Raw genomic sequence first — 54702 nt, forward strand, 5'->3', positions numbered from 1 at the left:
AAACTCTCATTTTGAATTCGTGACTCATTATTTATTACTAGCGAAGTTTGACTTCGTTAAATTATGTTGCTCAAAAGAGCCCTACACATTTAATTCGTCGATACTGTGTTCAGTTTTCAAAGATCTATCCGAATTGCTGTTAACCAACAGCGATTATTATCTTACTAAAACAGCAAATCACTGTCAAGCACTTTTTAATCAAGAATTAAATTTAGTGCATAATCATGAACAACGCTACTTTCCCTGCTTAATATTGTCCAAAGCTTCATCAACCCATCCGGCCAATCGCTCTGCAATCGGCGTAAACCCCGTTGTCACTTTACGGGTTGTCCAGTAATGCTTTCGTTGATTATTAGTCTGGCCATGCCGTTCAAAATCAAATTGTTGTTCCAGGCAACGTACCGACAAACTAATTTTCCCGGTAAATTCGTCAATATCAATAATCATCACTTTTATTTTTTGTCCAACTTTTAAGTAATGATGAATATCATCGACATACCCGTTGTGGCACTCAGAAATATGGATCAATCCTTGCGTATCATCATCCAATGCTACAAAGGCCCCATAAGATTGAATTCCAGTTACTTTTCCTTCAAGCACCATTCCGGTTCGATAATTCATTCTGATCGCCCCTAATCCGTTACCTTGACCGTCAGAATCGTTACGTCCTGCTGGGGCCTATTCTGCACATCAGTTACACAGGCTGCAATTTGATCAACAACGTCCATTCCTGTAACCACCTGTCCAAAAACAGTATGGTGAAAATCAAGCCATGGTGCCCCTCCGTTATCATAAGCCGTAATAACCTCTTGAGGATAACCGGCAACTTCCATTTGCACATTCATTTCTGGCGAAAGATGTTGATTTTGAACGATAAAAAACTGACTACCGTTCGTATTTGGACCAGCATTTGCCATTGACAGGGCTCCCCGAAAATTAAACAGCTCCTTAGAAAACTCATCAGCAAAAGGTTTACCAAAGGCGCTTTCACCCCCAGTCCCTGTTCCCGTCGGATCACCACTTTGAATCATGAAATCAGCGATTACCCGGTGGAAAATCACGTCGTTATAATATCCTTGTCGTGCAAGCGTCACGAAATTCTCAACCGTTTTGGGCGCTTGTTTAGGAAATAATTGCACGGTAATGTCACCGTAGTTTGTGCTAATTACCGCTGTCGGCCCATTAACCCGTCCTAATTCTAGCTGCGGATACATCTAACTTCCTCCTTGCCGCACTGTTTTATTTTCGCTCTTAATAATAACAATCATCCTCCCGTTCCGCAATTTGTCTCCGCCCCGTGAAACCGCTATGATAAGGGGGAAGATTATTACTAATGGGGAGAGAAAAATCATGGAATATTACGATTTAACAATCATCGGCGGCGGACCCATCGGCCTTTTTGCGGCAACATACGCGCGAATGAAGCTTGCAAAAACACAGATTATCGAAAGCATGGGAGAACTTGGAGGACAAGTGAACGCCCTCTTCGACAGCAAACAAATGTACGATATCCCTGGCTACCCTTCAATCACTGGGAGCGAGCTCATTACTAACCTTCAAGAGCAAGCTCACCAGTTTGGCCCAGTAATCCGACTAAACGAAACCGTTACTTCTTTTGAACAGACCAACGAAGGATTTGTCATTCACACAACGACCGGAACAACATATTCCCGTGCCATCATCATCGCAACCGGCATCGGCTCCTTCGAACCCCGCCGGCTTCAGGTTGCTAACGCTATAGAACTAGAAGGTCAACACCTTCACTACTTCATCCCCGACCTCACCCGATTCCAGAATAAGGACGTTGCCGTAGCTGGTGGGGGCGATTCCGCTGTTGACTGGGCCCTTGCCCTTAACGGAATCGCCCACCAGGTTCATATTATTCACCGGCGTGACCAGTTCCGCGCGCTTGAAGGAAGCGTCGCTCAACTTCGGAAAACTTCGACTGATTTTATTACGCCATACCTAATCAGCGCCCTTCATAAAACCGATGACGACCGGATTACCGTCACCTTACAACGGGCCCGCGCAACTGAGAAACAAACCCTAACCGTTGACGACCTAATTGTTAACTATGGCTTTGTTTCTAACAATAAACAGCTTACCTCGTGGGGACTCACTCTCGCCGAAGACGGAAACATCGCAGTTAACCGTACAATGGAAACGTCCATACCCCGCGTTTACGCAATCGGCGATGTTGCTAGCTATCAAGGAAAACAAGGACTTATTGCCATTGGAATGGGCGAAGCACCAATTGCCGTTAATGCCGCCCTCCAGACAATTTATCCGGAAAAACGGCAGCCAGTTCATAGTACGCAGCTAATTAAAAATTTTCAGGCTGCTCAAAATAACCAATAATCCTTTACAAGGATCCACCGAAGATGATACCGTATGTGATAACTGACACGTAAAGGAGTAGTCTTGTGCATATTATCAGCTTTATTATTGACTTTATTTTGCATATCAATAATCACCTTGTTTCGATTGTTCACCTCTTTGGGGACTGGACCTACCTCATTTTGTTTGCGGTAATTTTCATCGAAACTGGAGCCGTGATCATACCATTCTTACCAGGTGATTCACTACTTTTTGCCGCCTGTGCGCTTGCAGCAAACCCCGAGTATCATTTAAATTTCTGGTTATTTGCGTTCCTTTTTTTGGCGGCATGTTTATCCGGCGACTCCCTTAACTTTTTCATTGGGAGTAGAGTCGGCCGCTCGGTTAGCCAAAGCCCGTTTTGGGGACGGTTCATTAAGGAGGAAAATCTACGTAAAACAGAAGCTTTCTTCGAAAAACACGGGGGAATCGCAATCTCCTTGGCCCGGTTTATGCCAATTATCCGAACAATGTCGCCGTTTGTTTCGGGGGCCAGCGGCGTTGCCTATAAAACATTCTTAAAATACAATGTAATTGGCGCCGTTAGCTGGGTAATTTTGTGTTGTTGTAGCGGATACTTTTTTGGGAATTTCCCAGTGGTTAAACAACATTTCTCCCTGATTGTCATCGGGATTATTGTTGTTTCGCTTCTTCCGGCTATTTTAACCGCCCTTAAGGCAAGATTAAAACAAAGCAATTAGTAACCAAGTTAAAAAAAGCTTTCGTGATTAATCACGAAAGCTCTTTTTAATTACTAGTACTTATATTACTACTCAACAGTAACACTCTTTGCCAGGTTCCGTGGCTTATCAACATCGTACCCCCGGTGCAGACTCGTGTAGTATGCCAAGAGTTGCGCCGGAACAACGGTAACAAGTGGCGTCAAAAGCGAGTGCACGTTTGGCACTTTCACAACATGTCCTTCTGCAAGCGACGCTAATTCCTCGCTGACAATAGTAATCACGTTCGCACCACGAGCAATTACTTCCTGAACATTGCTTCGCGCGTGGGTCGCTGTCACCTTATCCGTCATGATTGAGATAACCGGCGTCCCTTCTTCAATCAAGGAAATTGTTCCGTGCTTTAATTCACCAGAAGCAAATCCTTCTGTCTGAACGTAGGAAACTTCCTTTAACTTAAGAGCAGCTTCAAGGGCAACATCGTAGTCAATCCACCGGCCAAGATAAAAGGCATTCCGGGTCTTGCTTAGTACTTCCGTCGATAACTCTTCAATCCGCTCCTTTTCATCAACGAGCTCCTGCATTCCGTTAGCAACCTTCGTTAATTCCTGTTGAAGTGGGAAGTCCGCCGCCACCGTTTTCCCCAGTTCCATTCCTAACCGCTTTGCTAAGATTGCTTCAACCGCAATCTGGGAAGTATAAGCCTTCGTAGAAGCAACTGCAATTTCCGGCCCGGCATATAGCAACAACGTATACGTCGCTTCCCGGTCTAACGTTGAATTGGCCACGTTAGTAATCGTCAAACTCGGGTAATTCATTTCATTAACCTTAACCAGCACTTCCCGGCTGTCTGCCGTTTCCCCACTCTGCGTCAGAAAAATGAAAAACGGATGCTCTGTTAGTAACGGCATGTGGTAACTAGCCTCAGAAGCCACAAAGACCTCCGTTGGAATCCCCGTTAGCTGCTCAAAAAGCTCCCGACCAACTAACCCAGCATGGTAACTCGTCCCGGCAGCTACAATGTACAGGTGATCTGCCTGCTTCATGCGGTCGATTAGTTGCGCATCCATCTTGATGCTTCCGTCTTCATTAAAGTATTCCTGACTTAATTTCCGCATTACAGCCGGCTGCTCGTCAATTTCTTTTAACATGTAATAATCATATGGCCCCTTTTCGGATGCGCTGGCATCTTCATCCACGTGAAAATGCTTGCGATCAACTACTTGACCATCCTGATTCTCGATTGTCACCCGGGTTGGTGTGATCATCGCAATATCCCCATCATTTAATTCGGTGAAATCGTGCGTTTTTGCCAGCATTGCCATGGCATCAGAGCAAACCGCATTAAAACCATCCCCCGTAGCAATCAGCAGTGGGGACTTGTTTTTGGCTACGTATAACGTGTCCGGGTGCTGGTTATCAATCATCAGTACTGAATATGACGAATTTTCATCGATTAAGCTTAACGCTTTTTTCAGCGCGTCCTTCGGCGCCATCCCCTCGTCAGCGAACTTCCCAACGAGCTGAACAATTACCTCTGAATCCGTTTCAGAAGCAAAGTGCACCCCGCTAAGGTAGTCCCGCTTCAATTCAACGTAGTTATCAATTACCCCGTTGTGTACCAGGTAAAACCGGCCATCTGCTGCAACGTGCGGGTGTGCATTAGCAACGGTGGGATTCCCATGCGTTGCCCACCGGGTGTGCGCAATTCCCGTTGCTCCGTGAACGTCATCACCAAGTTCTTCGCGAAGCTTAGAAATCCGTCCCTTAACCTTCTTAAGGTACTCATTACCGTGCTGGTCGTTAACATAAATTCCAGCGGAATCATATCCCCGATACTCTAGCTTTTCTAGCCCATTTAATAACGTCTCAACGGCATCATCTGTGCCGGTATAACCCACAATTCCACACATATCATTATCATCCTTATCAAATTGGTATATATCAATATTAACTAGGTAATATTGAGTACAGGCAATAATATATAGCCACTTTTAGTAATTGTCAATCATATTATTAAAATTGGTATATGTCTATACCAATTTTAATGTGCGCCTAAACACACAAAAAACCGGTAGGCTTATACAAGCCTACCGGTTAATCAATTACCAATAATTAGTTTAGTTGTTCCGCACTGAGTCAAGAACTTCCTTCAGTTCAGCAGCTGACTTGTGCAGCCCAGCCTTCTCTTCATCCGTAATGTGCATCTCAACGATCCGCTCAACACCATTTTCACCAACGATTGTTGGAATTCCGGTGAAGATATCGTTCAGGCCATATTCACCGTTGAAGTATGCTGAAACTGGTAAGATTGCGTGCTCATCTTCCAGGATAGCACGAACAACCCGCGCAGTACTCAAACCAATTCCCCAGTTAGTCATCTTCTTCCGGTCAATGATGTAGTAAGCAGCGTCCCGCACATTCTTCCGAATGTCTTCAAGGTCGTCTTGCTTGATAACGCCTTCGTCACCATCAGCAATCCAGTCCATTAATGGCTTGCCACCAATCGTAGCCTGTGACCATAATGGCTGTTCTGAGTCACCGTGTTCACCAACGATGTAAGCAGAAATGTCGTGCGGGTCAACCCCGGTCTTGTTTGATAACTGCATACGTAACCGCGTAGAGTCAAGGGACGTCCCGGTACCGATAACCCGGTTCTTTGGTAATCCTGATTCTTCCCAAGCAACGTATGTCAAAACATCAACTGGGTTTGAAACGATCACGAGGTTACCATCAAAGCCAGAAGCCATAACGTCCTTAACGATCGTCCGCATAATCTTGGAGTTAACGCCCACAAGTTCAAGCCGCGTCTGACCAGGCTTCTGAGCAACACCAGCGGTAATAACTACCATCTGAGCGTCCTTGCAGTCGGAGTAGTCACCATGGTAAACCTTGCAGTTTTCCGGTGCAAACGTAACACCATCCATTAAGTCCCGTGCTTCACCATCGGCCTTGTCACCGGCAACGTCGATCAGAGCCAACTCATCAGTTAATCCCTGGTTCAGGATTGAGTATGCGCACCCCATCCCAACGCTTCCGACACCAACGAGGGCAATCTTACGCTTTGTAACAGTCATTATATAGACCTCCAAATAAAGATAATTGATTCGGTATTTATTCCAAATCAAAGATGAGACATTACATCTCAACTCACAGCTAATTATAACAAAGTTTAATTTGAACTAAAAGAAATAAGTCCTCCGGTAAACCGGCTTCCCACTGATCTCCTTTTCCAAACAAACTCTTCTCCCCAATGATTTCGTGATAAAATGAACTTAGAAACCGTTTTACTTGGAGGGATTACAATGTCATCAAGTGGGCAGCGCGAACTATTAAGCGATATTGCACGAGATTTCTATCTCGGCAAAAAATCTGTCAGCGAATTAGCCAAAAAATACGATATTAGCCGGTACTACATTTCAAAGTATCTGGATCAAGCCCTTAAAGAGCACCTGGTAACAATTACAATCCACTCAACCGCGGAACAAAATACGGAATTAGAAGAACAATTGCAAACAGCCTTCCCCGTTAACCATATCTACGTCCTTAAAAGCGGCGATAACCCTGCCCAAGCGGATAATGTTTTTTTTAGTTTTGCCGCAAAGATTGTGCAACAGGTAATCCGTACCAGTCATATTGTTGGGTTAACCTGGGGCGATACGGTCTACAAGCTAATTAACCACTTTAACTCCATAAGCCGCTCAGACTTAACCTTTACCCAGTTTATCGGTGAAAACATGCGCTATAATTCATATGCTGGTTCGATGCGGATGGTTCAAAAGGCAGCTGAAAAATACGATACAACCTACCACACCATTTCAGGCCCCCTCTATATCCTCAACGATTCCGCGCGGGCGGCCATGTTAGCTGAGCCCTCAATCGCCCCCACCGTTGACCTTGCCCGAAAAATGGATACAATCATTTGCGGCATTGGAACCATCACTGCGATTCAAGCCATTGACACGTGGAAAAATAACTTTCGGCAAATCTTTGCAGGAATTAATCCCGACAAAATCGCGGGGATTGTTTACGGTCGCCCAGTATCCCTTAATGGTCATTGGTTGCGTCCCACCGTCGACAAAGCCTTTGGAATCCCATTAGAGCAAGTGCTTGCCGTTCCTCATCGAATTGCGGTTATTCAAAATAAGTTCAAGACAAATGCGGCGGTCGGGACGCTTCGAGCAAACGCATTTACGGACGTTATTATGGACGAACGAGTTGCTGTGCGAATCCAAAAAGTTCTTCAAAAAAGCTAGTTATTCAAAAATTAAATAAACAATGCTCCTAGTCTTAGACGTTATTGTCCAAGACTAGGAGCGTTTTATTGATTACTTCCTGATTACTTCCCTGGCTTAGCTGGCAGGGTAACGGTAAACGTTGCACCTTCATTTGGCGCACTTTTGACGGTAATTGTTCCGTGGTGTAGGTGCACCAATTGACGAACGATCGACAATCCCAAGCCTGATTCACCATACTTCGTATTTTTCCGTGACGGATCCGCCTTGTAATATCGATCCCAAATCCCTTCTTGTTCTTCGGCAGACATCCCGATTCCAGTATCAGCAACTTTAATTATTACCTGATTATTATCAGTGTTGGGTTGCGCTGTAACCGTAATCGTCCCGTTCTTCGTGAACTGAATGGCGTTTTGGATAATATTGATGACAATCTGAATAAACCGGTCATGGTCCGCATATACCATTAACTTAGTAGGAACATGGAGCACCAGCACATCCCCTTGGTCCGCGGCTTTGTCCTGGAAGTTAGTCCGCAATTGACGTAACACCGGGGTTACGTCAAACTCCTTCAGATTGAGAACAATCTGACCTGTCCGAATCTTCTCGTAATCCAGGTTATTATTAACAATTCGAATTAACCGTTCCGTTTCGTTCCGCATTAGTTCCAAACTCTTCATCCGACTATCAGCAGGGATTGCATCATACATCAATCCTTCAATTAACCCATTTATTGTTGTTAACGGCGTTCGCATCTCGTGAGCTGCGTTAGAGAAGAATTGCCGTTGCATTCGGTTTTGCTTATCAATCTTCGCGGCTGAGTCCTTAAGCGACATACTCATCCGGTTAAAGCTACTAATTAATTGCCCAAGTTCATCATGCATTTTAACCGGAATAACTTGGCCGTAATCGCCCTGAGCGACTTCTTCAACAGCCCGTTTTAGCCGTAACGTTCGCTTAGTCATATAGTGGGCCAAGACGTAACTGATTATTAGCGTTAGTAAAACCGCAAGGAGAGTTGATAACCCTAAGATTGCATACGTTCCTTGGATTGTTTTTTTCATACTCGAAACCGTTGCCCCAATCGAAATCACTGCCACCATGTTGCCATTATTATCAAAGCACGGTGAAAAAATATCGGTCGTATTCTTCGAATATACGCTCCTTTTACGGCCGGCAAACAATTGCGCCGGTTCATCTAATTTTTCGCGAAGCGTCTTTCCTGCCTTTAACTTTGCCCAGTCATTCGATGAAATCCGAGCCTGATACCCATGCTCAGGATAAACAATCTTATCAGGCGCCGTAAAAATAACCACCCGCACATCCTGACTACTTAAAAGCTCTTCACTTGAGTGCAACCGATTAATGTTAATCCCCAACTGCTGTTGTCCATTCACTTTTCGGGTAACCAAAGCCTGTTTTTTGAGGCTATCAGCGTATCCTTCAAGGTGGTTCCACGTATTGGTATATACAACCCGCTTAGTAAACCCCATAAAGAACGCTCCCATGCTGACAATCAAAACCAGCATCACGATTAATGAACTTAGAAATTGCCTAAATACCAGCTTCATTACTCGTCGTCCTTCACACTAAACTTATAACCAACGCCCCAAACAGTATGAATAAGCTGTTGGTGGGCAATCGCTAATTTTCGCCGAATTTTCCGAATGTGAGAATCCACGGTTCGTTCGTCCCCAACAAATTCGTACCCCCAGACTTGCTGCAAAAGCTGCGTCCGGGTAAAAACCTGCTCAGGATTCTCCGCCATTACCTTTAATACCTCAAACTCTTTCCGCGTAAGATCCGCAATGGGCGTATCGTCCCACCGCACTTCATGAGTAACACTGTTTAACCTAAAATGTGATCCAACAACCACATCAAAGTTATCCTTAGGATTGGGTCTTTGTGAACGAGCTAGCTGTGCCCGCCGCACCATCGCTTTAATTCGTTGAATTAAGACAAGCGGAGAAAAAGGTTTGGTCACATAATCATCTGCGCCCGCTTTAAACCCCAAAACCTCGTCACTCTCACTATCCCGGGCCGTAACAATGATTATCGGAATTGTTGGGGAGACCGCCCGAATCTCACTATTTACCTGAATTCCATCCATTCCGGGCAGGTTAAGGTCAAGGATTACAATATCGTACTCATCTGAATGCTCTGTAAACATCTTAACGGCGTTAATTCCGTTGTACGCGTAATCGGCATCCCACTCCTCCTTTTGAAAAAAGAGGGACATCATTTCTGAAACTGAACGATTATCTTCTATCATTAATATTTTCATTTCCGCTGCTCCTCTACTTCCCAGCTATTCACTAGAACTCCCGCTTTTCAATCAATTATGCGCGTGAACTCTACCTATCGCCATTATTGTAGCATAATGTCTTAAAATCGAACCTTGTCACTGGTTAAATGTGCATATCTGCGGTCAATTACGATAACCATAAAAAGACCTATCACCCTCTCTTTCGCCCAATTGAAAACAATAAACACCTATGATGCTGATATACCTAGACTTAATTCGGCAATAAATTTTATAGCACCAGTCTTAAATAGCCCCTGAAAAAAACATAAATGAACAATACATGAAAACGGTCTAGGAATACTCCTAGACCGTTTAAAATTAATTATCAACCTATAGGGAAAAGTTATTTTTTATCATTAATCAGGCTTAGATTAAATTCCAACTGCTACCGCAACCGTTAATATAATCAAGCCACCAAACACTAATACAACCCCATTACCATCACCAGTATCCGACAATTGACTATTATGCCGTGGACTTAATCTGCTAAATGTGGTACCGTCATTTTTCGATGCAGCCATACCACCAATCCTTACCAAATTACTACCATTAATTATTTCTTTTTTACTGGTAAAGGTTACAGCCCCGCTCCTTCCTGATGCCATTCCGCTAAGAATTAAAGGAACTTTCTTTCCTAAAACAGAAGAGACCCGTTGCGGTTAAACGGCGATATTACTAGAACTAGACTGCACCGGTTCCATATTTGCAAACACCAATAAAGTTAAATCTTGCAGCATCGGGGTACTCGACATTAACCCCTCATAGTAACCATTAGGCACCCTGATTGCATTATTTTGATCATACATGTGTTGTGCAGCAACAATATTATTTAATCCCGCATCATCGAGAATATGAATTATTGGCCTCCCATTAGTACTTTGAAGAGGGCCTACGTAATTACCATTATCATCGTAATAAACCTGGACGGTTTTCTGATTCGTATTTGAGTTTGAACTTGAATTTAAACTTGGACTTACACCACCAACTGAGCCAGCACCAATCGGGCCATCTCCAATTGCTTCATCAAAAACCAACGGTAGTTTACTGTTCGTAGAAAAGTAATTAAATGAATCTTTATCATAATCCAGCGCAACCGTCGCTTGGTTAGTAGGATGAGTTGCCTTAACATAGTAAACATGTCCCGGCTGCAATTCAGACGCCGGCTGCCCAGTGGCATTGTCAATTACCTGATAACCAGACGGCACTACCTGATTAACATTTACCAGCGCACCTAAGTAATGAGGATTTAACTCAAACCGCGGTGTTTCATTGTTTTGCAAATTAAGTTGCAGCTTAGTAATTTGCTGATTTGAACCTGGGCGTTGTAAATGTTTGCTTGTTTATCACTTGAAGCCCCTGGAATCAAGGTGAAATCTCCCCTGTACGTTCCATTATCTGCAAGTAACATTGCTGCAACTACGGAATTAATTTGTGCTAATGGAAGACCACGATGAGTTAATGCAGTTACCAGATCTTCTTGATCTTGATAAACAGGGTATGGCACCTGGCCGGCTGCGCTAGTCCCCGCCCCATTATCATTTGCATAGAGGGGATCAAACGTATTAGCAACATCTTGCGCGCGTTCTGCTTTTCCGTTACTTACATTGACAATACTCGCATTCCCTGCTACCTTGCTCGTGCTCTTACCGACATAAACGACCTGACTGGATTGAGTACTATTAGCAGTAACTTGTGAAGAAGATGCTCGTTGTACTCCCCCCTTGAACAGATGCCGCTGTATTTGCGGATGTCGTTAATAACATTGGTGCTAACAACCCAATTGCGCCACTAATCAAGATACTTTTATATATAATTTTCGTCCTCTTTACGGTTCTCATTTTACCATACTTTTTCCGTACTAACGCAACGCCCTTTATTTCACCCAAAACAAAACGGCCCAGGACTTTACTCCTAAACCGTCTAATATCATTTACACACATTAACAAAGAAAAGCTATTGTTATCGTTTAATTCTGCTTAAAAAAGTTCACACTACCAAGTGCTGCCCCAATGCCAAGCATTGTAAGACCAGCAACAACCAACGCAGCCGCATTGGCATTTCCTGTGTCCGGTAATCCGTGACCATGTCCGCGACCAGCACCAGACTTAACGGCTGCTTGTTGACTAGCGTTGACAGTTGATGACGTCACCGTTGAGCTAACCGCACTAGATGAGCTCGAGCTCTTAGCAGCGCTGCTGGATGAACTGCTGCTAGACGAGCTTGAGCTCTTAACGTCGCTGCTGGATGAGCTACTGCTAGATGAACTTGAACTCTTAACGTCGCTGCTGGATGAGCTACTGCTAGATGAGCTTGAGCTCTTAACTGAGCTACTAGATGAACTAGAACTTGATGAACTACTACTACTTGAAGAGCTCGAACTTGATGTTTGCTGAAGGAAAACGTAATTAATTGATAAATTAGTCGTTTTCGTCGCAAGGTTAACCATGTTTTGGTACTTATTATTAGCTTCCGTTGAGGATGCGTTTAAATCTTCAACCGAGAAGTAATGTGAATCAGCAACCTTCTCATAGTTAACGTTAAATTGCCCCTTTATCGTTGCATCACTCAATTTCTTAGCCTGTAAGTAATAAGAATGGCCGCCTTCAAGTGCCGTTACCACCTTACCGGTTTGTGCATCAATAACCTCAATATTCGGGTCAAGGTTGGCGACACTTACATCACCGTGATAACCGGTTACTTGAAACGTTTGACTTTTAAGCGTCGTCGGATCAATTGTCAGGGGATCGCTGGCTGTACTTCCTTTAGTTACAGCCACGTTGTTCGCCTGCGCCGTTGTATCGTCCAACGGATGGCTCATCGCATAATTATATAAGTCACGCCCTAATGGTGTCTTATTAGCTAAGTCAGCACTACCATCCGTAGCACCACCAATCTTCCAAATGACGGATTGAGTAACATCTTGCTCATAATCTGCTAACGTGTAATTAGGGCTTAGCTCTAATTCAGCGCCATTAAGATCTCCAGAATTTCCCGGATCCGCCTCGTAATCACCATTTTTATACTGCTGCATTAAGGTGTCATACCCCTTTTGCGCTTCTGCCTGAAAAGCCGGTGACATTTCCCACTGGTTTGTATCTTTGTTTAAATGGTATCCGCCCATCAATGCGGCCGCTACTTCATCAGCCTTTTGCTTATTAGCAGCCACCTTCATTCCATCATAGAACTGGTACCCGTTATAATTTTGACCAGGCTGATCAGGGGCTTTCATGTCCCAGTCGTAACAATAACACTTTCCAATATCATCATTCACATCAAAATGCGGATAAATTCCAGTTCCTTCTGGTAAACTTGCAACATCATTACCATACTGTGTATGCGTCGTTACCTGATACTTTCCAATGAGACCATCAGTATTAGTATTATCATCTACCGCTCGCGCAGCTCGCGTTGGAGCTGTCATTGAACTTGACGATGAAGAAGCCACCATTGAACTTGACGACGACGCTACACTTGCTACCGCGCTGAATTTGTCAGTACTGGACTGTACCCCCCCCCGGGACGAACTTACGTTCGCTGGCTGGGAAGAAGATGAGACCGTCTGCGCTTGAATTGCCCCGCTCGCCATCGTCATTGTTCCCAACAACAATAACGTTGCACTGGCAATCCGCGCAATTTTAGAAAAATGGTTCATAAAATTACTCTCCCTTGCACATAGCTTTCTTCATTAACCTTCTTAGGATACGACTAAGAACCAAGTATTGTCTCCCTTTTCCCATCGTTCTTAAACATTCTTTATAAATTACTTCACTATTTTTTCATAATTAATGTCTATACTCCCAAATATTTTGCCTTACTCATAATTCGTATTGGCCTTATATTCTAATCACTATAACTAGCACGCATTAGGGTGATTACAAATATTAACCTAAGACATATTAACCCGAAAACCATAAGTATTAACAAAGCGTAGTATGACTTAGCTTAACAGTCAAAAACGCCAAAAACGAAAGTATCAAGCAATTTATCCGTGATAACCACCAGCTAATCACTGTACTTTTGAACTGAGTGAACACGATATGGGATTTGCCAATCAATTCCATTCTGCTTTCAACCGCCTTAACCGACGAATACAAAATTCGAACTGATGGTCGAAGGATGTCTTGATGCACTTTATGCAACCAATGTGCAACAAAATTTCAAAAACATACGAAAACATATGATTCATTAAAAAACGAAATCCCGTAAAATTAACGTTTTACAGGACTTCGTGATAACATATGATTCATTCAAATGGAGATGGCGGGAGTCGAACCCGCGTCCAAGCGTATCGCCACTCAAGCGTCTACGTTCATAGTTATTCTATTTAATCTTCACTATCAGCTCCGCCGAATAACTTGGCCCCCACTAATAGCTAACCTGATAATCTCTTCTTTACCCCTCAGGTGGCGGCATAAAGCGTAAGTCCACTAATTGGTAAGACCCAACAGCGCCACGTGGACGATGCCGTGTGGATCACGCAATGGTGCGATTAGGCAGCCAGAGCGTATGAATTGTTATTATTTTTTGCAGTTATAATTTAACTGAGCGTTTTATGGTAGCCGCAACCTACCAAGCGCAGCCTAAGCTCGACCTACACCTGTCGAATCCTAAACATCCCCGTTCAACTACTTTCATTATATCATGGTTTCCCCCGCTCCAACAGCGTTTTACTTCCCCTGCATTCGGTCCATGGTTTTGTTCAACAAGCGATCCACGAAATTATTCCCCGCATTTTTAGCGTGCCCTTTCGTCCACGTTAAAGTTAACTTGGGAAATGCTGGCAACAAGTGAGCAATCCGCTGCCATAGCTCTTTGTTGGCTACCACCGTTCCACTTGCTGTTCTCCATCCCCGCCGTTGCCATCCCTGTAACCAGTGCTTGTTGATTCCGTTTAGCACATACTGTGAATCAAGAACGCCCGTAACTGGTTGCCGGTTTAATCCTTGTTTCTTAAGGTCCTCCAACGCGTTAATCATCCCTAATAGTTCCATCCGATTATTAGTGCTTCCAAATTCACCGGCACTCGCACTATTTTGGTAATCCGGCGCTGTAACCAGGTACGCCCACGCTGCTACATCCGTTGTCCGAACGTGTCCGCCCCGGTAGTTACCGTGATTCCGGGTTCCCCCGTCAGAATAAAAAACCACCCCTGTTACCGAATTTGGCGTCGTTTCCTGTTTAGGACAGTAACCGGAATGCTGCGGATGACTCGTACTTCTCCCGGTCATTTCGGCCCGAAGCCATGCTTGGGCCGCTTGAACTGACGAAAAACTCTTATACTGGGCCCCCTTATACCCCTTTACCTGCCAAGCACATTCCTCCCAGGTTCCATAAATTCCTGGAACCTTTCCACGTAAAACCGCATAAACCTTCTTTGCGATGACACTCGCCCCCTTGCATAGTCACCGCTTGATTTTACCGCGAACGCTGCTAAAAAGAAACTCCTACCTAAGATTTTCCAACTCCTGTAAATCGCTAACTAAAGTCCGAAACGAGACGTTCCACGTAAGGTAATACTCACTTTCGAGTCCCTGTTTCCGGTACGCTACCAGCTGGGCATCACGTAAAATCCGCAAATGATGTGAAACTGCCGGTTGAGTAATCGCCATCTGTTTTGTAATCGCACTAACAGTCATTCCCTGCCGGTGATGACAAAGTAACGTTAAGATGTACTGCCGTTTCTGATCGGCTAAGGCGTTTAACACTTTTCCTTCACGCCGCAAAGCGGGTAAAATCTCCTGACAATTCTTTTTATTAACCATTGTTGTTATCCCCCTCCAAATCAGCTTTCAAAACTTAATCTATCATGAAAGCGTTTTTATAACAAGGAGGGGCTGCAAATTTAGCGATTCCTAAAACTATAAAAAAGGAACCGCACTGGGCGGTTCCTTTAATGGAAAATTCAGATCAATTAGTCATTAACCGATGGCGTTCCTAACCAACCGATGATTTCCTTAACGGTATCAACGATTGCTTCAGTTCCTGGTGCCAGCAACTTCCGTGGGTCATAACCCTTACCTTCTTGGTCCTTACCGGCCTCAATGTACTTCCGTGTTGCGGCTGCAAATGCCAGCTGATTTTCGGTGTTGATGTTAACCTTCGAAATTCCCATTGAGATTGCCTTTTCAATCTGTTCCTGCGGAATTCCTGAACCACCATGAAGTACAAGTGGCGTGTCAACAGCATCAGCGATTTCCTGAAGCCGGTCGAAGTTTAACCCCTTCCAGTTTTCAGGGTACTTGCCGTGAATGTTACCAATTCCACAAGCTAAGTAATCAACCCCGGTAGCAGCCATTGTCTTAGCTTCTTCAACGCTTGCCAGTTCACCTTCACCGGTAATACCGTCTTCCGTTCCACCAATTGAGCCAACTTCAGCTTCAACGGAAATGCCCCGTTCGTGAGCAAGCCGAACGATTTCCTTTGTTTTTTCAAGGTTTTCTTCAAATGGAAGGTCGTGGCCATCAAACATAACTGATGAGTAGCCTTCCTTGATGCATTCCTTAGCAGCTTCGTAGTTCCCGTGGTCAAGGTGCATAATAACCGGAACAGTGATGTTCATTACCCGCATTTCGTTTTCCACGAGGTTCTTAACCAGCCGGTAGTCCCCCATGTATTTAGCAGCACCCATTGAAACCTGGATCAAAACAGGGGTCTTGGTTTCCTGGGCAGCCCGCAGGATTGAACGCGTCCATTCAAGGTTGTTCGTGTTGAATGCACCAACAGCATAGTGGCCTTCCCGGGCGGCGTTGTAAATTGCGTTACCATTTACAAATACTGACATTAAAACAGCCTCCTAAAAAAAGTTACTCTCTTGTGAGTACGTGTTCATTCTACCACACTTTTTCATCAGTGCTAGGCGGATTTTCCTAATTTTAGCGACCACTCACTTCACTACGCAACGTGATTTTCGTGTAAAATTTGGTCAACAACTTTTTGAATCTCCGAAGGCTTAGTCCATTCCGGAAATTCATCAAAATCTTCACCAGGCACCGTAAAATGCTCATTAACGTATTGTTCGTACTTAATAACACTCGACGATCGCGGAATATTCAGCTGAATAATTCGCACGTCTTTAATTAACCCCTTCATTACCGCCTTTTCCGCCCGTCCATTCTGTACCATATTCGCAATTTCATAGTACGATGAACCATCGTTGCGGGTAATTTGTTCAATCAAGGTTAACGTTTCATGACTCTTCATTATTAGTTCCTCCATCCAAGCTTATGGTAAACGAAAACCACTGCAACAGCAATTCGCAGTGGTTGGCATAAGAGAGAAAGAGAATTGATTAAAAGGTAATTTTCAAATACCTTACGTTTTTAGGATAACGGTTACATTAATTAATGTCAACCCTTTCATTTGCGTTTTAGCGGTTTTTTCGTATCTTTTTCTCGCCAGGTTTACTATAATGAGGATGACTTATCATAAACTTATTGGAGGAAAAACCGTGATTAATAAACGTCAAATGAAGACTAGTTTTATCTGCGGGCTATTAATTATCTTTTTCACCCTTGGGTACTCGTACGTCCGCCACGGCGACTTTTTTAACGTGGTCGCCCTTCTCTTCTCGTACAAAATGTGGTTGCAGGGTGGTCTTTTCTTACTAATGCTTCTTTTGATGTACACAGGAGCAGTATACTTAATCTTTCGCATTATTTCCTATATCGTACGGCGCTAATTTCCCATACAAATAACCCCGGGTGGTTATTCAACCATCCGGGGTTATCTTTTATCCTTAATCCTCAACGCCAACCTGGTCTTTCACAACCTCAACGATTTCCATTACGTACTGGTGAACCAGCTCTGGCGTTTTTGCTTCCGCCATAACCCGAAGAAGGTCTTCGGTCCCACTTGGTCGAACCAGAACCCGGCCTTCGCCAGCCATTTTTTCTTCAACCTTAGCAATTACATCCTTGATCGCCTGGTTTTCAAGGGCCTTCTTCTTATCTTGAACCTTAACATTAACTAACTCTTGCGGATAAGTCGTTACTTCTGCCGCTAATTCGGAAAGCTTTTTCCCCGTCTGTTTCATAATATTCAGAAGCTGCAGGGCTGTTAGCATCCCATCACCCGTCGTGTTAAAATCTAAGAACACAATATGGCCGGACTGCTCACCTCCAAGGTTGTACCCACTCTTCAGCATTTCTTCAACGACGTACCGGTCGCCCACTTGCGTCTTGACCGAGTGGAGGCCATCTGCTGCCATCGCCTTATATAATCCAAGGTTACTCATCACAGTCGTGACAATCGTATCCTTCTTTAGCCTTCCCCGGTCACTCATGTACTTTCCGCAAATATACATGATCTTATCTCCGTCAACAATCTGGCCGTCTTCATCTACCGCAATGCACCGGTCACCATCGCCATCAAAGGCCACTCCTGCCTGCGCGCCTTTTTCCACCACAAACTTACTGAGAGCTTCCGGGTGCGTTGAACCGACTCCATCGTTAATGTTTAATCCGTTTGGCGTGGTTGCCATGGTATCAAATTCCACTCCTAGGTCAGCAAAAAGACGTGATACAATGTCACTCGTTGCCCCGTTAGCCCCGTCAACGGCAATGTGAAGCCCTTCGAGGTTGTCCGGAATTGTTTGCTCTAAAAACTGAGTGTACTTTTGAACCCCTTCGCGGTAATCACTTAAAGTCCCTAGGCCCGCAGCACTTGGCCGGGGAAGGCTATCTTTTTCTTGTTCTAAGAGTGCTTCAATTTCCTCTTCTTTTTCGTCTGATAACTTATAACCATCCCCGCCAAAGAACTTAATGCCGTTATCCTGAACCGGATTATGGGATGCCGAAATTTGAATTCCCGCATCAGCCCCCTGTAACCGCACGAGGTAGGCCACCCCAGGCGTCGTCATTACGCCCAGCGAGAACACCTCGATTCCAACTGAAAGCAACCCGGCCGTGATGGCCTCAGCAAGCATCTGCCCTGAAATCCGAGTATCACGGGCAACCAATACCCGTGGTGTATGGTTGTTCTCAGCGTGCTTAGTGAGGATATATCCCCCACACCGACCAAGCTTAAAAGCCAATTCTGGTGTTAAGGTCTGGTTCGCAATTCCCCGCACACCGTCCGTTCCGAAATACTTCATTCTTTGTTCAATCCTTTCGTTCGCAATCATTAATTTCTAATTTTTTGTGACCGTAATGTGCACCTTGATGGTTGCCGGGTCAATCCCCGTAATCCCATACTGGTTAGGACTCAGGGCAATTATCTTGTCCATTGTACCATCAATTCCCGCAACGGCAACCGGAACCTTTAAAATTGTCAGTTTATCCAGCGCCTGTTTGGCACCATGGACCGTCACGTTTTTAGTATCCGTCGTAAAACTATAGTGATTACCTGCAACACCCTTACCAGACTTTACGAGTTGAACGTTGACACTTTTGGTTGATTTCGCCGAAAAGATCGGAACGGTAACCCGCGCCATCTTATACGACAAAATAACATCACTTAATGGTTGCCCGTTTGCATCAACCGCCTGTAAGGCAACCTGCTGGTGAACCGTTTCTTGGGTATTCTTATTTAGCCTTACTCGAGCAACAATGCAATCAATCCGGTTAATGTCCTTAGTTGGTCCCGTTGCCGATACCACGTTAACGTTTACTGTTGGGCGCCCAGCAGCGTACCCCTTAGCAATCTGGCGGCTATTAAACCGAACCTGAACAGGGAAATCAGCCGTTTCGCGTCGACTAACAGTTAGGTTCACCCGGCTAGGTTCAACTTGAACGTTAAGATCATGGTTAAACCCACGGGGCTGCAGTTTAACGGTATGGTTACCCAGCCCAAGGTGCGTACAGTCAGCAGTAACCTGCAAACTATGCGTATTACGGACGGCAGTCACCAGCGAGCTCGGCCCGGTAACCCGTACCTTAACCATGTTAGGATACCCCGTTACGAAATATCCGTTTTGGCTCGCTAAAATCCGAACCGGAACCCGCAGTGTCGTTGACTTATTCATAAAACCCACGCCCACGTCACCGTTCTGGGCAAACCTGGTCGTATTAAGTTTCATTGAATTAACGTACAAGAACAGCATGAGGGCAAAAACCAATGAAATTAACCGGTAGAACGTCTTACTATTAAAGAACTTTGAAAGCTTCATTTAACGTGCCGCCCTCCTTTCCGCCGGTGAACAATACGTGCCCGATGTTTGATTCCGCTCCGCCCAAATAACCGGTACTTGGAATCCGCCTGAGGAAGAAGCTCATTCCGCAGAATTTTTAAGTAATCTTCCCGTGTTAGGTCCCGCATTAATTCATTATTCTGCGTAATCGTAACACCCCCGGTCTCCTCGGAAATAACAACCGTCAAGGCATCGGTCACCTCACTAATTCCAACCGCTGCCCGGTGGCGGGTTCCAAGTGACTTGGGGATTAAGTTACTATCGGATAAGGGAAGGTACGCAGCAGCGACAGCAATCCGGTTATCCTTGATGATAACCGCACCATCATGTAACGGCGTATTTGGAATGAAAGTGTTAATCAACAACTCCCCCGTAATGTCTGCGTCCATTTTAATTCCGGTTTCGATATAATCTTCAAGTCCGGTGTTCATCTCAATCGAAATCAGCGCCCCAATGCGCCGTTTGGACATGTACTGAATTGCCTTATCAAGCTCATGAATCATCTTTTCGCGATCCTCATCCTGTCGTTTATAAACAAGGCCACGCCCAAGATGTTCAAGGCCACGCCGGATTTCCGGCTGGAAGATGATGATGATGGCGATTATTCCCCAGTTAATGACCTGGTCCATAATCCACGAGATGGTTTCCAATCCCAGATACCAACTAACCAGCTTAATTGCGACAATGACCACGATTCCCTTTAGCAGTTGCACCGCTTTGGTCCCGCGAATCAGCATCATCAGCTTATAGATTGCGTACCACACCACCACGATGTCCAGCAAATTAATAAAATGCTGCCAGGTGATGATGTCGCTCCACGCAAAAGTCATGGCCAACCCTCCTTTATTAAATTCTCGGTAATGATTATATCACGAACCTTTACACTACTTCGCCTTCTGTGGGAAACTAAGGGTAACAATTATCACTATTAGGAGGAAACACTATGCCCCAAAAACTTCGTTGGCTAATTCGAAGCGCAGTACTACTGTATCTTGGATACGTCTACTTAAAGACGGGCATTCATTCCACCGCGCTAGCCTTTCTAACATTAAATAGTTTCCTCGCATATATTCCAATTGAATGTGCATTTCACGTTCACCCTACCCGTCAACGGGCATGGCAGTTTTACCCGTTAGCGTTTTTATGGTCGATTTTTTATCCTAACACACCATACTTACTAACCGACCTGTTTCACCTCGCGAAGTTTAATCCATACAACAGCGTTACCATGCTAATGCGCTTTGACCTTCACCTGTGGCTTGCATTTTTCACCCTCGTTTCTGGGGTTATCGGGTTCGCCATCATTGGAACGTGGAGCCTAGAATTCATGGCCACCGCTTTTCAACGACGGTGGTGCTGGCGCGGGGCCATTGCCCATAGCATAATAATTGTTGGCCTGACCCTTCTTACCTCGATTGGCGTATTTGTAGGACGGTTCATCCGGCTGCACACTGCCTACCTCTTTGTGAGCCCCGGGTGGGTTGTTAGTGAACTAATAACAATGTGGAATCTTCGGATGGTTACCTTTGTGCTTTTAATGACCATTCTGCAATTAATCATCTGGGGCGCAATTATGATTACTAAGATGGCCCTTACAACACCTTCAGAATAATTCATACAAATAAGCAGGTCCCCTATAAGAGACCTGCTTATTTTATATGCGGCAGCTCCGCACTTTTCTTTAATCCCCGATAATTCTAACTTCCGTCTCAAGCTCCACGTCAAACTTTTCCTTAACTACCTGCTGAACATGGCGAATCACTGCCACGTAATCAGCAGCCGTTGCATTACCAACGTTCACGATAAATCCCGCGTGTTTGGTTGAGACCTCAGCGCCCCCCACACGGTAGCCCTGCAACCCGGCATCGTGCACTAACTTCCCGGTATAATGGCCTTCCGGACGCTTAAAGACACTCCCACATGACGGATACTCCAAGGGCTGCTTAGCTGCCCGCAAAAAGTTAAGGTGATCCCGTTTGGCCCGAATTTCCTCTGATTCGCCACTCGTTAACGTAAAGGTAGCATCTAAGACAATCTCATCTGCATCCTGAACCCGACTATGCCGGTACCCGAAATCCATCCGTCGATTCGAATACACCCGGAGTGCACCAGTCCGGGTAAGAGCTGTTACCTGTTCCACAACCATCTTCATTTCACCGCCGTATGCGCCAGCATTCATAAAGACGGCGCCGCCGACACTCCCCGGAATTCCCGAAGCAAACTCCAATCCCGTTAGCCCAGCATGGTACGCCGCTTCCGTTGTCGCAATCATGGTTGCCCCAGCCTGCGCAATCACCCGATTTCCCCGGACAACCACTTCATTCATCTTCGTTAGAATTAATACAATTCCCCGAATTCCATTATCACTGACAATAAGGTTGCTGGCATTCCCCAAAACAGTGAGCGGAATATCACTTTCGTGTGCTGTCGTCACAACCTTGCGGGCCTCTGACGGCGTCTTTGGAAAAAGAATCCAGTCGGCCGGCCCCCCAGTCCGGGTATTAGTAAAATGGGAAAGTGGCTCGTCTTGATGTGCCTCGATTCCCCGTAACTGGTTAGTTACAATGGCCGTTACCGCTACTTGATCAAGCATCGTCGTCCGCCTCCTCTGTCAAAATTCATGACTCCATTCTACCATTTTTCACCGAAACCGCGCACTCGAAGTTTAATTGAGGTAAAATAAAAAACAGCTTAAAGGAGGGACTTTTCATGGACTTTACCGCCATCGACTTTGAAACAGCCAACGCTAAACGGGCAAGCGCATGTTCGTTAGCCCTAACGGTTGTTAGAAACAACGTTATTACTGACCGGTTCTATTCATTAATTAATCCCCAGATGTCGTTTGCTGTCCGTAATACCCAAATCCACGGACTTACAGCCGCCGATGTTGCCGATGCACCCACCTTTGCCGAGCTTTGGCCCCACATTGCTGCTTTATTTGGCCCCGAACAAATTATTGTTGCCCATAACGCCCCGTTTGACTGCAGCGTTTTGCAACACACCCTCGCACACTACGGGATTACTTCCCCACACTTTCTCGCAATTGATACGGTTAAAACGAGCCGGCAACTAATGCCCACCCTCACCAATCACAAACTCAACACGGTTAGTGCGGCACTCCACGTTCCCCTAGAACACCACCACAATGCCCTGGACGACTGCGTAGCGTGCGCCCAAATTCTTTTAGCACAAATTAAACAGTACGGTACCCAACAAATTATCCCGTTTATCACTGAAAAGTAAGGTAATAACCCCTGGGGATTGATGCGCGGGCTTTTCTCCCGCATCTGCCATTAATAATTACCTACACGACACTACTTTTTCATTTCAATCGTAATAGCCGGCGCATATCCTCCGGAACCGGCGCCGTAACAGTAACCCACCGGCGCGTCCGCACTTGCAAAAAACGCAACCGCCGACAATGCAGGGCCTGCCGCTCCATTCCGTCAAGCATTGTCCCGCCGTACATTTCATCACCAATTAACGGATAACCAAGCGTAGCACAGTGCACCCTGATTTGATGCGTCCGGCCCGTCCATAACCGAACCTTCAACTGAGTTGCCCGGATAAACCGGTGCTCAACTTGTACTTCAGTCACCGCCCGCTTACCATCGTTCCGAACCATCCGCTTCATTGTACTTCCGGGTTGCCGACCAATCGGTGCGGTAATTATCCGGTGGTGCCACCAGATTGGCGTTCCAATAACCGCGCAGTATTCCTTATGAATCCGCCCGGCTTGTAATTCCTGGTCAATTAATGCGTGGGCATAACGGTGCTTAGCAAATAAAACTGCACCTGATGTATCGCGATCCAACCGGGTTACGAGGTGTGGGATAATATCATCGTAGTGACGAATCCGGTAGTACCCCGTCACCCGGCTAACTAGGGAATCATCCCGGTGCAACGGCGACGGAATCGCAGCCACAAACGGTGGTTTATTTACCACCAGAAAATCATCATCCTCATAAAGAACGTCCACCGGCACATACGACGGAATTACCGGCGTCTTCCGGTTTTCTTCTGGCGGTAATACCAATGTAACCTGATCCCCCGGCACAACGCGATCAATCAGCCGCCCATTATCCCCGTTAACCACCAAAGCCCCGCCCGCATTGCGGACATGGGCTAGTAGCCGTCGGGAAACTCCTTGTTGGCGCAAAAACGTGCGTAACTTCCGCTCCGGCGCATCAACTTGCCACTTAATCTTCATAGTCTGACCCAATAAATGAATCCTGAACTCGCTGCCAGAAGCGCGTATGCCGGGATTTAGCAAAGTAAATTCGCTGCTTAGCAATTCGGAACCGCATCCGTTCAATCTGCTGATCGTGATAATAATCCGAATCAACGGTCATAATAACCGCCCCTTCCTTTGAAGGAATCAGCGTAATCCAATCATTGGGAGCAATGATCATTGGCGCACTGAGCGTCCGGAAAACGCGGTTATTAATCGAGCTAATTTCGGACATCTGTAAAACATCCAGATTAGGGTGGACAATGGCACCACCTAGCGATTTATTATATCCCGTAGAGCCAGTTGGCGTCGACACACATAATCCATCTCCTCGGAAGCGCTCAAAAAATTCACCTCCGACATACACGTCCGTCATCATCGTGGCAGTTAAACGACGGATCGTCGCTTCATTTAACGCCAAGTAGTCATGCGGATGCGAGTCGCCGACAAATTTCACCCGCATATCTAGTAACGGGTAACTCACCGCTTGCTGGTTTTCGTTTTGCAAACTAATCACCAAGTCATCGAGCTCATCACTCCGCCAGTCGGTATAAAAACCCAGGTGGCCGGTATGCACCCCGATAAACCGAACAGTCGCCAACTGGTTATCATAATGATGAAATGCAGACAGCAACGTTCCGTCGCCCCCAATGCTAATCACGACGTCGGGATGCTTGTCGTCTAATTCAAAGCGCCGTTCAGCAAACTTTTGCCGGAGTTCCGCCGCAACTGTGCGGGACGCCCGCCCCGAATTTGCATAAATTCCAATCTTCACGACTTACCTCCTGTCTTGCCGGTGTTCAAACGCATGCTGGGCTTCTTGAATATCCTCCCGAATACTCGACATTTCATTATCAAGTAAAAACGCCGCTTCGGCCGCCCGTTGCAGTCGCTGCTTAATTTCAACCGGGAGGTTTCCCCGGTACTTATACTTTAACGAATGCTCAATCGTTGCCCAGAAATTCATCGCTAACGTGCGCACCTGGATTTCGACCTGTACGTTTTTCTCCCCGTCATAACACTGTAACGGGTACATACAAATCACATGATACGAACGGTACCCGCTCGCTTTAGCGCTTTGAATATAGTCCCGTTCCTGGACCACCGTTAGATCATGCCGCTGCTTAATAAGAGCAACCACCTGATAAATATCCTCAACAAACTGGCACATAATCCGCAATCCGGCGATGTCTTCCATGCCCTCTGCTAACCGATCCACCGTTACGTGCCGGCGCACCATTTTTTCCTTGATACTTTCTATTGGTTTTACCCGACCGGTAACGAACTCAATTGGCACGTGCTTGGCCGTTGCAAGCATCTGATTCCGCAGTTCCCGGAACTTAAGCTTTAACTCCCCCACTGCCTGGTGATACGGCGTTAAAAACGATTCCCATTCATCCGGATCCAATCCGCTCGCCCCTTTTCGCACTAAAATCCACCTCAAGTTTACCATACCCACCCTAAAATTACAGGAACCGCTAAAAGCAGATTCATTGAATTCCCGTCCATTTCTTGTAGAATGAAACTAGCAACTAACTAACAACGGAGGTGTGCACTGTGCTTGACGTCTACTTATTTATCAATCCGCTTGGGAACCAGTGCTTTGATGCTGAGCAAAACATCCTCTCCGTGATCCATCAGACCACTGAAAAGGTTAATTTCCAGATTAACCCCCTTGTAACATTGGATACCGTGTCAGGGATTATCAGCCGGCGACACCTTCAAACGGACAACATGCAGATTCGCCATGCAGTGACCAACGAGGTTTATCAGGTTTCACTCGATTACGAAGCAGCCCGCTTTCAGGGGAAGCGGCGGGGGCGAAAATTTCTCTTTGCACTTCAACAGCTTCTCTTAATCAGCCACCAACCATATTCGTTGGCCATTGTTCATCAGGCAGCTGAGCAAGCGGGGCTTGATTGGGAGTTCTTTAAGGATGATCGTAATTCTAAGCTGGCTCACAAGTCGTTTCAACGGGACCAGCAGTTAGCAATTAGCATGAACGCTCAACGGCACCCAACGGTTGTCCTTGAAAACGTAACGGGGTTTAACTATGGCGTTGCCCTGAATGCCTGTGAATCATACACGATTATCCTTGACATTATTAACGGTCATATCCCGACTGACGCAATCATGGCAACCCATAAGCGTTACGAGCAGCAATTTGCAACAACATCGACGCATCACCATCATTACGCCCCCCATCCGTTATTTCCGCAAAACGCTCACCAGCCGGCAAAATAAATAATAATGAACGATAAAATTAAAGAAGGTTGAGACATACGTCTCAACCTTCTTTAATTATTTAACCGTGAAGCTAACTGATTCATAAGTTCCTCTGCACGTTTACCGTGAGGTTCAAATTGCAAGCTCCGTAAACAATCATTGCGCTCGTCCTTAATAAAGTGAACAATCAGGTAAGTCGGGGGGAGTTCATCCTTAATAAACTGGGACCATTCCACCACACTAACCCCATCACCATCAAAGTATTCCGCAATTCCTAAGTCACCTGGAGCGGCATCCTCCAAGCGGTACACGTCCATATGATATAACGGTAACCGCCCACCATGGTATTCGTGTACAAGGGTAAACGTTGGGCTCTTCACCCGCCGGTGAATGCCTAATCCTTGGGCTACGCCCTTAGTAAAGGTAGTCTTCCCCGCGCCGAGCTCCCCATCAAGCAGTAAAACATCCTGCGGCTTAAGAAGCGGCGCTAACTGCTCCCCTACTCGAATTGTCTGCCGTGCGTCTGTTACCGTTATTTTCATCCGTCCTTTTTCCCCCTAATCTACCGCAACGGCCTGTGCGGCGGTAATGATTGTAACCTTGTAGACATCCTCAGCATTGCACCCCCGGGACAAATCAGACACCGGTTTGTTCAGCCCCTGTAAAACCGGACCAACCGCCTCAAAACCACCTAATCGCTGGGCAATCTTATAACCAATATTCCCCGCTTCAAGTTCCGGAAAGACAAAAACTGTTGCCCGTCCCGCAACTGATGATTGTGGTGATTTTTGCGCCGCTACTGTTGGCACAAATGCAGCATCAAACTGAAGTTCGCCGTCAATCTGTTCATCAGGCGCTTGCTTTTGCGCTAACTGGGTTGCTTCCGCCACCTTAGTAACCTCGTCCGCTTTGGCTGAACCCTTTGTTGAGAAGCTCAACATTGCTACTCGGGGCTCGATATCAAACAGCCGGGCTGTCTTAATACTTTCCTGGGCAATTTCAGCCAAAGTCGGCGCATCTGGATTAATATTAATTGCGCAATCGGCAAAGACATAGCGTTCTTCACCACCATTCCGAACCATAATAAAGGCCCCGCTTGTCCGGTGAACCCCCGGCTTAGTTTTAATAATCTGGAGAGCCGGCCGCACCGTATCACCGGTTGGATGAACCGCCCCGGAAACTAGCCCGTCAGCCAATCCCATATATACCAGCATCGTGCCAAAGTAGTTTTCATCCCGCAGCATCTTCTCGGCTTCCTCTGCCGTGTTCTTTCCCTTCCGCCGGTCAACGAAGGCCTGCACCATGGCAGCATACTTTTCTCCCGGATACGTCTGCGGATCAATCACCGTTACCGCATCGTTCCATTCCAAGTCTGCCGTTGCGGCAGCAGTCTTCACCGCCTGCTCATCTCCCAGCAAAAGTGGTCGCACGAGTTGTTCGTTTGCTAAACGCAATGCTGCTGTTAAGATTCGGGGTTCGGTCCCCTCAGGAAATACAATCGTTGGTTCTTTTCCCTTAATCTTCGCGGTTAAACTTGCAAAAATATCCATTTACATTTCCCCCTATGTTTATTCTGCAGTCGGATCGGCCGGCAACTGCCAGTCAATCGGCTCCTCCCCCATTGCGGTCAGTGCAGCGTTGGTCTTTGAAAACGGTCGCGAACCGAAAAAACCTCGGCTGGCTGACAACGGGCTGGGATGGGCTGACTTAATCACAATATTTCTGGTTTGATCAATCAACGTCATTTTATTCTGGGCAGCTCGCCCCCACAGGATAAAGACCACCGGTTTCGGCCGTTCAGAGAGCTGATGAATAGCAACGTCCGTTAGTTGCTCCCAGCCGTGACCCTGGTGCGAAAAGGCCTGACCATCACGAACGGTGAGCACTGAGTTTAGCAGCAGCACTCCCTGATCCGCCCACTTCTTCAGGTAGCCGTGGTTCACCGGCGTGATTCCCAGATCATCCTGCAATTCCTTATAAATATTCTGCAGGGACGGTGGAACAGGCACTCCGGGTTGAACCGAGAAGCTCAACCCATGGGCTTGGTGCGGACCGTGATACGGGTCCTGGCCCAGAATAACCACCTTTACCTGGGAAAACGGAGTCCACTCAAAGGCCTGAAAAATATGGTACATATCCGGATAAATCCGGTGATGCTGGTACTCATCCTTCAAAAACGCATGAAGCTGCTGGTAATAGTCCTTTTCAAATTCAGGCGCCAATACGTCCTGCCAGTCATTGTGAATTAACGTCTTCATTCCGTCCACCTCACTTTCAGTTTATCATAGTTTTGTCCGAACCTCGCCCATTTTCATGCTAAAATGTAAGCGGAATCTATCATATGAGTGAGGTTTTTATAATGGTGCAATTGATTGCTTCAGATATGGACGGAACACTGCTTAACAATAACATGGTAATTTCTCCCCGCAACGCCGCCGCAATTAAAAAGGCACAACGTGAGGGCGTTCCCTTCATTGTTTCATCAGGCAGGGCATATTCTGAAATTAAACCCCTGCTTGAGGCCGCTCAAATTAACTGCCCGATGATCACAATGAATGGGGGGCGCATGTTTGATAAGGATGGCCGGGAAATCTTTGCTGCGCCCCTACCACGTATGCTAGCCGACCAGCTTATCACGCGGTTCCACCGGGCGGGGCTATACATTGAAGTTATTACAGAAAAAGGCGTTTTTTCAGACGATAAAACCCAACGAATCCAAAACTTCGCTGAACTGCTGACTAGAATCCACCCGGGGCTACCGTTTAAAGAAGCAGTCATCCGCTCCTCCGCCCGTCTTGAACTATTAAACATCAACTACATCGACGATTACCAGGAGCTCCTGGATGACCCGCACACCACGTTCTTCAAGGTTGTAGCGTTTTCTGCAGCGGGGCCAACCGTCCTCGCTCCCCTCAAACAGGAGCTATTAGAAGCCCACGATAACATTGCCATTACCTCTTCAGCTGCCTCTAACATTGAGGTGAACCACATTAACGCCCAAAAGGGAATTGCCGTCAGCAAGTACGCGGATATGCTCAACATCCCGCTAGATAACGTCATGGCAATCGGCGATAACAATAACGACGTTTCTATGCTAAAGGTGGCTGGTATTAGCTACGCCATGCAAAATGGATCCGCAGAAGTCAAACACCTCGCACAGCACATTGCTGCTCCAAACGATCAGGACGGGGTAGGCAAAGCCATTGAAGCTGAGTTAGCCAAAAATAATAATTTATAGCACAAAGGAGGTTGGGCCAAATGTCCCAACCTCCCTGTTTATTTTAAGTCCATTATTAGTTGCGCTCACTTGAACCAAAGATCTCCAGTAATTCCAAAAACAGATTAATGAAGTCCAGGTACAGCTGTAACGCCGCACTCACAACAATTGGGGCCGCATTTGCCGCTTCCCCCATCTGCAGGTAAATCTGCTTAATCCGGTGGGCGTCCCACATTGAAAGAATGCTAAAAATCAAAACACCAGCAATCGAAATTACGAATTCAACCAACGAGCTCCGTAGAAAGATGTTCACCACGGAAATAATCAAAATCGCAATTAACGCTGCAAGGGCCTGCCGTCCCCAGCCACTAAGATCCTTTTTCGTCCGGGTTCCATACAGGGCCAGAACCGCAAAGTCAACCGCTGCCGCCACAAAGGCTAACGTAATATCTGCCGTCGTAAATTCAAGGAGAATCGAACTAAAGATGACCCCTTCCAGCGCCGCAAAGCCAAACAACATGGCGTTACTCATTACCGCCGACCGCGACTTACTAAACGACATCTTGGCTACCATAATCAACTGAACCGCCAGTAAAATAAAGTAAACTACCGGGTGCTGCCCAAGTAATTCATCAACCATATTACCAAACAAAACTACCGTCCCGAGAGCCGTAATGGCTGAAACTAAAACCGCTCCTGCCATGTACCAGTAAACCTTAGACAGGAACTTATTTAAGCCCCGTTGTTGGTTTTCAACCGAGTATCCGTTCATCAATAATTCCTCCTTATTGTGGAAATGGCTAACTATTTCTATTCCTCCCTACTATACCTTATTTAGCATAAATTTCAAACTCATAGTAATGTTTAATATCAAGGCAAGAAAACACCCAGAATAACAGCTTTCTAGCCAGCATTCCGGGTGTTCCTGATAGCAATATTCTAAATTAATTTACTTCTTTATTCAACGTGTGCCAACGTGTAATGCTTCTTTCCCTTCCGGACAACGACGCACCTTCCCTCAAAGGCAGCCGTTGGATCAAGGACAAAGTCAACGTCACGCACCTTGTCACCATTGATTGTAATGGCACCGTTAGCAACGTCCTCTCGAGCCTGACGCTTCGACGGTTCAATCTTCGTTTGCACTAACCAGTCCACAATGTTGGCCTTAACAGCGTTCACCTTAACGGACGGCATTTTGCCAAAGACCTGCTCGATTTCACCCGGAGTCAGCTGCTTAATATCACCACCAAAGAAAATTTGCGAAATTTTTTCTGCCTCTTCCATTGCTGTTTTTCCGTGAACAAAGGTTGTCACTTCCCGTGCAAGAGCCCGCTGTGCTTCCCGCCGTTCAGGGTGCGTCGCAACTTTTGCGGCCAGTTCTTCGATTTCAGCATGACTGAGGAACGTAAAGTACTTCAAGTATTTCACTACGTCCCGGTCATCCTGATTCAACCAAAACTGGTAAAATTCGTACGGCGACGTCTTCTTAGCATCCAGCCAAACAGCCCCACCAGCGGTTTTCCCAAACTTAGTTCCATCAGCCTTTAACATCAGCGGAATCGTTAATCCGAATACCTTAGCATCTTGGCCCACTTTTTTATGGATTAAATCAACCCCCGCAGTGATATTCCCCCACTGGTCGGCGCCACCAACCTGCAGTTGAATGTCGTTATTCTTGTACAAATGCAAGAAGTCAACGGATTGTAAAATCTGGTACGTAAATTCGGTAAACGAAATCCCGTTTTCTAGCCGGCTAGCCACAACATCCTTTTTAATCATCGTGTTAACCCCAAACTCTTTCCCGTAATCCCGTAGGAAATCTAATAGGCCTAACTTGGATAGCCAGTCGTAGTTGTTAACAAATGAAATATGTCCCGAACCACCAAACAACCGGGTAACTTGTTCGGTTAGAGCCTGAACATTATGCCGAACTTTATCCATCGTCTGCAGCTGGCGTTCAGTCTTCCGGCCGCTTGGGTCACCAATGGACCCGGTTCCCCCACCAATTAAAATGTATGGATGGTATCCGGCAAGCTCAAAGCGCTTTAACACAATAAACGGAATCAAGTGCCCGATATGAAGACTATCACCCGTCGGATCGGTTCCACAGTACAGCGATATCTTCTTATCCTTTAAAAGTTGACGTAAGCCTTCTTCATCAGTCTGTTGGTTAATGGCCCCCCGCCATTTCAAATCTTCAATAATATCCACATGAACACCTCCATGTTCAACTAAAACAAAAAGTCCCTGAATGATTAACATCATCCAGGGACGAACTTCTCGTGGTACCACCCATATTCACATAGTTATACCTATGCCTCTCACACTTTTAACGCAAGCTTACGAAACACGCATTCTCAAAGGACGTAATTTCACGTCGCACTTCGCACTAATTCGCAGCAGTCATTAGCTCTCTGAGCCGTTCAGTGTTCCCTACTTCATCCTTCACGTGCTAATTGTATGTGTGACTATAGTCAACTATATTTCAAGTAACTTGTCAAGTAGTCCATATTATTTTGTTGAAATTTTCTTTTGCTTTGTAAAGAATCCCGCAAGAACCGCTAAAATTGGGACTAAAATTGGGAAAAAAGCAAACGGAATATACTTCAGTGCACTTATCTGAAGCGTCCCGACAATAAACGTCCCGCTAACGCCCCACGGAACAATCGAATTGACCGCCGCTCCCGCGTCATTCAAGGTCCGCGTCATGTATTTGTGATCAATTCCCAACCGGTCGTAGGACTTTTCAAAGGCCTGCCCAGGCAAAATCACCGAAAGGTACTGCTCCCCAATCAAGTAATTCACAATCAAACTTCCAATCGCTGTCATCAACACTAATTTCCCTACTGAATCAGTAAAGCGCGCAATTCCATTTATCAGCGCATCAATCACCTTAAACTTAATGAATGTTCCCCCCAAGGCCAGTGCAAGAATAATCAACGCGGCGGACGATAACATGCTAGAAATGCCGCCCTTTGAAAATAACACATTGAGCATTTTATCACCGGTATGTGCAACATAACCATTCATCACGTAATTAGCAAGGGTTGCGATTGATATTTTGGGATTATGAATAAACCCAATAATTAACCCCGTTGCAGAACCGGCAATTAATGATGGAACTGCGGGGACTTTTAACCACGCAAGAATCAGTAACAAGCCAACTGGAATTAACGTCCATGGCGACACCCAAAAATGAGCTTTAATCTGGTGCATTATTAGTGTTACAGCGGTTAAGCGAATATTCTTAGTCCCCAGGCCACACATGAAGTAGATCCATGCAGTAATAACAAACGCTAACCCATCAGTCACTAACAGCGACCTTATATGCTTATATAAGTCAATCTCTCCAATTCCCGCTGCCAGGTTGGTCGTTCCTGACAAGGGAGAAATATTGGAACCAAAAAAGGCCCCCGATACGATTGCACCAACCGTTAATCCCGGGTTAATCTTTAACACCGTTCCAATTCCAATGAACGCAATTCCCATCGTTGATACAGTAGTAAACGAGCTGCCGCAGGTTATTGCCACTAACGAGCAAACAATAAAAACCGTTGGCAGAAAAAACTTAGCGGAAATAATATTAAACCCAAAATACATAATTGTCGGAATTGTTCCGGAAAAGATCCAACATGCGATCAACGCCCCAATCATCAAAAAAATCATTAATGGGATAATCCCCGGCTTTATTCCCGTCTCAATCCCATCCATAATCGTATTCCACGAAAAGCCACGGATCCAACCGTAAAACATTAATAGGGTTAAGGCTACTAGAATTGGCACCTGTGGTGAAAGGTGGAGCCCAATAATTAGATATCCTAAAACGCCGAATGCAACTAATAAAATTATAAGTGCCTCAGCAACCCCGATTTGAGGATCTGCTTTCTTTGAATTCACACCATTACTCATTTAAAGCACCTCACTCATCAAAATAAAAACGCAAAATTAAACCAACTAACCAGCCTAATTTCGCGCATAAAGCTAACAACTATTTATTATTTTCAAATCCGCCCGTGCATCCATTAGCTACTGATTGTCCCCAATTCTATCAATAATGGTTGGAATAATCAATAGTATATCTGATGATAGCAAGCATGATGCCAACATTTAAGATAAATAGGACACAAATTAACACATACAACTCCTGTACCCATTTTTATTGGGAATGCTACTTAACCGGAATTAACCCTTCACGAGAAGCACTGATGATGATCTGCCCCTAGCAGATAACCAATAAATAATTCCAACAAATGTCAATGAACTAAAGTGATTAGCAACAACCACCAGCCACCTCAAACGTAACAGAACAAAAGATATGTAATGTCGCACTGCCTCTCTTCGGGACAACGTCACCTTTCGTCAATTAGTTAGTATCCAAAATCCCAATAATCCATATAAACGTTTAATGGTTACGGCAAGGTGATCTCTCATTAAGCGTTTATTCGGTTAATTTCATAAATAAATACGCTTTAAGCGTTATATTTGTGATTATAATCACAGAAAAATGAAAGGTAATTACTTTATTAAGTGTTACTATAATTAACATTTTCTTACTCTTAAGTCATTAAAGTACACTTAGGAGCAAATTTATGTACGAGCATTTTAATATTGGAACGCAAATTCGACGACTACGTACTACAAAAGGACTAACACAGGAAAAATTTGCAGAATTAAGTAATTTATCAGTTAACTTTATCTCAAAGCTAGAGCGTGGCCAAATGGATAATATTAGCATTACAAACATCATCAAAATATGTAATGCCATGAATATTTCCATTTCTGAATTAGTCAATGATGAACCTACCCAGGCACTTACGGGTTTCCCAAAATCAACCCTAACGCTAATTCAACTTTTAAAAGATATTAATCCACCCGATTTAGATAAGTTATCAACTGATTTAATCCCTCTTATCCGCGAATTTCGTAGTTTATCACAAAGTCATTATCACGTTAATTAACCCTACATTTGGGAGCAATTAGCGTAAAATAAATCCTGCTGGTAATAGTTAACTCGACTAAAGCCAACAGGTTTTTTAAGTACTTCATTTTATAATAATCCACCGTGGCCTATAAATAACACTTTATAAATCAACGCGTTGCTAACCCCAATTATTGGTAACCCTTCCCTAAACTTTGACTAACAGTTTGCTCATCCTTAACCAACCCATAACGTTCACGCTAAAGAGTCAAAACGAGCAACTCCTCTCATCAGGTGCTGCCCGTAATTCACATATTGCTCTTTATCCCTTCAAAAAGTTCGGGTCCTCAAACGCCGGATGCGGGTACGTGTAAAAACCCTGGCCGGCCTCAATGCCATAATGCCCTTGATCGATCATTTTCTTAATCTTTGCAGCAATTGTTTGAGATGCAGGATCATCCGGATGCGCATTATAAATTGCCCACACTGTCCGGAGACCGATCATATCCATTGCCATAAACGGTCCCATCGGCGATCCCGTCGAGTTCATCCAGTCCTTATCAATCGTAATCGGGTCCGCAACCCCCTTAACCCAAAGGCCAAGCGCTGCGTTTAAAAACGGAACCGATAACGAATTCATAATGTAGCCGGGCTGCTCTTTTTGCAAAACAATTGGGAGCATCTTAATGCTCTTAGCAAACGCCACCGCAGTATCAATCACTTCTGGTTTTGTCTGCGCATTACCAACAATTTCAGCGGTATTAAACTGCCAGATATGGTTGGCAAAGTGCAAGTGTAAAAACTTCTCCGGCCGGTCAACAAACTTAACTAACTGACTTGGAACAAACGTCGATGAATTGCTAGCAATCAACGCTGCTGGTGGCAGAACCTCCGCTAAATGATGGTAAAATTCCTCCTTCACCTTCAAACTTTCCGGAACGGCTTCAATTACCAGGTCAGAATCCTGAAACGACTGTTTCCAGTCGTTCGTGATGGAAATAATCCGGGCTAATGCTTCATCAAACTGTTCATCAGTAAGGTGAACATCCCGTTTATAAAACGGCCGCAATGCTTCCAGCCGCCGTTCTGCTCGCTCCGGGTGCGGATTCCAAATTCGCACCTGGTGTCCGCAAAGCGCAGACTGAAATGCAATCTGGCTGCCTAAGGTTCCTGCCCCAGCAATCGTTACGTTTTCAATAGTCATTACTCGTTCCTCCTAATTATTACTTAAAGTACTTTGATCATAGCGCCCGGTAATTAGGTACGGCGCTACCTTATCAGCAGCCAACTTAGTTAACACCATTGTTTTATGCATCTTAGCAGAAGCCATCTTATATGTTCCCCCACCAATTAGATGCTGCACCGCCAGCTCCCCAACCGGATCATCCGCACTTGATGTCAACGTTAGCGCCAATTTTCCCGGAGTAAAAGCAGTTGTAATGTTCGTTGTCTGGGTTGCCAACAACCTAGTATTCGTGAACCGGTTCGTTCCGTCATTCTGCTGCTCTAACTGATAGTCCACAAAAAAGTTAACCGTTTCATTTGGATGATTTAACTGTAACTGCGGGCCCAATAATTGCTGGGCCTGAGCGGGATCATTAGGTGTCCCCGGCGTTATGCGAACGTCCATTAACGTAGTACCGTGCCGAATGACCTGGGCCTGAGTTTCCGCATCGTCGTGCTTAATCTGAATCTGATCAGCAAGCTTCTTAGGAATGCTTGCCCCCTCACGTCCAGCAACTAACGCCATTTCTGCGCCCGGGCCGGCCAGGAATAACCCAAACGGGTACGCCCCAACCATTTTATCCCGGTAAGCTACCATCGTGTACAGCACCGCTTCATCATACGAACGCGCAAACGACGGGTTCCCCATATGCGTAACGTAACCGGCTACTACAGGCGCTATCACTTGTAATGGTGCTGGCACCAACCGTTGTAACGTTGCTTCGTCCATCGCATAAGCAAACATAACGCCTTCTTGTTCCCGCATATCCGGATTATCTAGGAATCCCTTAACGGCATCCTGACTAGCTAAGTAACTCGTCAACTTTATCATCCCCTATTAATAGGTCATTCCATCTCCCTGATGCCTCCCTTATTATACTTAGTTTGAGCAGAAAACAAAAGGGAATAAAAATATTTTGCGATTAAGTTATTGCGAAAATGTTATAATATCAGCGGAAACGGTTACTTATTGGTTAACGTTTAAGGAGGTTATCTCATGCAATTTACTAACAATGATTTTCAAGATATTATGCTCCACCGACACTCTGTTCGGCACTTTGATCCGTCAGTGACGATTCCCCGGGACGAACTTCAGCAAATGGTCCAAGAAGCGATCACCGCACCCTCGTCTTGCAATCTTCAGGCCTGGCACTTTGTGGTCGTTGATACTCCTGAAGGAAAGGACAAGTTGCGGTCCTTCTTCATGAAGTTTAACCTTCCCCAGTTAGATTCCTGTTCCGCAATGATTATGGTTTTCGGGGACACCGATGCGTTCAAGAAATACCGGGCCCTGTGGCAAAGGATGTACACGGAACACCAAATTACGAAGGAACGGCTCAACGAAATTCTTCAAACATTCTTACCATTATACGAGCACGCAGACAAGCAATTTTTAACCGCCGATGCCTTAATCGACAGTAGCCTCGCTGCCATGCAACTGCTCTTAGCTATTCGGGCCCACGGATATGAAGCCAATCCACTCGGCGGTTACGATGCTAAGAAGGCAGCCGCCGCACTTGGACTAGACCCCAACCGGTACGTTCCTGCACTGGGAATTGCAGTTGGAAAACCTGATCCAGCTGCCCATGAAATCACCTCGGAACGGTACGCCGTTCAGGATGTCTTAGAATTTAAATAATTCAGCTTTAAGCTGATTCTGTGCCGAAAGAGTAAGACACAAACCAAAAAAAACGGGCGGGATGGAAGCTGGCCCTGAATCATATGTTGATTCAACGGCGGTCGGACTTCCACCCCACCCGTTTATTTTAACAATGACTTATGCCGTAACATCCTTATCCAAGTACGCATTGAGCATCCAAATATTCTTTTCGCATTCGCCCTTAAACTCACTCAACATGTCCTGGGTAGTCAAATCGTTCGTATCATCTGTTACGATAATCGCCGCTTTGTAATCATCCCGTAAGACCTTAAACTGGGCGACTAACCCGGTAATCATCTGGGACAATGTTTCTTGGTCCCACGTTATTTTATTATCAGGTAACTTAGTTTGCGCCGTAAATTCATGAGTTGTTGATAATGGTGCCCCACCAATGATAATGAGCCGTTCCGCCACCTCATCAAGCTGGTTCCCCAATTGAGCGGCATAATCATCCATCAGCGGATGAAGTTTGAAAAACTCGGTGCCGCGCATGTACCAGTGGTACTGCTGCACGTTAACCTTTAGTTGGCTGATGTCGGCAATAATTTGGTTCAACGCAGTGGTTGTCGCCTGATTTGTCATGGCATCCTCCTTATTCAAACCTATGAGTAACTGACTGTGATAGTAAGATACCATGCTTGCCCCAATAAAGCTACTAAAAAACTACAACCCCCGTGAATTTAATAAATAAGCATACTTCTTATAAACTTTATAATCTCTATTTAATTATTATATTGTACAAATTATTTGATTTTTAACCGCCATCCATCCCAAAAACGTATCAGTAAAATAAATTAATCGAAAGAACTATACACGTATACAAGATTTGCATAATAAGACACACATCCACCAATAATATTAAGAGATGTACGCACTTAACCCTCAATGCTGTAAACACAAATTGGAAAACTTATCAAATTAGTTTTTTAAGTGCTGTAATGTATCCATATGAACACTTCTTTCTTTTTGATTCATTCGTGGTGAGACATCCCTAAGCAATCCCTAACAACCACCTAAAACTTTGCTCATAATCGGTATTTTTCACCAACAACATGTTACTTTGAAGTTAATCAATCAACTTAAAGGAGGAATTTACTATGACACTCCATCGTTTTGACGAAGCTCACACATCATTAGAGGAAATCAAGGTTCTTTTGAACATTTGGCTTAAAGCCTAAAGAAAAGTCCCGCTATTGCGGGGCTTTTTTAAGCTTCCATAGTATTTTTGTTAACAAATCATTTAATCAATCACAACCGCCTTCAATTTCGATATACTAATTACAACAATTAATACGACGGAAGGAATGACATTAATGCTTTTTATTAACAGTGCTATTAATCAGCAACCACCTCATAGGATCGAAGCTCCAATGCCAGATAACCACGTATTAACTGAAAAGGAACATCCTGATCACCCGGCGCACGTGGATTACCATCACTACCATAAGGACTTTGAGCGTCCACCAGTACGGTGTTATTTATGCCGGCGGATAATTTCTCATCCTCGCAGCTGGTTCTTAGTGACGCCAACCAACATATTACACGTCATTTGTTCACAGTGCGAAACTAATCTAGTTAATATCAAACACCTTGATCAGCACCAACCAGAAGTCCTCGGCTTCCCAGCTGACCGTCATCCGGACCATGACTATTTTGTAGATCCATATGATTTAGAGCAAATCAGCTAGCGGTAATTTAACTACCTGACTATGTCAGGTAGTTTTTTATTCTTTCAAGGTCTGCAATGGTTTCTAAGACACGTATTATAATTAAATGCCTTTCCTCCCATTGTTGTGGTTATCACTACAACCATAATTACTCATGAGTGGTTGGCTCTAGGATTTCATCATCGCTCCGGATATCCTGATAATCATCTAAAACATTCGCATATCGCGCTAATACAAATAAATAATCTGAGAGGCGATTAAGATATCGTTGTCCATCCGGTAAAGATAGTCCTGTTAATCGAATCAATGTCACCAATCGTCGTTCTGCTCGCCGGGCTAATGTTCGGGCATATTGAAGAGATGCTCCTGTTTGATCACCTCCAGGTAAAATAAACGCCTTAATTGACGGAACTAATGTTTGTAACTGATCGATTCTATGCTCCATCTTTGTTACCGTTATATCAGTAATTTCATGATGCCGGTTAACTGTTATATCAGCCTGTAGTTGGTATAACTGTTTTTGAATTTGAAGAACTTCGGTGCGAATTTTTACGCAAGCTGGTGAACAAACTGCACAGCATAACCCCAACCACGACTCTAATTCATCTAATGCGCCAAGAAGTTCAATTTGCGGTGCATCCTTCGCTATCATTTGTCCTGTAATTTGCTTAGTTTGCCCCGTGTCTCCAACGCGTGTATAAATCTTGATTGTTATTCCTCCTCCTTTTTTTCAATAAAACGATACTTTTTTAAAACGTTCACTACAGGGCGATACAATAACGGATAAAGAATAAGATTACCACCTGCATGATAACAATCAAATACCAAACCATTTAAGTAATATGCCCAAAAGGCTGTTATTCCAAATCCACCAACTAGCATCATTCCTAAACTCACAAAGAAACCATATACAAACCCTAAAAATGTCGCTAAAATTACTTGCCAACCGACATGTCGGCGCAACGGAATTATCTGGGCACTTCCACTAACCAGTAATACACAGATAATATATGCGCCAATTTGTGGTAACGTCCAAATACCAAATCCTAAAATGACATTGGAAAGCACTATTGTAATTGCAGCAACACTAATTCCCGTTACATTCCCCAACATCAATGTAATCATCATAATTAAATCTGTGTCGGGCTGAACATTAGGGATTGGAAGATGAATAATCCGAAAAATAACGCACAGTGCACTTAGCAACCCAATTAAAGCTATTCGTAAAACCTTTTCATGCGTGCTAAGATGGTCCATTATTCATTAACCCGTTTAAGATTAAAGGTCACCGTATCGTGGTTTCGAACCTTCTCTTGGGTCACACCCTTAGTTGCTTCCTTACCATCAACTTTATACATCCAATACGTCTTTTTAGCGGTATTCTGACTTCGACCATCAATCGCTGTTACCATTCCCTTTTTCACCCGAACGTGCCAAGCGTGTTTTAACCCTGTAAGAACGTCTGCTCCTTGTTTAACATGAACTTTCTTTCGTGCAAATTGTTTATTATTTCGCTGTAAAACATAGGTCACTGTAACTGTTTTTCCTGTTGTCTTTTGCGCATTTATCGTTGTCAAACCACCAATCGGTAATTCCAACATCAATACTGTTAAAACCGATACTACCCACTTTTTTAGTTGATTCATAATCTATTACCCCTTACATAATTAAATTATTTAATCGGACATGCGCCACTTTCACAGTCGCTTTGTCCAACAATTTCTAAATCTCTAATATCTTGCTTGTTTTGCTTTTGGAAAACTTCTTGAACATCACCATGAAGCATTGCTTTTCGCTGTTCAAAAACGTCCTTAGTGATTGGCTGTTTTGGAGCCTGTTTAAATTCGCCACCAAGGTATGGTAACAATGACGTTGACTTAATCGTGTTTCGATATTGCGTCAAAAGTCCCGCTAACTGATCAGCTTCATTCGGCTGGAACGTAATTGTACAACTGACCGCATTATCCGACCAGTAAGTTTGGAGAAAAGCCTGCGTTGCAAATTGTTCAGCCGCTGTTACATTGCCTGAAGATACAAATTCAGGAGCATCCGCATGAGCAGCACGCACTGGGAACTCGACACAAATCGTATGCTCCGTGTAAACATCTGGTTCCATTCGGTAACCACATGCCCGAAATGCTGGTAAAAGCGGATCAGAATCTTGAAACCGAATTCGCTGGATTAAATACCCAGCATAATGGAAATGCATTCCCTCAGAAGCCCCCGCCAGTTTAGCCACTGTTCCAGAAGGCTTGACCGTTGTGTGTTTAACCGATTCTTGACACCCCAACACGGCTGAATACTCTTGATCTGCTGAAACAACCGCTTGATAAAGTTGATTAAAGGTTGCACAAATTTTGGGGTCATAAATCGGTTTTTGAATTTTCATACCAGTTTGAGAATCGGTAATCTTCTCGAACCCCGTAACAATCCGATGCCCAAAGCGTTTTAAAATCCAATCTTGAATTCCAGACATCGATACCCCCACACGCCGATTTTTTGAAATAATTTTCCGGGAAACTTCCCAATCATAATTACTAAACGTAATTCGCTTTGTATACCGCATTGCAAGACGGAAAACATCACTGAGCTCCCATCCTTGTTCTTCAGCAATTGCTGGAAAAACCTCAAATAAATTACATGGTTCGCCGTTTGCCAATGAAACTTCACCGCAAGGATTAGTTCCTTCAACGTCCCCATCAATGCCTAATTGATTTCCATCCACAATTCGGCCATAGTTTCGTGATAATTCTAAATTAACAACTCCCGGTTCACCGTTATGTAAAATTGAATCGGCAATCGTTTGATATTGCATAAAATGCGAATCCACCGCCACACTGTTATTGGAAGCCCAGCGATGATGGTTCAGTTTTTCAGCATCTTGTTTCATGGTAATAAAATCATGATCATCATTTGAGCCCAATGCTAGTTCGGCAGAACGACGTACGTTACCAGCAACAACCGCTTTTCCAATCAGATTACCAATATCCGTGCAATCAACGGCCGTTAAGTGCTGCCCAACGCGTTGATTAATTAATTCATTAATGTCATGAATCATTGTGATTAGTGGCATCGGGCCCGCGGCTGTTCCTCCAAAGCCGTGAATTCGTGTTCCTTTAGCTCGAATATCAGTTACATCTAAAATTAACCGCTGCTGCTTGGTTGGATTTGTATCAACAAAATGCAAATCAATCATCTGCGCGTTTGCCAAAACCCAGCCTTCGCGAGTATCAGGGACCTTATAGATTAAAGCATCACCGTCATGGTCATGCTGCTCCCATTCATCTCGATCGCGTGCACCGCAGGCAAGCGCATCATCATAAGAACGACTTGTTTTATCAATAACAAATTCTACTTGAACGGGATAATCAACAGCCGGAATTTGCTTAACATTTTCATGAGTTACAGAAAAGCCAACTCCCCCACCCTTCATTAATTGATCGAACATAAACGAATACGGCATCGACACTGCACTCTGATCCTTCTGTAAATATGACGGTACGATATGACTATCACCATACTTCTGTGGACGAATAGCAATAAACCAACAATTGTTTAATGAATCCGCTGTCCGTTGTTGATAATCCGTTCCCGATATCCACAAATTACGTCCTGATGGCGTAGCGGATAGTCCATAAATGAGTCGAAAAAGCTGTTTAGCTTCATCAGTCAACTCGTTAATCACTTGTTTACTAGGATGATTAGTAAGACGCGGATCTAAATTAATATTCCCCTCAACTACCCGTTGCACCGTTTCGATCCATTCCTCAGTTCGGTGCTTTTGAGGTAGCCAACGAGCATAAGTTCGCTTATAAGTTACCCATCCTAATTCACCCCAATGAGGATGCACATTTTCTTTAATGTTCATAATAAAGTCTTGCGATAATTTTATCGTGCGCTTCACTCTCATCACTCCTTATACAACATATAGTATCATTCAATGATCGGATATACAATATATGGAGAAATACTTTTTTTGAATTCTTTTCTTGCCTTTGAAATTCATACGTAATAACAAATAATATAAATATCAATTACTAATTAACAATCAAACGCTGTTTTACTCGCTTAATATTTCACTCATCGAAAACATTTAGGCAATAAAAAAGTTGATGAAATGATCACCAACTTTCCAAGTATATGAACTTATTGCCTTGATTGTTACTTATCATCTTACAAAACCGTTAATTTTTCGCGCTCCATCCGTATTCCAAAAGCGATATCTATTACGTTTTCTTTTACTTAATCACTTAGAATGAACAAAAATGTTTCTGAACAGTTGGATGGATTCATTCCGTTTTTTTATTTTTCGTGCACATCCTGCACACAGAATTTCGGTTTATGTTCACGTTTTGTGCATACACATTGATTTTTAACCATTCAGAGTAACCCACATATAATAATGTGATATACCAGACACATGACAAAAGACAACGTAGAATCCTAACTACCGATTAACAATTAGGTTCTTTTTTCGTGTCCCACTCACTATAAAGACTACTACGGAGCAGCTTAATGATAATTTACTAAACTGCTCCTTTATTCGGCAAAGAAATCATATTTTCTGTTTGCTGTGTGTTTACCGTGTGTTTACTGTGTGTTTTATGTGTTTGAAATATAAACGAATAAAAAGAAAAACGCTGACTTAACAGCGTTTCAGAGAGATATAAAAACCTCATTTATACCGGTGATCGACTCCAAAGAGGGGTTGTTATCCCCGGCACATCAAGGAAAACATTTCATTATTAACGATAATGTTCATCTCAGTTCAAAGAACTAACTCCAATAACTTTAAGCATCCGGCAACCACATTTTACTCATTTCTTCATTTATATCACGATCACAATGCACGTAAGTCCGCGTAAATTCAGATAATGAATGTCCTAAACGCTCGGCGGCCCATGGATAACTTATTCCCGGCATATTCCCTAGTTTAGTAGCAACTGTGTGCCGTAAAGAATACATCGTCCATGTTTTCTGCCCTATTTCTAAACCAATATCTTGCCCTAACCTGTGCAACATTTGATTCAGACTCGTTTGAGTGACCGGGTAACCTAAAGTACACTTTTTATAATCATTCAGATTAAGAAAAATGAAATTATTCGGGTTAGTCAGGTGTCGTTTCTTTAAAAACTTTTCCTGTGCTTCCTTGAACTGCATAAGGTACTCATTCAAACGTGGTGTGAACGGTAATGACGTCCGTATTACTCCACGTTTCCGTGACTTCAAATGTCCATTTAGCCTGTAATCATGTTCATTCCACGAATCGGATAACTTAAACACAAAATTACCGTTTTCTTGATTAATCGCATCCCAAGTCAGTGCCTGTAATTCCTGCGGACGCATTCCCGTCATTAAATCAATATAAATTGCTAACCGCGAAATACAACGATAAGGTTCAGCAAAATTCAAACCACGCTCAATTTCAGCAATCAGCTGTTTAATTTCATTATCAGATAAAACATACCGCCGCCGTTCTGCCGTCATTTCTTCTAGCTTGAAGAACCGACTCATTGCGTGCTCCGGCACTGGGTTTTCTCGATAAATGGAACCAACATAATGACTGAAGTAACTTCTCATATGCGTTAACCGCCGAACGACCACAGAATTCTCATTAATGCTTAACTTATGATCCTTTACAAACCGACGGGCAAAATCACGCACTACCCGTTGGTTAAGATCCTTCATTTGGGCATTAGGAAAATATTCTTTGAAAATATTACTAGAATACTTCCATGCTCTATACGTTGCATTTTCCCAACGTCCCGAACGAAATTCATCCTCAACGTAACGGGAAAAACAACGAGAAAAATTCATCTTAGCGGTTACATTATCGTAATCGCTCTCTGCCTTTGCCCAAAGTTGCCGTTCAATTTTCTCAGCTGCCCGCTTGGTTGTTGCGTACTTAGTTGGTAAACTGTATCGCTTCCCCGTAATCCGGTCAACAGGTTGCACCCTAATCCGGTACTTTCCCGCAAACCGACCTTCTGTAATTTTAGTAATTGTCATTTTAATTCCTCCTTGTAAGAAGGAACTAATTTAACAGCCCTTATTTTACCATCGTGACTAGCCGACTGACCACCACACATAATCCACTTTTTAACATCATCCAGTACAAAATATTTGTGTGAATTAGCTAGTTCTCGGTATGGTAGCCCGGCCTGAACCAAAGTATGCAAATAAGAAACACTTATTCCCAACTTCTCCGCTAATTGCTTTCCATTTAATAACTCATCACCAAACACAACCTATTCCCCCTTCTTTAATTCATTTAATAACCGTTCTTGGGCAGTGGTTAATTTTTCCTGCTGCAACAATAATTGACGAATTGTTGCTACCGCGAACGCCTGGCACGCGGCCCAATCCTGAGCTAACTTTTCTGGTACTACTGGGTTCACGTCCTGCGCCACCACTTCCGTTTGCCATTCCGTTTTACTAGCTTTTATTAACTGCGCCCACTTAATTTCATCACCAGTCAACCGTAAATCTACCGTAATCCGCCGGTTTAACTGGGCAAAATCGTCTACGGTCGCCTGAATCTGGTTATCATGCTGGTAAAACATCCACGGTTGATACGGCGACGTAATTACCATTTTATCTGCCAGTAATTGGCGGTCATGGTACCGCGCTGGGAGTTCCACCCGGTAATTATGCGGGTCGGTAATCCGCAGTAAGTCCTCATACGGTAATGTTGCCGGCCGTAAATCGTCAATCACTAAAACATGCTCCCCGTGGTAGTCCTGAAAGTAATCCCGACTACTTCCATTGACGGCCCAGCCCGTTTCATCGGCCCACCACTGCGCTAACATGTTCGCTAATACGGTTTTCCCCGTTCCCGCAGGGCCACTTAACCACACCACAATTTTCGGTTGGTGTTGTGCCTGCAACTGTTCCAACCACCGTTCCGCTTGCTGACGGGTTGTTTCCGTATCAATCGCTGCCAGTTCCTGGGCTAATTGCCTCACGGCCGTTGGCCGGTACCGCAACGCTAAGTCCATCACCTGCCGGCGCGAATACTTTTCATTGACGTACTGGGTCAATAACTCCCGTAATCCCTGCCGGCTCCGCACTTGGTTAGCGATTAACTGTTCCTGCAACTGCGCCAAGTACGCCGGATAATCAAAGTTGGCCACCACTTGGTGCGGATCGTACTGGTACTTATTTTGTGCGTTTACCGTTCGGTGAACCAGATAAGCAAACCCGTTGGCAATTCCGTCCTTCCGGTGGTGTTTCGTCACGCTTTCTAAGTACTGCACCTGGTCGCCGAGTTCCTTCGCTACGGCGGACAACGTCCGCGGGTGCTGAAACACTAACATTACGTGAACGTGTGGGGTCACGAACTGTCCCTGTTCGTCCTGATCCTGGTCGTGGGTAATAAACGCCCACCGCTTAATCCCCGTTAATCCCTGACAGCGCCGTTTTAAGGCCGCTTCGTCTTTTACTGGCAGGTGTTCCCACTGCTGCACGTACATCATGCCCCGACTCCGGGGCGGTTGGTTCCCCATTACATGCCCCTTTCTTTGCCTTTTTGCGTTTTTAACCGTTGCCTGGGCTCATTGCTGACAATGCCCGGTATTACAACGTTTTGTTAATTTTTTGCATTATTAAAGACTGCGGGGAAAACAAGCCCCTTCCCCGCAGCCTTCGGCTGTTATGCCCATTTATGCTTTTTCTTCCCGGCCGGGGCGGCCTTTTGGCCGCTCGCCCGGTAACTGCAATAACTCATTACAATATCCGACTAAATCAAAGTCCTGGCCAACGTACGGGGGAAAGACCCGTTGCACCGGTCCCCCATTAACGGCACACAGTCCCTGGTACGGGTTCTGGTCGTCTGCTGTTACCTGCACACCATCCGTAAACAAAAACTTTTGCTCCGCTGGCGTACTATTCCCTAATAGTACCCGCGTCCCTAACTGTTCCCGAATTTCGGTCGGAAGTTCCTGGGCGTTGGCCTGTTGAATCCCAATCACTAGGTGCATCTGGAAAGCCCGCCCCTGTAAGACCAACCGCTTTAAGGTGGCATCTAACTGCTTCTGTTCCTTCGCGCTCAGGCTTGCCCGTAAAGCCGCTAACTCATCAATCATGACAAACTGCTGCACAAACTTCGTCCCGGGGTGTTGGCTGCTAAACGCCATCCGGTACGCCATTTCCTGGTCCATCTGCTTTAATAGCTGTAAGCATTCCTGCGGTTCCCGGGCAATTTGACACTGGTCATTGTCTGCTTGTAAGCGCGCAAAGTCCTGCCGTTTCGGGTCACATACCGCAACGCGGTAACCTCGGGTCAGCGCTACGGCCATCAAGTAACCCATTAAGGTTGTTTTCCCGGTGCCGGTACGTCCACTAATAACCATGTGCGGGGCCACCCGCCAATTAATGGTATTCCGCCCGTCTAAAATCGTCAGTTCATCGGTGGTTTCTTGGGCTTTTTGCGTTTCCTTTGCCTTCTGCACTGCCCTTCCTATGTCAGCGCCCTGGTGAATCTCCTGCTGATAATGTTGGGTATAGTCGTCCAGTGTCAACCGCCAGCTTGTTTGCCCATTATTTAACTGGCTTTCCACGACTTCAACCGTTTGGAAAAAGCCCCGTAATCCGGCGCTCAGTTTCTCCGGGAACCCGTCCCGCCAGTTTACCTTACTTGCTGGGTCGTTCTCAAGCCAGATCCAGGCCCGAAAAATCCGCCCGTTATCAACCATGACATCCACCAACGGCAACGTTGTTGCCTTAAAGTTCGCTTGCGTGCGCAACTGTGTTCGTAAAGCCTGGTAAACCTGGTGGCGTAAGATGAGTCGCTGAATTAGATTGGTTAGGGTCAACCGTTTAGCCGGCTGGTACTGTAAGCCTAAGCCCCAATACCAGTCCAGTAGCCACGGACTGGTAACGACTAACGTCACCCCCACCGCGAACGCGGTGCTAAATAATGTGAAGTGTGTTAAAATTAGCGTTGCGAAGGTTAATAGTAACACACCCAACACATACGGGTGCTCGTTACGTTGCTTACCAGTGCTTGATTGGCGGTGTCTAATCCAGTGCTGGTATTTTTTTAACGGCTCGAGCCGCGTGCCGAAATTAGTCAGCTCCATTGTCCGTCTCCTCCATTCCTGGTAACTCCAAGTCGAGGTGGCTGATAACCTTAAGGTTGTTTGCCCGGTAGGCATAGTTGATAAAGGAACTGCCCTCCCGCACATACGGCGTAACCGTCAAGCCCTCAAACTGAACAATATCATTCACGCCAACGTCCGTTTCCGCATCGCTTGGTAACTTCACGCGAATGGACGTCGTGGCTAATTCTGCCATCTTGCCCATCGGGGTCACCGTTACGGCGAAACCCACTTGATTATCCGTCCGTTCCCCGTCCTGATACTCATACACCAAACTGACCTCGCCCGTTACTAGGCCTGCCGCATTGTACTCATTGGATACTTTTATTTGCATTTTTAATTCCTCCTTTATGATTTGCCTGCAAATAATTGCTTACCTGTTATTCAGTTGTTACTGCTAGTTTCTTCGTTAAGCCATCATCTCTCAATACTATAGTTCGTCATAAAGGTTAGTTTTTAATCACTAACCTCGCTGACGATTATCATTATATCGTTTTTACTCTGAAAACCTGGCGTTTTGAAATATTTCATTTATTACAATTTAAGTTACAGATGTTACAAACGGCACAAAAAAGGACGCTCCCTTTGGGAAACGTCCTTACCTATAAAAAATAACCTATACCCATGTCCACTTTACAAAATTCACTGCTTTGAAAGGGTAAGCGCAACTTTAATTGAGAAAAACAACATTAATAAATAATATGCCTGTTCATACATTGCCGAATCTATCGTGACATATAACTTATTTATCGCCGAAAACGCCATACAAATTATAACCAGATAACCAACACAAGAAATACTGCCATTAACTATAACATTTAATTTTGCCTTTGATACAGTCGTTGGTTTACGGCGCTCAACTATTTTCCAATCCACAAACGAAGAAACAACAGCAAACACCATAAGACCAATTAAATGTGCTACCCAGTGTATATGCAATGGAGAAATTGATTTAAACATCTTACAACCAGCAATAGTAGTACTGATATCAAACCACCCTACTGATATGCCAACCAATAGTAATAATAAAACGTTTATCACTATTAATAATATAAACAGCATTCCCCATCTACGCATAAACCCTGATTTTGCATCGTTTTCAGAACCACTTACGTTGATTTTAGTATTATCGTTATCCACCACTTTGTATTCAATAGCACACTGAAGACATAAAACTGAGAAGACTAAGACATACTCTAACAACTTAACCGTATTAGACTTCAACGCTATACCATCAGCACAAGCTGAAAATACATTAACAGCAATAATAATTGCCATAAAATATGCCGTCATGTCATGTATTAAATCAACTACGTGGCGATTTAAAACGCGACTTGAACATCTTCTTAAGAAAAAAACATTAAGTGGCAAACATACTAAGAAACATATTCCAAATTCCCAAAAGAATACTTCTGGCAACGGATGAGCTTCTGAAACAGTTGACTCTAATAAGGAAAAACTCAGCACTACATCACATAATATACAAAGTAGTAATTTCCCAAAATCATTCCCCGTTACTAAACGTCTTAAACTCATAAAATGCCAAAACCTTTCTAAATTACCTATTAATGCCTTCAACTATTTAAAAAAGACTTCATTCGCTTTTATAAAAGCATCAGTATATCCGTTGCTCAAGTAAAAGTAAAAAACACCGTAAATCTTTATTGCTTTATTCAATTTATGATCTATGATAGAAATTAAATTGCCTTGCCACTTTTTAGAAACTCCTAAAGTGAAATAAGTTTCTTTATTCTTATCCCAAACTTTATAATTCTTATATTTATCATTCTCAGTGCTAAATTCAATAACTGCTTCTCCGTATAAACCAATCGGCAAAGGATTTTTACGATCAAATCCTACTTGCGTCATGGCTATTATTTTGGAAATATTTCGAGAATTGATTTGATATTGGTGTGGCTTATTAACCCTCCTCATCTTCTGATTCCCCTGAGAACCATTTTTCTGTAAAGAAACGCTACCACTATTCCCTGAGGCACTTGGAGATGAGGCAACATTACCTGGACCAGTATCACCATTCAATTTTCTTTCTAAATCCTGTAAATAAGCTTGCATATTATGAGGAGTCTTTAAATAATTGCGAGTGGTTTTAACCTGGTTTTTAAATCTCTTTACATTCAACTGATACGGACAATCAGAATAAACATGTTTACAATTAGGCATTATTTTAAAATACGGATTCACACTATTAAGATTTACAATCATTAGTTGTGCCCGTTTATCTCGACAAACTGGACACCAATAATCATACCTATCCCTGCAACCCTTTTTTATTTCCGTAATAGCCTCTTCACGCTTAATTGGCATGTTACTTTGAGAATCATATACCTCTTCAAACTTAACCATTAGATAATACCCCCCTTTAAATTAAGAATGCAGCCACAAGCATTAATATTTATATGAACTATATACTATTTCTGCCTTTTCCGTTCTGCCAAACCCAACATGCTCAAAATTCCAGCTAACCCTAAGCCAAGTAATCCCGCAACGGTTGCTGCGCTATTCTGGTTATCACCGGTATCCGGTAAACCATTGTTCCGGTTACTCCGCCGCAATCCTGGAACTTCCGCCGCCTGGACTTCGTCCATGCTATCAAACTGTACTGTGGTAGACGTAGCCTGCTGCCGACTGCTACTCTGATTTACGCGGTTGTTCAGAACGTACTGGTTCCCAATCTCACTCGTTGTCGTAGGGTGCGGATTTTTAATCCATTCAACCGTCGTTGTAGTGTAGGTTTTTTCTTCATTCAGTAACTTAGTTTCAAGCTCATTCAATACCTGTAAATCATCCAAATAGGTCTGATGATCCTGGTTATACTGAGCCATATCTTGCGCCAGTTTTTGCTGGGCGTCAGCTAACTTTTGCGGAGCGTCAGCGTAATCCTGTGCCTGCTGCTGTAAGTCCTTTAAGGTTGCTTCATCCTTAGCCAGCTGGGCTTGGTCGTTAGCTAAAATCTGTTGCTGTTGCTTCAAGTTATTTTCAGCATCATTGTAAGCTTGCTGAGCTTGAGCAACCGCGTTATTAGCGTTATCCAAATTAGTCTTAGCCGTTGCTAATTGGTTCGCCATGGTACTCAGGTATGCCTGCGGGTCGCTAGCGTTCTGTTGCATCTGACTTAACGTATTTTCATCATTCTGCAGGGTTTGCTGATCGTTAGTCAGAGTCTGCTTAGCGTTATTTAATGCCTGCGTATCCTGTGATAACTTCGATTGGTCGTTAGCCAACTGTTGTTGTAACCCACTTGGTGTATCCTGGGCCAGTTGTGCTTTATCAGCATTAACCTGATTAGTTAAACTATCAACCTGGTTCTGATCATTCTGGATCGCTTGCTTAGCACTGGCAATCTGACTTTGTACGTCTGATACGTCCGGTACAACCTCGCTCTTGCCCTCGAAAATTGACGGGTCTTGTGGGATGTTGGTATTCTCGTATGTTGAACTGCCATTTGAGGTCAAATTAATGCTCACATAATGAATAGCTCCCGTTTCATCAGGAGAAATACCTAACAAAACATCACCAGAATCAAGTAGCTCGTGCATGTGCCCTAAGTCATTTTGAGGGTCGGCGAATAAAGTATCATAAATTTCATTATAAACTTGATTTACAAGGTCATTCATAGTGACATGATTTTTATTCGGAACACCGCTTTCGCCGGTGGTCCCGGCAGAAGGAGAAGACAAATGATAATTTTCCAGAGTATTGAATGCATTTGGATCATCAGTGGTATAGGACTTATCATTGTCATACGTCTTTGACACTGCTTGAGCAATCTGAGCCGCTTCTGAATTATAATCAAGTGGTGTTAGTCCTAATTGCTTACGAAACTGGTTAAGGTAAGCAAGCGCCCGCTCATTTAAAATCTTCAAATCGTTAGCTGATAAGTTACCAGCATCCACATAGTAATTTAAACTCGGGTCGTTGATTTGACGGTTAGCCGTTTCATTTGTAAACTGATTATTCATATTCCAGTTAGTTACATCACTATTAACATTAATGTTAGTTGAAGTTGGATTCTTCATAGCGTCCGCCATTGCTGCCGGAATAGTTGGCGCTGTTGGAACGTAGCTTTTCTGATTCTGTAAATCATTCAACTTTTGCTGGTCACTATTCAGTTGGTTCTGCGCTGTTGACAAGCTACTTTCATCTTGGTTTAACTTATCTTGGTCCGCTTGTTCTTTTTGCCCAGCATTATTAATGTTACTTTCATCAGCCGTAACTTTACTTTGGTCACTACTTACCTGATTAGTTAAATCAGTAACCTTACTTTGGTCGTTTGCTACCGTTTGCTTATCCTGATTAACCTGGTTTTGCTGATTAGCAATCGCTTGCTGGCTATTAGCAACCTCATCTTTTGCCTTATTGTAATTATTTTCGGCGTTGTTGTAAGCCGTCTGAGCGCTAGACTGTTCAGCCTGCTTGTCATTTAAGGTTGACTGCGCTGAATCCACCTTACTTTGAGCGTCACTAACATTCTTCTGTTGGTTGGAAACAGTAGTTTTATCAGCAGAAATTTTTGCCTGTTGGCTAGACTGCGCCTGCTGGTTAGCTGCAACGTTTGCTGGTGTTGCCTGTGAGGCTTCTGACTGCCAGTGAGCAACATCATTCTTATCCTGACTCACTTTTTGCGAATCCTGGTCGACAACAGAACTAGCCTGGTCGGTAACCTTCTTCTGGTCATTTACCTGTTGCTTAGTCTGGTTAATCTGTTCCTGGCTATCCACGGTCTTAGTCGTTGTTGTGGTAACTTTAGTTTCGTCCCCCACTTGCTGTTTTGTAACTGTTACTGAATCAGCCTTAACGTGGTTAGCACCCACTCCGGCTGCCATAGTTGCAGCCCCAACGGCCACAGCCGTTAAAACTTTCTTCTTTTCCATATATGTATCCTCCTGTACAATTAAGTTTCACCTACGCGAACAAATCAATTAAATATTCTATTCATATACTTAACGGCATTATTATAACTCATATATTCCATTCAGTACATATTAATTCAGATACATTCCATTTACGCCGTTAAGAAAGGCCCGATTTCCTAATAGCCTAATTATTAGGACTAATAAATGAAGGGATTATTTATGTACGCAAAAGATTTTCCTGTCGGTAAACGCATCAGAGAAGAACGACTAAAGAAACACTACACGCAAGAACAGCTTGCCGAAAAATGTAACTTAACGCCCAACTATATTAGTAAGGTTGAAAATGGTATTTATCCCAATATCAGTATTCAGCGGGTACTAGATATTTGTAACGCCTTAGATATTCCAATGGCACAACTCTTTATGGACGATATTACTTCTATTAATAGTGTTTTCCCTCAAGCCACCCAAGAATTGATTAAGGTTATACGGAGAGTTGACGAAGAAGAACTGGAACGTATTTCGCAAAGCCTTCTTCCTGTATTCAAGGAATTAGCTAGATTAACGGAAAAGAACAAATTCAAATAATTACACAAAAAGGAGTAGTCTGTCATGCTACTCCCTTTCTTTATATATTGCCCAAATTGTTAAATTAGTTCCTTCCGTCAATTCGTGTGCACAAATCTGCACACGCAAAATTCCGCTGTGCACAGAACGTGCACAAGGATTCAAAAACATGTGTCAAAATACCCTTAAAAACAAAAGAAAAACGTTGATTTAACAACGTTTCCCTTGAATTAATAATTCAATTAATACCGGTGATCGGGGTCGAACCGATACGTCCTAACGGACATTGGATTTTGAGTCCAACGCGTCTGCCAATTCCGCCACACCGGCATGATAAATATGATACAGTTAGCACCTTTAGGAACTAAAGGCGGTAACCGGATTTGAACCGGTGATAAAGGTTTTGCAGACCTCTGCCTTACCACTTGGCTATACCGCCATTAAGAACAGGTCACCAGGCCAATCCCCACAATTGGGGTAACTGGATTCGAACCAGTGCATGAAGGAGTCAAAGTCCTTTGCCTTACCACTTGGCCATACCCCAGTGACAAGGGCGGTAGGTGGGAATCGAACCCACGCGTGCCTGGGCCACAACCAGGTGCGTTAACCACTTCGCCACTACCGCCATAACAATATAACAGGGATAGTAGGAATTGAACCCACACCGACGGTTTTGGAGACCGTAGTTCTACCTTTAAACTATATCCCTATATATGGAGGGGAGAGGATTCGAACCTCCGAACCCGAAGGAGCGGATTTACGGTCCGCCGCGTTTAGCCAGACTTCGCTACCCCTCCATGGTGGCGCGGGACAGAATCGAACTGCCGACACACGGAGCTTCAATCCGTTGCTCTACCGACTGAGCTACCGAGCCACAATAGAAAAGTTATACTGTTACTAAATATACCATTGAACGACTTCCCGTTCAAATGGAGGATACAGGGCTCGAACCTGTGACCTCCTGCTTGTAGGGCAGATGCTCTCCCAGCTGAGCTAATCCTCCATCATGACCCGTACGGGATTTGAACCCATGTTACCGCCGTGAAAGGGCGGTGTCTTAACCACTTGACCAACGGGTCATTAACATGTCACTCCGGCAGGCGGGCTCGAACCGTCGACAACCTGATTAACAGTCAGGTGCTCTACCAACTGAGCTATGCCGGAATAAAAAGCACGGCGACGTCCTACCCTCACAGGGGGCGGTCCCCCAACTACTCTCGGCGCGCTGAAGCTTAACTACTGTGTTCGGCATGGGAACAGGTGTATCCTTCAGGCCATCATCACCGCACTCTTTCCTT

The 54702-nt window shown here is 44.4% G+C and carries 53 protein-coding genes, 10 tRNA genes, 1 rRNA gene, 1 other RNA gene and 1 pseudogene; 12 read left to right on the top strand and 54 right to left on the bottom strand.

Features of this window, described 5'->3' with window-relative positions:
- Positions 1–234: 234 nt before the first annotated feature.
- Together ACI3EZ_RS06945 and ACI3EZ_RS06950 are read right to left on the bottom strand one after the other, a co-directional pair.
- Positions 235–621: a CvfD/Ygs/GSP13 family RNA-binding post-transcriptional regulator gene (locus tag ACI3EZ_RS06945; RefSeq protein ID WP_405024880.1), complete on the bottom strand. Its 387-nt coding sequence runs from the start codon at positions 619–621 to the stop codon at positions 235–237.
- 11 nt (positions 622–632) lie between these two features.
- Positions 633–1214 (bottom strand): peptidylprolyl isomerase, encoded by a 582-nt coding sequence (locus ACI3EZ_RS06950; protein ID WP_405025943.1) that lies wholly within the window; start codon positions 1212–1214, stop codon positions 633–635.
- A 136-nt stretch (positions 1215–1350) separates the two neighbouring features.
- Between ACI3EZ_RS06950 and ACI3EZ_RS06955 the strand changes: the two genes are divergently transcribed.
- Both ACI3EZ_RS06955 and ACI3EZ_RS06960 read left to right on the top strand, forming a co-directional pair.
- Positions 1351–2358 carry an NAD(P)/FAD-dependent oxidoreductase gene (locus tag ACI3EZ_RS06955; RefSeq protein WP_405025944.1) on the top strand — a complete coding sequence of 336 codons (1008 nt, stop codon included), beginning with the start codon at positions 1351–1353 and terminating at the stop codon, positions 2356–2358.
- A 74-nt stretch (positions 2359–2432) separates the two neighbouring features.
- The gene (locus ACI3EZ_RS06960; protein ID WP_405025969.1) at positions 2433–3077 is read left to right on the top strand and encodes a VTT domain-containing protein; all 645 of its coding nucleotides are present in this window, start codon (positions 2433–2435) and stop codon (positions 3075–3077) included.
- A 68-nt stretch (positions 3078–3145) separates the two neighbouring features.
- Here ACI3EZ_RS06960 and glmS read toward each other — a convergent pair whose 3' ends face one another.
- Positions 3146–4969, bottom strand: coding sequence for a glutamine--fructose-6-phosphate transaminase (isomerizing) (glmS, locus tag ACI3EZ_RS06965; protein WP_405024883.1), 1824 nt, complete (start codon positions 4967–4969; stop codon positions 3146–3148).
- Between the two features lie 207 nt (positions 4970–5176).
- Positions 5177–6133, bottom strand: a complete 957-nt coding sequence (locus ACI3EZ_RS06970; RefSeq protein WP_405024884.1) for an L-lactate dehydrogenase — start codon at positions 6131–6133, stop codon at positions 5177–5179.
- 228 nt (positions 6134–6361) lie between these two features.
- On the opposite strand from ACI3EZ_RS06970, the gene ACI3EZ_RS06975 reads away from it, so the two are divergent.
- Positions 6362–7312 (top strand): sugar-binding transcriptional regulator, encoded by a 951-nt coding sequence (locus tag ACI3EZ_RS06975; RefSeq protein ID WP_405024885.1) that lies wholly within the window; start codon positions 6362–6364, stop codon positions 7310–7312.
- Between the two features lie 83 nt (positions 7313–7395).
- On the opposite strand, the gene ACI3EZ_RS06980 is transcribed toward ACI3EZ_RS06975, so the two are convergent.
- From ACI3EZ_RS06980 to ACI3EZ_RS07030, 11 genes and pseudogenes are all read right to left on the bottom strand, one after another.
- The gene (locus ACI3EZ_RS06980) at positions 7396–8862 is read right to left on the bottom strand and encodes an ATP-binding protein (protein WP_405024886.1); all 1467 of its coding nucleotides are present in this window, start codon (positions 8860–8862) and stop codon (positions 7396–7398) included.
- The gene (locus tag ACI3EZ_RS06985; RefSeq protein WP_405024887.1) at positions 8862–9575 is read right to left on the bottom strand and encodes a winged helix-turn-helix domain-containing protein; all 714 of its coding nucleotides are present in this window, start codon (positions 9573–9575) and stop codon (positions 8862–8864) included. Before ACI3EZ_RS06985 ends, ACI3EZ_RS06980 begins: the two co-directional genes overlap by 1 nt.
- A gap of 392 nt (positions 9576–9967) precedes the next feature.
- Positions 9968–10117, bottom strand: a complete 150-nt coding sequence (locus tag ACI3EZ_RS06990) for a hypothetical protein (RefSeq protein WP_405024888.1) — start codon at positions 10115–10117, stop codon at positions 9968–9970.
- Between the two features lie 138 nt (positions 10118–10255).
- The gene (locus tag ACI3EZ_RS06995) at positions 10256–10876 is read right to left on the bottom strand and encodes a hypothetical protein (RefSeq protein ID WP_405025945.1); all 621 of its coding nucleotides are present in this window, start codon (positions 10874–10876) and stop codon (positions 10256–10258) included.
- 686 nt (positions 10877–11562) lie between these two features.
- Positions 11563–13248, bottom strand: coding sequence for an LPXTG cell wall anchor domain-containing protein (locus ACI3EZ_RS07000; protein ID WP_405025946.1), 1686 nt, complete (start codon positions 13246–13248; stop codon positions 11563–11565).
- A 597-nt stretch (positions 13249–13845) separates the two neighbouring features.
- Positions 13846–14215: a transfer-messenger RNA gene (ssrA, locus tag ACI3EZ_RS07005) on the bottom strand.
- 48 nt (positions 14216–14263) lie between these two features.
- Positions 14264–14824 (bottom strand): ribonuclease H, encoded by a 561-nt coding sequence (locus ACI3EZ_RS07010; RefSeq protein WP_405025947.1) that lies wholly within the window; start codon positions 14822–14824, stop codon positions 14264–14266.
- Between the two features lie 24 nt (positions 14825–14848).
- Positions 14849–14977: pseudogene (locus tag ACI3EZ_RS07015) on the bottom strand (viroplasmin family protein); the annotation flags it as partial.
- Between the two features lie 63 nt (positions 14978–15040).
- Positions 15041–15358: an ArsR/SmtB family transcription factor gene (locus ACI3EZ_RS07020; RefSeq protein WP_405025948.1), complete on the bottom strand. Its 318-nt coding sequence runs from the start codon at positions 15356–15358 to the stop codon at positions 15041–15043.
- A gap of 149 nt (positions 15359–15507) precedes the next feature.
- A complete protein-coding gene (gene fba, locus ACI3EZ_RS07025; RefSeq protein WP_405024895.1) occupies positions 15508–16377 on the bottom strand; it encodes a class II fructose-1,6-bisphosphate aldolase in 870 nt (289 codons plus the stop codon).
- Positions 16378–16487: 110 nt separating this feature from the next.
- Positions 16488–16796 carry a hypothetical protein gene (locus tag ACI3EZ_RS07030; protein WP_405025949.1) on the bottom strand — a complete coding sequence of 103 codons (309 nt, stop codon included), beginning with the start codon at positions 16794–16796 and terminating at the stop codon, positions 16488–16490.
- 247 nt (positions 16797–17043) lie between these two features.
- Between ACI3EZ_RS07030 and ACI3EZ_RS07035 the strand changes: the two genes are divergently transcribed.
- A complete protein-coding gene (locus ACI3EZ_RS07035; RefSeq protein WP_405024897.1) occupies positions 17044–17274 on the top strand; it encodes a hypothetical protein in 231 nt (76 codons plus the stop codon).
- A 57-nt stretch (positions 17275–17331) separates the two neighbouring features.
- Here the strand turns inward: ACI3EZ_RS07035 and glmM are convergent, their stop codons facing one another.
- The 3 genes from glmM to cdaA are packed head-to-tail and all read right to left on the bottom strand — an operon-like array spanning position 17332 to position 20552.
- The gene (gene glmM, locus ACI3EZ_RS07040) at positions 17332–18687 is read right to left on the bottom strand and encodes a phosphoglucosamine mutase (protein ID WP_405024898.1); all 1356 of its coding nucleotides are present in this window, start codon (positions 18685–18687) and stop codon (positions 17332–17334) included.
- A gap of 36 nt (positions 18688–18723) precedes the next feature.
- Positions 18724–19701, bottom strand: coding sequence for a YbbR-like domain-containing protein (locus tag ACI3EZ_RS07045; RefSeq protein WP_405025950.1), 978 nt, complete (start codon positions 19699–19701; stop codon positions 18724–18726).
- Positions 19698–20552 carry a diadenylate cyclase CdaA gene (gene cdaA / locus ACI3EZ_RS07050; protein WP_405025951.1) on the bottom strand — a complete coding sequence of 285 codons (855 nt, stop codon included), beginning with the start codon at positions 20550–20552 and terminating at the stop codon, positions 19698–19700. The genes ACI3EZ_RS07045 and cdaA overlap by 4 nt, the downstream gene beginning before the upstream one ends.
- A gap of 113 nt (positions 20553–20665) precedes the next feature.
- On the opposite strand from cdaA, the gene ACI3EZ_RS07055 reads away from it, so the two are divergent.
- Entirely contained in the window at positions 20666–21334 is a 669-nt protein-coding gene (locus tag ACI3EZ_RS07055) for a DUF1361 domain-containing protein (RefSeq protein WP_405025952.1), read from the top strand.
- Positions 21335–21403: 69 nt separating this feature from the next.
- Here the strand turns inward: ACI3EZ_RS07055 and murB are convergent, their stop codons facing one another.
- Positions 21404–22315, bottom strand: a complete 912-nt coding sequence (murB, locus tag ACI3EZ_RS07060; protein WP_405025953.1) for a UDP-N-acetylmuramate dehydrogenase — start codon at positions 22313–22315, stop codon at positions 21404–21406.
- 116 nt (positions 22316–22431) lie between these two features.
- Here murB and ACI3EZ_RS07065 point away from each other — a divergent pair, with 116 nt between their 5' ends.
- Positions 22432–22965, top strand: coding sequence for a 3'-5' exonuclease (locus tag ACI3EZ_RS07065; protein WP_405024903.1), 534 nt, complete (start codon positions 22432–22434; stop codon positions 22963–22965).
- A 79-nt stretch (positions 22966–23044) separates the two neighbouring features.
- Here the strand turns inward: ACI3EZ_RS07065 and ACI3EZ_RS07070 are convergent, their stop codons facing one another.
- The 3 genes from ACI3EZ_RS07070 to ACI3EZ_RS07080 are packed head-to-tail and all read right to left on the bottom strand — an operon-like array spanning position 23045 to position 25382.
- Positions 23045–23932 (bottom strand): RluA family pseudouridine synthase, encoded by an 888-nt coding sequence (locus ACI3EZ_RS07070; protein ID WP_405025954.1) that lies wholly within the window; start codon positions 23930–23932, stop codon positions 23045–23047.
- Positions 23922–24728: an NAD kinase gene (locus ACI3EZ_RS07075; protein ID WP_405024905.1), complete on the bottom strand. Its 807-nt coding sequence runs from the start codon at positions 24726–24728 to the stop codon at positions 23922–23924. The genes ACI3EZ_RS07070 and ACI3EZ_RS07075 overlap by 11 nt, the downstream gene beginning before the upstream one ends.
- Positions 24729–24731: 3 nt before the next feature.
- Entirely contained in the window at positions 24732–25382 is a 651-nt protein-coding gene (locus ACI3EZ_RS07080) for a GTP pyrophosphokinase family protein (RefSeq protein ID WP_405025955.1), read from the bottom strand.
- A gap of 128 nt (positions 25383–25510) precedes the next feature.
- Here ACI3EZ_RS07080 and ACI3EZ_RS07085 point away from each other — a divergent pair, with 128 nt between their 5' ends.
- Positions 25511–26197: a DsbA family protein gene (locus tag ACI3EZ_RS07085; protein ID WP_405024907.1), complete on the top strand. Its 687-nt coding sequence runs from the start codon at positions 25511–25513 to the stop codon at positions 26195–26197.
- A 53-nt stretch (positions 26198–26250) separates the two neighbouring features.
- Here the strand turns inward: ACI3EZ_RS07085 and tsaE are convergent, their stop codons facing one another.
- From tsaE to ACI3EZ_RS07100, 3 genes are read right to left on the bottom strand one after another with little or no spacing between them, the layout of a single operon-like run.
- Positions 26251–26721, bottom strand: a complete 471-nt coding sequence (gene tsaE / locus ACI3EZ_RS07090) for a tRNA (adenosine(37)-N6)-threonylcarbamoyltransferase complex ATPase subunit type 1 TsaE (protein ID WP_405024908.1) — start codon at positions 26719–26721, stop codon at positions 26251–26253.
- A gap of 15 nt (positions 26722–26736) precedes the next feature.
- Positions 26737–27729: a phosphate acetyltransferase gene (pta, locus tag ACI3EZ_RS07095; RefSeq protein ID WP_405024909.1), complete on the bottom strand. Its 993-nt coding sequence runs from the start codon at positions 27727–27729 to the stop codon at positions 26737–26739.
- An 18-nt stretch (positions 27730–27747) separates the two neighbouring features.
- Complete coding sequence (locus ACI3EZ_RS07100; protein WP_405024910.1) at positions 27748–28437, bottom strand: uracil-DNA glycosylase; 690 nt, start codon at positions 28435–28437, stop codon at positions 27748–27750.
- 101 nt (positions 28438–28538) lie between these two features.
- Here ACI3EZ_RS07100 and ACI3EZ_RS07105 point away from each other — a divergent pair, with 101 nt between their 5' ends.
- Positions 28539–29417, top strand: coding sequence for a Cof-type HAD-IIB family hydrolase (locus ACI3EZ_RS07105; RefSeq protein WP_405024911.1), 879 nt, complete (start codon positions 28539–28541; stop codon positions 29415–29417).
- A gap of 55 nt (positions 29418–29472) precedes the next feature.
- On the opposite strand, the gene ACI3EZ_RS07110 is transcribed toward ACI3EZ_RS07105, so the two are convergent.
- From ACI3EZ_RS07110 to ACI3EZ_RS07120, 3 genes are all read right to left on the bottom strand, one after another.
- The gene (locus ACI3EZ_RS07110) at positions 29473–30168 is read right to left on the bottom strand and encodes a Bax inhibitor-1/YccA family protein (RefSeq protein WP_405025956.1); all 696 of its coding nucleotides are present in this window, start codon (positions 30166–30168) and stop codon (positions 29473–29475) included.
- Positions 30169–30353: 185 nt separating this feature from the next.
- A complete protein-coding gene (gene tyrS, locus ACI3EZ_RS07115; protein ID WP_405025957.1) occupies positions 30354–31607 on the bottom strand; it encodes a tyrosine--tRNA ligase in 1254 nt (417 codons plus the stop codon).
- 300 nt (positions 31608–31907) lie between these two features.
- Positions 31908–33305, bottom strand: coding sequence for a Na+/H+ antiporter NhaC family protein (locus ACI3EZ_RS07120; RefSeq protein WP_405024914.1), 1398 nt, complete (start codon positions 33303–33305; stop codon positions 31908–31910).
- Between the two features lie 680 nt (positions 33306–33985).
- Between ACI3EZ_RS07120 and ACI3EZ_RS07125 the strand changes: the two genes are divergently transcribed.
- Positions 33986–34354 (top strand): helix-turn-helix domain-containing protein, encoded by a 369-nt coding sequence (locus ACI3EZ_RS07125; protein WP_405024915.1) that lies wholly within the window; start codon positions 33986–33988, stop codon positions 34352–34354.
- 282 nt (positions 34355–34636) lie between these two features.
- On the opposite strand, the gene ACI3EZ_RS07130 is transcribed toward ACI3EZ_RS07125, so the two are convergent.
- Both ACI3EZ_RS07130 and ACI3EZ_RS07135 read right to left on the bottom strand, forming a co-directional pair.
- Positions 34637–35518, bottom strand: a complete 882-nt coding sequence (locus ACI3EZ_RS07130; RefSeq protein WP_405024916.1) for a 3-hydroxyacyl-CoA dehydrogenase — start codon at positions 35516–35518, stop codon at positions 34637–34639.
- A gap of 12 nt (positions 35519–35530) precedes the next feature.
- On the bottom strand, positions 35531–36361 hold the full coding sequence (locus ACI3EZ_RS07135) for an acetoacetate decarboxylase family protein (RefSeq protein WP_405024917.1): 831 nt from the start codon (positions 36359–36361) through the stop codon (positions 35531–35533).
- Positions 36362–36535: 174 nt separating this feature from the next.
- On the opposite strand from ACI3EZ_RS07135, the gene ACI3EZ_RS07140 reads away from it, so the two are divergent.
- The gene (locus ACI3EZ_RS07140) at positions 36536–37177 is read left to right on the top strand and encodes a nitroreductase family protein (RefSeq protein ID WP_405024918.1); all 642 of its coding nucleotides are present in this window, start codon (positions 36536–36538) and stop codon (positions 37175–37177) included.
- Positions 37178–37315: 138 nt separating this feature from the next.
- Here ACI3EZ_RS07140 and ACI3EZ_RS07145 read toward each other — a convergent pair whose 3' ends face one another.
- A complete protein-coding gene (locus ACI3EZ_RS07145; protein ID WP_405024919.1) occupies positions 37316–37780 on the bottom strand; it encodes a DNA starvation/stationary phase protection protein in 465 nt (154 codons plus the stop codon).
- Positions 37781–38568: 788 nt separating this feature from the next.
- Between ACI3EZ_RS07145 and ACI3EZ_RS07150 the strand changes: the two genes are divergently transcribed.
- Positions 38569–38886: a hypothetical protein gene (locus ACI3EZ_RS07150; protein ID WP_405024920.1), complete on the top strand. Its 318-nt coding sequence runs from the start codon at positions 38569–38571 to the stop codon at positions 38884–38886.
- A gap of 127 nt (positions 38887–39013) precedes the next feature.
- Here the strand turns inward: ACI3EZ_RS07150 and ACI3EZ_RS07155 are convergent, their stop codons facing one another.
- From ACI3EZ_RS07155 to ACI3EZ_RS07210, 12 genes are all read right to left on the bottom strand, one after another.
- On the bottom strand, positions 39014–39580 hold the full coding sequence (locus ACI3EZ_RS07155) for a cob(I)yrinic acid a,c-diamide adenosyltransferase (protein WP_405024925.1): 567 nt from the start codon (positions 39578–39580) through the stop codon (positions 39014–39016).
- Complete coding sequence (locus ACI3EZ_RS07160; RefSeq protein ID WP_405025958.1) at positions 39577–40122, bottom strand: ECF transporter S component; 546 nt, start codon at positions 40120–40122, stop codon at positions 39577–39579. Before ACI3EZ_RS07160 ends, ACI3EZ_RS07155 begins: the two co-directional genes overlap by 4 nt.
- The gene (locus ACI3EZ_RS07165; RefSeq protein ID WP_405024922.1) at positions 40122–40511 is read right to left on the bottom strand and encodes a DUF4430 domain-containing protein; all 390 of its coding nucleotides are present in this window, start codon (positions 40509–40511) and stop codon (positions 40122–40124) included. Before ACI3EZ_RS07165 ends, ACI3EZ_RS07160 begins: the two co-directional genes overlap by 1 nt.
- A 26-nt stretch (positions 40512–40537) precedes the next feature.
- Positions 40538–42769, bottom strand: a complete 2232-nt coding sequence (gene nrdJ, locus ACI3EZ_RS07170) for a ribonucleoside-triphosphate reductase, adenosylcobalamin-dependent (RefSeq protein ID WP_405025959.1) — start codon at positions 42767–42769, stop codon at positions 40538–40540.
- An 887-nt stretch (positions 42770–43656) separates the two neighbouring features.
- Positions 43657–44874, bottom strand: coding sequence for a tyrosine-type recombinase/integrase (locus tag ACI3EZ_RS07175; RefSeq protein ID WP_405025960.1), 1218 nt, complete (start codon positions 44872–44874; stop codon positions 43657–43659).
- Complete coding sequence (locus tag ACI3EZ_RS07180; protein WP_405025961.1) at positions 44871–45110, bottom strand: hypothetical protein; 240 nt, start codon at positions 45108–45110, stop codon at positions 44871–44873. The genes ACI3EZ_RS07175 and ACI3EZ_RS07180 overlap by 4 nt, the downstream gene beginning before the upstream one ends.
- A gap of 3 nt (positions 45111–45113) precedes the next feature.
- Positions 45114–46370: a Rep family protein gene (locus tag ACI3EZ_RS07185; RefSeq protein ID WP_405025962.1), complete on the bottom strand. Its 1257-nt coding sequence runs from the start codon at positions 46368–46370 to the stop codon at positions 45114–45116.
- Between the two features lie 156 nt (positions 46371–46526).
- Complete coding sequence (locus tag ACI3EZ_RS07190) at positions 46527–47945, bottom strand: helicase HerA domain-containing protein (RefSeq protein ID WP_405025963.1); 1419 nt, start codon at positions 47943–47945, stop codon at positions 46527–46529.
- Positions 47932–48297, bottom strand: coding sequence for a hypothetical protein (locus ACI3EZ_RS07195; RefSeq protein ID WP_405025964.1), 366 nt, complete (start codon positions 48295–48297; stop codon positions 47932–47934). Before ACI3EZ_RS07195 ends, ACI3EZ_RS07190 begins: the two co-directional genes overlap by 14 nt.
- Before the next feature lie 308 nt (positions 48298–48605).
- Positions 48606–49541, bottom strand: coding sequence for a hypothetical protein (locus ACI3EZ_RS07200; RefSeq protein WP_405025965.1), 936 nt, complete (start codon positions 49539–49541; stop codon positions 48606–48608).
- Complete coding sequence (locus tag ACI3EZ_RS07205; protein WP_405025966.1) at positions 49542–50327, bottom strand: hypothetical protein; 786 nt, start codon at positions 50325–50327, stop codon at positions 49542–49544.
- Between the two features lie 65 nt (positions 50328–50392).
- On the bottom strand, positions 50393–52855 hold the full coding sequence (locus ACI3EZ_RS07210; protein ID WP_405025967.1) for an SEC10/PgrA surface exclusion domain-containing protein: 2463 nt from the start codon (positions 52853–52855) through the stop codon (positions 50393–50395).
- A 201-nt stretch (positions 52856–53056) separates the two neighbouring features.
- Between ACI3EZ_RS07210 and ACI3EZ_RS07215 the strand changes: the two genes are divergently transcribed.
- Positions 53057–53425, top strand: a complete 369-nt coding sequence (locus ACI3EZ_RS07215) for a helix-turn-helix domain-containing protein (RefSeq protein ID WP_405025968.1) — start codon at positions 53057–53059, stop codon at positions 53423–53425.
- A gap of 225 nt (positions 53426–53650) precedes the next feature.
- Here the strand turns inward: ACI3EZ_RS07215 and ACI3EZ_RS07220 are convergent.
- The 11 genes from ACI3EZ_RS07220 to rrf all read right to left on the bottom strand — a co-directional run bounded on the left by ACI3EZ_RS07220 (position 53651) and on the right by rrf (position 54692).
- Positions 53651–53734: transfer RNA gene (locus ACI3EZ_RS07220), tRNA-Leu, on the bottom strand.
- Between the two features lie 38 nt (positions 53735–53772).
- Positions 53773–53843: transfer RNA gene (locus tag ACI3EZ_RS07225), tRNA-Cys, on the bottom strand.
- Between the two features lie 33 nt (positions 53844–53876).
- Positions 53877–53948, bottom strand: a tRNA-Gln gene (locus tag ACI3EZ_RS07230).
- 8 nt (positions 53949–53956) lie between these two features.
- Positions 53957–54029: transfer RNA gene (locus tag ACI3EZ_RS07235), tRNA-His, on the bottom strand.
- 13 nt (positions 54030–54042) lie between these two features.
- Positions 54043–54113: transfer RNA gene (locus ACI3EZ_RS07240), tRNA-Trp, on the bottom strand.
- A 5-nt stretch (positions 54114–54118) separates the two neighbouring features.
- Positions 54119–54201, bottom strand: a tRNA-Tyr gene (locus ACI3EZ_RS07245).
- A 1-nt stretch (position 54202) separates the two neighbouring features.
- Positions 54203–54278, bottom strand: a tRNA-Phe gene (locus ACI3EZ_RS07250).
- 56 nt (positions 54279–54334) lie between these two features.
- Positions 54335–54407 (bottom strand) — tRNA-Val (locus ACI3EZ_RS07255).
- Positions 54408–54411: 4 nt separating this feature from the next.
- Positions 54412–54483 (bottom strand) — tRNA-Glu (locus ACI3EZ_RS07260).
- A gap of 12 nt (positions 54484–54495) precedes the next feature.
- A tRNA-Asn gene (locus ACI3EZ_RS07265) sits at positions 54496–54568 on the bottom strand.
- Positions 54569–54575: 7 nt separating this feature from the next.
- A 5S ribosomal RNA gene (gene rrf, locus ACI3EZ_RS07270) occupies positions 54576–54692 on the bottom strand.
- Positions 54693–54702 lie beyond the last annotated feature (10 nt).

The organism is Ligilactobacillus sp. LYQ60, from assembly GCF_045033015.1.
Taxonomy (GTDB): domain Bacteria; phylum Bacillota; class Bacilli; order Lactobacillales; family Lactobacillaceae; genus Ligilactobacillus.

Bases quoted from the DNA above. Each gene is read 5' to 3' on its own strand.
- ACI3EZ_RS06945 (WP_405024880.1), bottom strand. From the start codon at position 621: ATGAATTATCGAACCGGAATGGTGCTTGAAGGAAAAGTAACTGGAATT.
- ACI3EZ_RS06950 (WP_405025943.1), bottom strand. From the start codon at position 1,214: ATGTATCCGCAGCTAGAATTAGGACGGGTTAATGGGCCGACAGCGGTA.
- ACI3EZ_RS06955 (WP_405025944.1), top strand. From the start codon at position 1,351: ATGGAATATTACGATTTAACAATCATCGGCGGCGGACCCATCGGCCTT.
- glmS (WP_405024883.1), bottom strand. From the start codon at position 4,969: ATGTGTGGAATTGTGGGTTATACCGGCACAGATGATGCCGTTGAGACG.
- ACI3EZ_RS06970 (WP_405024884.1), bottom strand. From the start codon at position 6,133: ATGACTGTTACAAAGCGTAAGATTGCCCTCGTTGGTGTCGGAAGCGTT.
- ACI3EZ_RS06975 (WP_405024885.1), top strand. From the start codon at position 6,362: ATGTCATCAAGTGGGCAGCGCGAACTATTAAGCGATATTGCACGAGAT.
- ACI3EZ_RS06980 (WP_405024886.1), bottom strand. From the start codon at position 8,862: ATGAAGCTGGTATTTAGGCAATTTCTAAGTTCATTAATCGTGATGCTG.
- ACI3EZ_RS06985 (WP_405024887.1), bottom strand. From the start codon at position 9,575: ATGAAAATATTAATGATAGAAGATAATCGTTCAGTTTCAGAAATGATG.
- ACI3EZ_RS06990 (WP_405024888.1), bottom strand. From the start codon at position 10,117: ATGGCTGCATCGAAAAATGACGGTACCACATTTAGCAGATTAAGTCCA.
- ACI3EZ_RS07000 (WP_405025946.1), bottom strand. From the start codon at position 13,248: ATGAACCATTTTTCTAAAATTGCGCGGATTGCCAGTGCAACGTTATTG.
- ACI3EZ_RS07010 (WP_405025947.1), bottom strand. From the start codon at position 14,824: ATGACCGGGAGAAGTACGAGTCATCCGCAGCATTCCGGTTACTGTCCT.
- ACI3EZ_RS07020 (WP_405025948.1), bottom strand. From the start codon at position 15,358: ATGGTTAATAAAAAGAATTGTCAGGAGATTTTACCCGCTTTGCGGCGT.
- fba (WP_405024895.1), bottom strand. From the start codon at position 16,377: ATGTCAGTATTTGTAAATGGTAACGCAATTTACAACGCCGCCCGGGAA.
- ACI3EZ_RS07030 (WP_405025949.1), bottom strand. From the start codon at position 16,796: ATGAAGAGTCATGAAACGTTAACCTTGATTGAACAAATTACCCGCAAC.
- glmM (WP_405024898.1), bottom strand. From the start codon at position 18,687: ATGAAGTATTTCGGAACGGACGGTGTGCGGGGAATTGCGAACCAGACC.
- ACI3EZ_RS07045 (WP_405025950.1), bottom strand. From the start codon at position 19,701: ATGAAGCTTTCAAAGTTCTTTAATAGTAAGACGTTCTACCGGTTAATT.
- cdaA (WP_405025951.1), bottom strand. From the start codon at position 20,552: ATGACTTTTGCGTGGAGCGACATCATCACCTGGCAGCATTTTATTAAT.
- ACI3EZ_RS07055 (WP_405025952.1), top strand. From the start codon at position 20,666: ATGCCCCAAAAACTTCGTTGGCTAATTCGAAGCGCAGTACTACTGTAT.
- murB (WP_405025953.1), bottom strand. From the start codon at position 22,315: ATGCTTGATCAAGTAGCGGTAACGGCCATTGTAACTAACCAGTTACGG.
- ACI3EZ_RS07065 (WP_405024903.1), top strand. From the start codon at position 22,432: ATGGACTTTACCGCCATCGACTTTGAAACAGCCAACGCTAAACGGGCA.
- ACI3EZ_RS07070 (WP_405025954.1), bottom strand. From the start codon at position 23,932: ATGAAGATTAAGTGGCAAGTTGATGCGCCGGAGCGGAAGTTACGCACG.
- tsaE (WP_405024908.1), bottom strand. From the start codon at position 26,721: ATGAAAATAACGGTAACAGACGCACGGCAGACAATTCGAGTAGGGGAG.
- pta (WP_405024909.1), bottom strand. From the start codon at position 27,729: ATGGATATTTTTGCAAGTTTAACCGCGAAGATTAAGGGAAAAGAACCA.
- ACI3EZ_RS07100 (WP_405024910.1), bottom strand. From the start codon at position 28,437: ATGAAGACGTTAATTCACAATGACTGGCAGGACGTATTGGCGCCTGAA.
- ACI3EZ_RS07105 (WP_405024911.1), top strand. From the start codon at position 28,539: ATGGTGCAATTGATTGCTTCAGATATGGACGGAACACTGCTTAACAAT.
- ACI3EZ_RS07110 (WP_405025956.1), bottom strand. From the start codon at position 30,168: ATGAACGGATACTCGGTTGAAAACCAACAACGGGGCTTAAATAAGTTC.
- ACI3EZ_RS07120 (WP_405024914.1), bottom strand. From the start codon at position 33,305: ATGAGTAATGGTGTGAATTCAAAGAAAGCAGATCCTCAAATCGGGGTT.
- ACI3EZ_RS07125 (WP_405024915.1), top strand. From the start codon at position 33,986: ATGTACGAGCATTTTAATATTGGAACGCAAATTCGACGACTACGTACT.
- ACI3EZ_RS07130 (WP_405024916.1), bottom strand. From the start codon at position 35,518: ATGACTATTGAAAACGTAACGATTGCTGGGGCAGGAACCTTAGGCAGC.
- ACI3EZ_RS07140 (WP_405024918.1), top strand. From the start codon at position 36,536: ATGCAATTTACTAACAATGATTTTCAAGATATTATGCTCCACCGACAC.
- ACI3EZ_RS07145 (WP_405024919.1), bottom strand. From the start codon at position 37,780: ATGACAAATCAGGCGACAACCACTGCGTTGAACCAAATTATTGCCGAC.
- ACI3EZ_RS07150 (WP_405024920.1), top strand. From the start codon at position 38,569: ATGCCAGATAACCACGTATTAACTGAAAAGGAACATCCTGATCACCCG.
- ACI3EZ_RS07160 (WP_405025958.1), bottom strand. From the start codon at position 40,122: ATGGACCATCTTAGCACGCATGAAAAGGTTTTACGAATAGCTTTAATT.
- ACI3EZ_RS07165 (WP_405024922.1), bottom strand. From the start codon at position 40,511: ATGAATCAACTAAAAAAGTGGGTAGTATCGGTTTTAACAGTATTGATG.
- ACI3EZ_RS07175 (WP_405025960.1), bottom strand. From the start codon at position 44,874: ATGACAATTACTAAAATTACAGAAGGTCGGTTTGCGGGAAAGTACCGG.
- ACI3EZ_RS07185 (WP_405025962.1), bottom strand. From the start codon at position 46,370: ATGGGGAACCAACCGCCCCGGAGTCGGGGCATGATGTACGTGCAGCAG.
- ACI3EZ_RS07190 (WP_405025963.1), bottom strand. From the start codon at position 47,945: ATGGAGCTGACTAATTTCGGCACGCGGCTCGAGCCGTTAAAAAAATAC.
- ACI3EZ_RS07195 (WP_405025964.1), bottom strand. From the start codon at position 48,297: ATGCAAATAAAAGTATCCAATGAGTACAATGCGGCAGGCCTAGTAACG.
- ACI3EZ_RS07205 (WP_405025966.1), bottom strand. From the start codon at position 50,327: ATGGTTAAGTTTGAAGAGGTATATGATTCTCAAAGTAACATGCCAATT.
- ACI3EZ_RS07210 (WP_405025967.1), bottom strand. From the start codon at position 52,855: ATGGAAAAGAAGAAAGTTTTAACGGCTGTGGCCGTTGGGGCTGCAACT.
- ACI3EZ_RS07215 (WP_405025968.1), top strand. From the start codon at position 53,057: ATGTACGCAAAAGATTTTCCTGTCGGTAAACGCATCAGAGAAGAACGA.